Origin of the sequence: Methylobacterium sp. J-072 (genome assembly GCF_022829425.1) — a bacterium.
GTDB lineage: Bacteria > Pseudomonadota > Alphaproteobacteria > Rhizobiales > Beijerinckiaceae > Methylobacterium.
Window position 1 is genome coordinate 1 of the sequence record NZ_JAKSYK010000087.1, and the last position, 48447, is coordinate 48447.

The following is a 48447-nucleotide window of genomic DNA, read 5'->3' on the forward strand; positions in this document are numbered from 1 at the left end:
GCGCGCGGGACATGGCCCGCGACATCGCGCGCTCCGAGGAAGGCAAAACCTCGCGGCGCGAGCGCAAGAAGGTTGAGATGCTGTTTGCCCACCTCAAGCGTATCCTGAAGCTGGACCGCCTCCGGCTGCGAGGGCCGAACGGAGCAAGAGACGAGTTCCACCTCGCAGCCGCCGCCCAGAACCTGAGGAAGCTCGCAAAGCTCCTCCCGATCCCGCAGCCGAGCCCGGCCTGACCGGCTGGCGACACCCAGCTCGAGGGCGAGGGCTCATCCCGCCCCTCTTCGAACTCGGCCGCCAACGAGTTTTTCAACGAAATCGGTCGAGAGCAGACGGCACCGACCGGCAACCCGCCTGCGTCGTCCGCCCAATCTGGTTACCTTTCAAACCTGAATCCTACCGCGGGCCGACCCCCGGCTCCACCGCCCAGGCCGGTGCATCATCCCCGAGACGGCGCGCAGCCCGGTCCCAGCGCATCGCGGTCCCGGTCACCGTGAGCGGTGGTCGCAGGCGCCGCGCCGGCCCCCAGGAGGTCGCCTCGATCTCCGGGGCGAGATCCTCCGGAGTCTCGGGGGCGAGCGCAGGCTCCGGCTCGGCCGGGCCGGCGGCGATCAGGAACGCCGCTGTCCGGGCCAGCGACAGGCGCGCTTGGCCGCCGGTGCCGTCCCGGAGCCGCCGGGCCAGCAGCCGGAGCACGGCCGCCGCCATGAGGTAGCCGGTGGCGTGGTCGAGGGCCTGGACCGGGAGCGGTACCGGCACCTCGGCCTGCCGCCAGGCCTGGCCGGCCTCGGCGAGGCCGCAGCTCATCTGCACCAGGCTGTCGAAGCCGCGCCGGCCGGCCCAGGGGCCGGTCCAGCCATAGGCGTCGAGCGACACGTCGATCAGGCCCGGGGCCAGGGCGCGGCGCGCCTCCGGGCCATAGCCGAGCCCGTCGAGGGCACCGGGGTGGTAGCCGTGGACCAGCACGTCCGCGCCCGCGAGCAGAGCCTCGAAGGTCGCCCGGTCGGCCGCCCGGCGCAGGTCGAGGCGGGAACAGGTTTTTCCCAGCGTCACCTCGGGCTCGATGGCCGGCTCGCTCCAGTCAGGCGAATCGATCCGCAGCACGTCCGCCCCGAACCCGGCGAGGAACCGGGTCGCCACGGGGCCGGCCAGAACCCGGGTCAGGTCGAGCACCCGCAGGCCGGCGAGCGGCCGCTCCGGCCGGGGGTGCCAGCGCGACGCGGTCCGGTCGGAAGCGGAGGTGAACGCCACCAGGGGTTCTTCGGCCACCGCCCGGCCCTGGGAATGGGCCGCCCAGGCATCGAGCCCGCGCATCTCGGCCGCGCAACCGCCCTCGGCCAGGATCGCCGCCTCCAGCCCCGCCTTGTCCCAGCCGGCCACGGCTTGCGCCATGCCGGCCCGGTCGGCTTGCGCGCCGAGCACCCGCTCGGCCGCCGCCCGGTGGTGCGGGGCGTTGGTGTGGAGCCGGATCCATCCGTCCCGGGCTTGGTAATCGCCGGCCACCGGGTCCCAGGGCGCCGGAACCCGCCAGCCGAGCGGCCGCAGCGAGGTCGCGAACCAGGCCGAGGCGAGCCGCCGGTCCATCGTGACCGAGCCGTCGCCGCCAGCAACTTCCGCGAGCGCCAGGCCCGCCACTGCAATCGAGGCCGCGGCGAGGTCGGTGACCCGGAAACAGGAGGGGAGGGCGCCGGTGCCGGTGATGCGAAGAGACGGGGACGCCCGCGAAGGGTCTTCGACGGGAAACCGGGTCTGCGCGGCCAATTCTTCGACGAGATCGGGCATGGCGAATCCCCGGGTTGCGGGCGGCGCGCATCATCGCGCATCCGCGGCCGGGTAGGCTAGGGTCCCGGCCGCGCTATAAGGGTCCCATGTCCGAGGCCGAAACCCCGCCGCTCCTGTCCGTCGAGGGCCTGTCCGTCGCCTTCCGATCCCGGGAGGGCGAGACGGCGGCGGTCGATTCGATCGGCTTCACCATCCGCCGGGGCGAGACGGTGGCGCTGGTCGGCGAATCGGGCTCCGGCAAGTCGGTGACCGCCCTGGCGATCCTGAGGCTGCTCGACGGCGCAGCCCGCCAGAGCGGAAAAATCCTGTTCAAGGGCAGGGACTTGGCGGGCCTGCCGGAGCGCCAGATGCGCGACGTGCGCGGCGCCGACATCACCATGGTGTTCCAGGAGCCGATGACCTCGCTCAACCCGCTCCACACGATCGAGCGGCAGATCGGCGAGGTGCTGGGGCTGCACCGGGGCCTGTCCGGCAAGGCCGCGCGCAAGCGAATTCTCGAGCTGCTGGACCTGGTTGGCCTGCGCGACGCCGAGCGCCGGATGGGCGCCTACCCGCACGAGCTCTCGGGCGGCCAACGCCAGCGGGTGATGATCGCCATGGCGCTCGCCTGCGAACCGGACCTGCTGGTTGCCGACGAGCCGACCACCGCCCTTGATGTGACGGTGCAGGCGCAGATCCTGGCGCTGCTGGCCGACCTGCAGAAGCGCCTCGGCATGGCGCTGCTGTTCATCACCCACGATCTCGGCATCGTCGAGCGGATCGCCGATCGGGTCTGCGTGATGCTGAAAGGCAAGATCGTCGAGGCCGGCGAGACCCGGTCGGTCTTTGCCAACCCGCAGCACGCCTACACCCGCCGCCTGATCGCCTCGGAGCCGAAGGGCCGCGCCAACCCGGTCCCGGCCGATGCGCCGACGCTGGTGGAGGCCGGGCCGCTCAAGGTCTGGTTTCCGCTGAAATCGGGGGCGCTCCGGCGCGTTACCGGCCACGTCAAGGCTGTGGACGGGGTCTTGCTCAAGGTCCGGGCCGGCGAAACCGTTGGCGTCGTTGGCGAATCCGGCTCCGGCAAGACCACGCTCGGGCTCGCCCTGCTGCGGCTCACCGGCTCGGAGGGGCCGATCGTGTTCCTCGGAAAACCCATCGACGGCTTCACAGTGGCGCAGATGCGGCCCTTGCGCCGGGACATGCAGGTGGTCTTCCAGGACCCCTACGGCTCGCTCTCGCCGCGCATGTCGGTGGCCGATATCGTCGCCGAGGGCCTGATCGTGCAGGGCGCGGCGCGCTCGCGGGCCGAGCGCCGGGCGGTGGTGTCGAAGGCGCTCACCGATGTCGGCCTCGACCCGGCCGCCATGGATCGCTACCCGCACGAATTCTCCGGCGGCCAGCGCCAGCGCATCGCCATCGCCCGAGCGATGGTGCTCGACCCCCGCTTCGTCGTGCTCGACGAGCCGACCTCGGCGCTGGACCGCTCGGTGCAGGCGCAGATCGTGACGCTTCTGCGCGACCTGCAGCGCACGCGCGGCCTCGCCTACCTGTTCATCAGCCACGACCTGAAGGTGGTCCGGGCGCTCGCGAACTACGTGGTGGTGATGCAGAACGGCCGGGTGGTCGAGGAAGGCCCCGCCGAGACGATTTTTTCCGACCCGCAGACGCCCTATACACGGGCGCTGTTCAAGGCCGCCTTCGCCCTCGACAGCGATGCCGCCACCGAGCTGGAGCCCGCCTGATCGTGGCCCGCGCCCTCCTCATCGTGCTCGATTCCGTCGGGATCGGCGGCGCCCCGGATGCCGACGCCTACGGCGATGCCGGGTCCGACACGCTCGGCCACATCGCCGAGGCCTGCGCGGTCGGGCGTGGCGACCGGGCCGGCCTGCGTGCCGGCCCCCTGCGCCTGCCCCATCTCGCGGAGCTCGGGCTCGGCCTCGCCGCCGCCGGGGCCTCCGGCCGGATCCCACCGAACCTCGCGCCTCGGGGGGATCCCCGCGGCGCCTACGGCCATGCCGTGGAGATGGCCGCCGGCAAGGACACACCGTCCGGCCATTGGGAGATCGCCGGCCTGCCGCTGACCGAGCCCTGGGGCCATTTTCCGGACACGCGGCCGGCTTTCCCGCCCGCCCTGGTCGAAGCGCTGATCGCCGAGGGCGGCCTGCCCGGTATTCTGGGGGATCGGCACGCGCCCGGCGTCGCCATCATCGACGAACTCGGCGCCGAGCACGTCCGGACGGCCAAGCCGATCTGCTACACCTCGGCCGACAGCGTCTTTCAGATCGCCGCCCACGAGGAGACGTTCGGGCTGGAGCGGCTCTACGAGCTGTGCCGGGTGGCGCGCCGGCTCTGCGACCCCTACCGGGTCTGCCGGGTCATCGCCCGGCCGTTCCTGGGCTCGGCAGAGGCGGGCTTCCGCCGCACCGGCAACCGCAAGGACTTTGCGGTGGCGCCCCCCGGCCGCACCCTGCTCGACCGGGCCGAGGCCGAGGGCCGGGCGGTGGTCAGCGTCGGCAAGATCGGCGACATCTTCGCCCACCGCGCCACCGGCCGCGAGATCAAGCCCGGGGCCAACGCCGCCTGCCTGCAGGCCGGGCTCGACGCTTTAGCCGACCTGCCCGAGGGCGGCTTGGTCTTCGTCAACCTGGTGGATTTCGACACGGAGCACGGTCATCGCCGGGACGTGCCGGGCTACGCTGCCGAACTGGAGGCGTTCGACGCACGCGTTCCCGCGATCCTGGCGGCGCTCAAGCCCGGCGACCTCGCGGTGATCACGGCCGACCACGGCAACGATCCGACCTGGACGGGGACAGACCACACCCGCGAGCAGGTGCCGGTCCTAGCCTTCGGCCCCAGCGTCGCCCCCCGGGCGATCGGCCGGCGGGACACGTTCGCCGATATCGGCGCGACCCTGGCGGCCCATCTCGGGCTCCCCTGGGACGGCGCCGGCCGCGTATTCCTGTAAGGAGCCGCGCCATGCGAGACGACGACGACCGGCCGCGCAAGGCCGTCGCCCACGAGATCGGGCAACCCCTCGATACGCTGTCGCTCTCCGACCTCGACGCGCGCATCGCGCTGCTGCGGGAGGAGATCGCCCGCATCGAGGCGGCGCGGGCGGCCAAGGAAGCGGCGCAGGGCGCGGCCGACGCCTTCTTCAAGCGGGGCTGACACCTTGGACCGAACCGAAACCCTCGCCGCCCTGCGGCGCGGCGATCTTGCGGGCGCGCGGGAGCTGCGGCTGCCCGATGGGCTCGCCGAATTTCCCCGCGAGATTTTTGGCCTCGCCGACACCCTGGAGGTGCTGGATCTCGGCCGGGGCGGCTTCACCGACCTGCCGGATGATCTCGGTCGCCTGAACCGCCTGCGGGTGCTGTTCGCCTCCGGCAACCGGTTCGAGCGCCTGCCGCCGGTCCTGGGCGATTGCCCGACGCTCAGCCAGCTCGGCTTCCGCGGCTGCGGCATCCAGGCGGTGCCGGCGGAGGCGCTGCCGCGCGACCTGCGCTGGCTGACCCTCACCGACAACGCGATCGAGACCCTGCCGGACGCCCTCGGCGAGCGCCCGCTGCTGCAGAAGCTGATGCTGGCGGGCAACCGGATCGCGCGCCTGCCCCAGGGCCTTGCCGGTGCGAACAATCTCGAGCTGATCCGCCTGTCCTGCAACCGCCTCGACGCCCTGCCGCCCTGGCTGGCATGCCTGCCGCGCCTCGCTTGGATTTCCTTTGCGGGTAATCCCGCCGAGCCCGTCACGGAGCCCACCCCGTCGACGCCCGTGCCGTGGTCGACGCTGGAGGTCGGCGACCTGCTCGGGGAGGGGGCCTCGGGCCGGGTCCACCGGGCGCTCTGGCGCGGACCGTCCGACCCGCAGGCGGTGGCGCTGAAGTTGTTCAAGGGCGCGATGACCAGCGACGGCCTGCCGGAGCGCGAGATGGAAGCCTGCCTCGCCGCCGGCACCCATCCGGCCCTCACCGGCGCCCTCGGCCGGCTCGTCGACCATCCCGACGGTACGCAGGGGCTGCTGCTCCGGCTGCTGCCGGCGCAGTGGCGCGTGCTGGCCGGCCCGCCGAGCCTCGCGAGCTGCAGCCGCGATGTCTACGACCCCGCGCTCAAGCTCGACGCAGAAAAGGCCCTGCGGATCGCCCGCGCCGTCGCGGAGGCCGTGGCGCATCTGCACGGGCGCGGCCTGCTGCACGGCGACGTCTACGCCCACAACACGCTGTGGGATGCCGAGACCGGCGCAGCCGTGCTCAGCGATTTCGGCGCCGCCTCGGCGCTGCCTGCCGGTGACGAGGGCGCAGCGCTGCGGCGGATCGAGGTACGGGCCGTCGGGATCCTGCTCGGCGAGTTGCTCGACCGCTGCGATGCGGCGCCGGACGGATTGCGGGTTTTGGTGGAGGCGTGCCTGCAGGCCGATCCTGAGGGGCGACCGGGCTTGGGGGAGGTGGTCGCCGGGATCGGACAGATGTGAGATTGCGCGGCGGGAAAATTCTTAACCTGAAACATACAAAGCAGCCTGCCGGCTTCAAGCGAGGCATATTTTAAGTTGATTTTATGAATTCAGCATCATGCTGCAGATCCCGGCAAGCTTTGGCATTCAAGTTCAAAGTTTGACGCAGGGTAAGACATTTCTGTAAAATGAACCCGATCAGACTCGGCGAGAGTACACTATTGGGACAGAGACTTCAGCAGCTGGATGGCCTACGAGGCGTCGCGGCCATCAGCGTCGTCGCCTTTCATATCCTGTCGGCTTTTAGCCCGGAGCTGGTCGCGGAACAGGAACAAAACACCGCCTGGATCGCATACACGCCCCTCTCCGTCTTCTGGAACGGAACGTTCGCCGTTTCGATTTTCTTTGTCTTGAGCGGGTTCGTGGTGACCCATGCCACGCTGCGAAAATCCGATCCTCTCTGGATCGATGCGGGCATTCGGTATTTGCGGCTTGCCATCCCGGCAACGGTCAGCGCGCTCATAGGCTGGTTGCTGCTCAGCTTGTACCCGACCTCGGCTACGGAAGCGTCATCCCTTTCGATGAGCCCATGGCTGCGATGGACATATCAAGACGTCATTCCAGGGCCGATTTCCGCCGTCTACGACGGCTTGCTCGATATTTTTCTGTCCGGAGGCTCGTTCTTCAACAATGCCCTCTGGACCATGCGGCCGGAATTACTCGGCTCGTTCGCATGCTTCGCGGTATGCCTATTCAAAACCGCTCATGTCAGGCTATGCTTCACGTTCGTTCTTGCCATAGTCGTCATCATTGCGGGAAAGTACGAATATGAATGCTTTGTCCTGGGCATCGTATTACGCGAGGCTTGGGCTTCAGGCCGCCTCCCGACTGTGTTCCCCATCTCCGCACTGATCGTGGGACTGATCCTCGGCTCGCAAAGTGTCGCGTCGATGGAATTGCTCGGTCTCGATTGGCTGCCGACCGCCTTCACACCCCAATTCCGCGGCGGGCTGCTCTACCCGATTGCGGCTGTGCTCGTGGTCTACGGCTGCATGCGCTCAGGTCCGATTGCCTCTGCCCTTTCAGGGCGGACCGGAAAATTTCTCGGTGCGATCTCGTTCCCGCTCTATCTCATTCACGTGCCACTTTTATGCACGCTCGTTGCCGATCTTTACCTCACCTTGTCTGGAAGACCGATCCTGTTTTCCTTTGCGCTCGGACTCTTCAGTGTCCTCATGATCATTGTGGCCTATGCCATCGAAAGGTGGCTGGAGCGGCCATTCCTGAGACTTCTGAGTGGGCTGAGATCCGCTCTTCGAGCGAAGAGCGGACATGAGGCTGTGATGCGCGCCTCCGCTTAGAGCGCTCGCCGACGAAGTGAGCACGCTTCGGCGGCGAGCGCTCTAGCGATCCAACGGCAGCAGACGCCGCCGGACCGGTTGTGCCTTCACGATGGCGGTGTTGGTTTCGGCTTTGTCGGCGATGCGATCCAGTATCCCGTCGAGATCGCCGACCGTGCGCACGTGGAGCCGCGCGAAGAAACAATCTTCGCCCGTCACCTTATCGCATTCCACGATTCCGGGCAGATCCTCGATCAGCCGCTGAACGACGTGGAGCTTTCCGGGCAGCGGCCGGATGCGCACCAACGCCTGAAGCGAATAGCCGAGCGCGGCCGGATCGATGTCCAGGGTGAAGCCAGTGGCTCGGCATCGCCGCGATCCTGCTGGCCGCCGCGGGATCGACCCTCGGCTGGCGGATCGGCGCCGGCACGGCCGCGGAGGGTGCGGCCTGAGCGGGACCGAGCGTCGCCCCCTTACCGGCCTACCGGACCTGGATCGATCGCCGGCAATTCGTTCGCCGGCAGACCCGCACCGGCCTGCGCCTGGACAGCGCCGACGCCGCGGGCCCGGTTGGCGAGCGTCACGGTCAGGCGTTCGGCCGTATCGGGCTGCATCACCGCCAGGATCTCGGACATCTTGCGGGGGTTCATGGCCAGGACGATCGGCACCAGCACGTCTTGGCCGAGGCGGTCGAACACCCGGGCGGCATCCTTCGGCTTCATCGACTCGTACATCGTGACGATGTTCTTCAGCCCCTGCTTCTCGGCCTCCTCGCGGGCCTTGACAGCCGTATCGACTTTCTCCTCCGCCTGCTTGAGGTCGCCCAAACCGGTCTCGAGCTTGCGCTCGGCCTCGTTGAGCATCTTTTCGCGCAGCTCCAGCTCGTCGTTCTTCTGGCGCAGCGCGTCGCGCCGGGCGCCGAGCTTTTCCAGGAGCGCGCGCTCGGTGGGCGAGCCGGATGCCGCCTTGGCCGGCTCGGGGGCGGGCATCTCCGGCGGCTTTTCCGCCGGCGCCGCGGGCGCCTCCTCCTTGGCGCCGACCGATCCGGTGGTGACAGGGTCGGGCGGCTCGTAGCCGGTGCGCGCCCGGGCCACCGCCCGGCCGTATTCGGGCAGGGTTCCGACACCCGGCATGCCGACCTGCGCCAGGGTGAGCAGCTTGAGCAGCAGCAGGCCGCCGGCCGCGATCGCCACGGCATCGATCAGGCGCAGCCGCACCGGCCGCACCGGCTTCAGGCGCGAGCGGCGCAGGGCCGTGGCGGCCGGGCGCGGCGCCTTCGGGACGGCTTTGGGTGCCGGCGGGATTTTTGGGGCTGGGACGCCGGTCACGCGGCGCGCGCCCGCACGCGGGCCAGGGCGCGCTCGCTCATCGCCAGGGCGGCCGCTGCGGCGGCGCCAAGGCGTTCACCGTTCGGGCTCGTGGACTCGGGGCGGGCGGCGGGAATCTCGGGCTCGGGCGCAGGCCGCGGGGCCGGCGGCGGCTCGGCCCGGACCGGCACGGCCCGCATCTGCGCGACGATCGCGCCGATGCGCATCACCACGGTTTCCCCGGCCTCAACCTGCGCGGCCAGCTCGGCGGAGCGGGCGGTGGCCGCCTCGATCCGGGTGGTGAGGGTGCGGTCGCCGTCGTCGATCGCTGAGCGCAGGCCCGCGATGGCGCGCTCGGCCGTGCCGGTGGCGACCATCAGGTCGCCGATGGTCTGGCGCAAGGCCGCCTCGTCACCCTTGAGCTGGCTGATCCGTCGCGACAGGCGCAGGCAGGTGACGATCGTGGCCGCGAGCAGGACGGCGACCAGGATGTCGGCGGCGAGCGTGACGAAGAGACTCATGATCGGGACCGCACGCTAAACATCGGAATGGCTGTTCATCGAGGCCTCGTAGGCCTGGATGGTCGTGCGCGAGCGGCGCAGGGGCCGCGTGACCTGGACGGCGATGTTGCCGTCGACCTGGCCGATCCGCCCCTGGGTCAGCGCCCAGTCGCCGCAGCGCACGGCGATCAGGTCGGACGGCTTGGCGTCGAACATCAGGGTGTCGCCGACTTTGAGGCGCATCACCTGCTTGAGCGGCAGCATCATCTCGTGCAGCACCGCCTGCATGGTCACGTCGGCCTGCCAGATCTCGGTGGCGAGATGGCCCTCCCAGACATGGTCGCGGCCGAGCTTCTCGCCCATGAAGCTCTGGGTCAGCAGCTCCCGGATCGGCTCGATGGTCGCGTAGGGAAACAGGATCTGCAGCATGCCGCCGCGCCCGTCGACGTCGAGGCGCAGGCTGATCAGGATCGCGGCGTTGCCGGGCCGCGTGATGGTGGCGAAGCGCGGGTTGGTCTCGATCCGGTCGATGTCGAAGGTCACGGGCGAGAGCGGCTGGAACGACTGCTCCAGGTCGCCCAGGATGATCTCCACGAGGCGGCGCACCAGCGTCATCTCGATCGAGGTGAACGGCCGTCCGTCGAGGCGGCTCGACGAGCCGCCGCGCTTGCCCCCGAGCAGGAGGTCGAAGGTCGCGTAGGCGAGGTTGGAATCGACCGTGACGAGGCCAGAATTCTCCCATTGCTCGGCGCGGAACACGCCCAGCAGGGTCGGAAGCGGGATCGCGTTGAGATAGTCGCCGAACCGCACCGAGGTGATGTTGTCCAGCGTCACCTCGACGTTGTCTTGGAACAGGTTGCGCAGGGAGGTCGACAGCAACCGGATCATCCGGTCGAAGACGATCTCCAGCATCGGCAGGCGTTCGTACTGAACGACGCCCGAATCGACGATGGCCTGAACGCCCCCGGCCCCTGAGGCCGAGAGCTCGCGCATGGAGAAGCCGAGGACGCCGTCGATCTCGTCCTGGTTCAGCACCCGGTCGTTGCCGGCGAGCTCGGGGAGGTTGTCGCTCTCCCCGTCCTCGATCATCGTCGCCCATTCGGCGGCGACGTCTCCGGCGTTGCGCGTGGTGCCCTGCTCGGCGAGCGCCGCGCCCCATTCCTCGGCGAGCGACGTATCGCCGCCCTCGGCGCCCTGCTCCAGAAGGGCGGCCGACCAATCGTCTTCGGGAAGTTCGTCCTCGGGTTCCATCAGGCGCGTCCGCTCAAGGCCTGGTTGGTGGCGACCGACGGGATCATCGGCTGGGTCACTGGACGATCACGTCCTTGAACAGCACGGCCTCGACCTTGGCGGGGTAGACGGCGACGTTGACCCGCCGCAGCAGCTCCTCGCGCAGCCGGTACAGGCCGACCGAGCCGGTGAGGTCGCTCACGCGCAGCTCGCGCATGTAGACCTGGAGGGTGTCCTCGATGCGCGGCATCAGGGGCTTCACCTCGTCCTCGACCCCGGAATCCTTGAGTTCGAGGGCGAGCCGCAGCTTGGCGTACTTGGCCTTCTCCTGCGGCATGTCGGGGCTGAGGTTCAGCAGCATCTCGCGCAGCTCGACGAACACGATCGGCTTCTTGCCGTCCGGGCCGACGCCCTTGGCGGCATCCCCACCATGCCCGCCGCCGCCATGCCCCCCGCCATGACCGCCGCCCCCGGCGGCCGCCTCCTTGCCTTCGGCGTTGCCGCCTTGACCCATCATCATGAAGGCGCCCCCGCCGCCGACCACCAGCAGAGCGGCGGCGGCGGCGATGATCACGAGCTTCTTCTTGCTCTTGGGGGCGGCATCGGCGCCGGCCTCACCGTCTTCGGCGGCCTTCTTGGGCTTCTTGGCCATGGGAAATAATGCTCTATCGCGGATATCCGCGTGCCGGGTATCCTCGGATATCGAAGCATTACGGTTAACGTGTCGTTAAGCGGGCAAATCCTGCCGGGCCAGGATTGCCGCCGCGCAGCTCCCGCCTGTCAGAAGGGTTACCGGACCCGCGCGCAAATCCTTACACTTGCACGCAAAATCGGTTTTTCGGGTGTTGGCACAGCGGATGCTGAATGGATCGTTGCCGCCACCGCGGCACGCGAGTGTCAGAGTCCACGATGCAGAATGCCCTCTTCGTCGGCGTGTCGAGCCAGATGGCGCTCCAGCGCGAGCTGGACGTGATCTCCAACAACATGGCGAACGTGTCGACCTCCGGCTTCAAGGGCCGGAGCACGCGCTTCCAGGAATACCTGATGCCGGTGGCGAGCGCGGATTCCTTCGCCCGGCCCGACCGTCGGCTCTCCTACGTCATCGACCAGGGCACTACCCTGGACCTGGGCCAGGGGCCGATCGAGCAGACCGGCAACCCGCTCAACGTCGCCGTCAAGGGCTCGGCCTTCATCGCGGTCCAGTCGCCGCAGGGCGAGCGCTACACCCGCAACGGCGCCTTCGAGATCGACCCGACCGGCGCCCTCGTGACCAGCGACGGCTACAAGGTGGCGGGCGATGGCGGCCCGATCACCATCAACCCGCAGGAGACCGGCCTGACGATCGGGACCGACGGCACCGTGTCGACCAATCTTGGCATCCGCGGCAAGATCAAGCTCGTCACCTTCGCCAACCCGCAGCGGCTCACCAACGAGGGCGGCAACCTCTACGCCTCGCCTGAGCCCGCGCGCCCGGCCGGGCTCGAGGGCCGCGTGGAGTCCGGTGCGCTCGAGCGCTCGAACGTGCGTCCCGTCATCGAGATGACCCGGCTGATGGACGTGAACCGGTCCTACGCCATGGTGTCGAGCATGATCACCCGCCTCGACGACCTGCGGGGCACGGCGATCCGCCGCCTCGCCGACGTCGCCTAAGGGGGCCTGACCGATGCGCGCCCTCTACTCAGCCGCCACCGGCATGGCGGCCCAGGAACTCAACGTCCAGGTCATCTCCAACAACATCGCGAACCTGCGCACCACCGGCTACAAGCGCCAGCAGGTGCACTTCCAGGATCTGCTCTACCAGAACCTGCGCCGGGCCGGCTCGTCGACCTCCGAGCAGAACACCCAGCTCCCCGCCGGCCTCGCCCTCGGCTCGGGTGTGAAGACCACCTCGACCGCCCGCGTCATGTCGCAGGGCACCCTGAGCTCTACCGAAAAAGATTACGACGTCGCGGTCCGCGGCGAGGGCTTCTTCCGGGTGACGATGCCGGACGGCCGCACCGCTTATTCCCGGGACGGCTCCTTCGACCTGTCGGCCACCGGGCAGCTCGTCACCCGGGACGGCTACCTGCTCGACCCGGCGATCACCGTGCCGCAGACGGCGACCGCGGTGACGATCAGCGCCACCGGCGCCGTCCAGGCGACGCTGCCCGGACAGACCGCGCCGCAGGCTCTGGGCCAGTTCCAGCTGTCGCGCTTCATCAACAAGGTCGGCCTCGAATCGATCGGCGACAACCTGTTCATCGAGACCGCGGCCTCCGGGCCGGCGATCAGCGGCCTGCCGGGGGCGGAAGGGTTCGGTAACCTTCAGCAGAGCTACCTGGAAGAAGCGAACGTCAACGCCGTCACCGAGATCTCGTCGCTGATCGCCGCGCAGCGGGCCTACGAGATGAACTCGAAGGTCGTCACCGCCGCCGACCAGATGCTCTCCACCACCTCGCAGATGTTCCGCAGCTGACCGCGCGTCCTGCCATCACTTCAGGTCTCCGCTCATGTATGCCGGCTTCCATCCCGACACGGTTCTCGCCGATCTTCCCCTCGTCAGCACGGCGGTGGACGAGAGCGACCTCAGCCCGATCGTGCGCCGGGCCCGCCCGCGGGTGCCCACCCCCGGCGCCGCGGTGCTGCTGCGCGCGGCGCTCGCCTTCATGACCTTCGCGGCCATCGGCGCCCTGGCGATCCCCGCCATGGCCGAGCCCGGGATGCAGCCGGGCGAGACGCAGAAGACCCAGCCGCGGCTGCGCGGCGACGTGACCGCGCGGGGCGACGTCCTGGCGCTCGCCGACCTCGTCGAGGGCGCGCCGGACTTCCTCGCCGCCCGCCCGCTGTTCCGCTCGCCGGCTTTGGGCGCCACCGGGACGATCCAGACCCGCCGCATCGTCGAGGCCGCCGCCGCCCTGGGCGTCACCGGCTTGGAGACCGGAGGCCGGATGCAGATCGCCGTGCAGCGCGCCGCCCGGCGCCTGGGGCCGCCGGATATCGAGGCGGCGCTCAAGCGCGGCCTGGAATCGGGCTACGGCCTCGATCCGCGCAGCGTTGCGGTCCGCTTCGACGGCGACGGCCCGACGCTGCTGGCGCCCGTGGACCTTGCCGGCCAGGCCGCCGCCCTCGACCTGACCTACGATCCGCGCTCGCGCCGAGTCTCGGGCCTTGTGAGCCTGGGCGAGCGGCAGGCGTCGCTGCGGGTCTCGGGCGTCGTGATCGAGCTGCGTGAGGTGGCGGTGCTGACCCGGGCGCTCAACCGGGGCGATCCGGTGCGGGAGGGCGACCTCGTCGTGGAGCGCCGCCCCCGCGAGGCCGTAGCGAGCGACGCGCAGCTCGGCGTCAGCACGGTCCTGGGCGAGGTCGCCCAGCACCCGCTCCCGGCCGGCACGGTGCTGCGGGTCTCCGACACCGCGCTGCCCGAACTCGTGGCAAGGGGCGAGAGCGTGACCATCGTGTACGAGACCGCCAGCGTCAGCCTGTCGATGCGCGGCCTCTCCAACGAGGCCGGCCGCATGGGCGCGGTCGTCAACGTCGTGAACGTAGCCTCGAAGAAGGTCCTCCAGGCCACCGTGATCGGCCCCGGCCGGGTCTCGGTCGGCCCCGGCCCGGTCGCCCAGCAGAGCGCCGGCACCCAGTCAGTCCAGGCGACCGCGTCCCTGCACTGATCGCCCTTATCGATGCGTCAACGAGTTCCCCCGATGGCCAGCCGCCTTGTCCTCAACCCGCTCGCCGCCGCGCTGATCGCCGGCGCGCTCGGCGCCTGCAACACCGCCGACCGGCTGTCCCAGGTCGGCGCCACGCCGGCCCTGTCGGCGATCGAGGATCCCACGACCCAGCCCGGCTACAAGCCGGTGCGGATGCCGATGCCCGACGTGCAGCCGGTCTCCTACGCACCGAACTCGCTGTGGCGGACCGGCTCACGGGCGTTCTTCAAGGACCAGCGGGCCGCCCGGCTCGGCGACCTGCTGACCGTGAAGGTCAACGTCACCGACCAGGCCAACATCAGCAACGAGACCAAGCGGTCCCGGGCCAACACCGAGAGTTTCGGCCTGCCGAACGCCCTCGGGCTGGAGAACAACGCCGTCGGCAAGTCCTTCGGTGTCGGCGGCAGCGCGCTCCTGTCCGCCACCTCGGCGACCGCCAATGACGGCGCCGGCTCGGTCCAGCGGGCCGAGACCGTGACCACGAACGTCGCCGCGGTGGTCACCCAGGTCCTGCCCAACGGCAACCTCGTGGTCGAGGGCAAGCAGGAGATCCGGGTGAACTTCGAGGTCCGCGAGATGGTGGTGGCCGGCGTGGTCCGGCCGGAGGACATCGAATCCGACAACACCATCGACTCGACCAAGATCGCCCAGGCCCGCATCGCCTATGGCGGACGCGGCCAGATTACCGACGTGCAGCAGCCCCGTTACGGCCAGCAGATCGTGGATATCCTGCTGCCGTTCTAAAGGCTCTCAGCTCGGCTCCTCCGGCTCCGGTCCCCGGGTCACGTCGAGGCCTGTGCCGGCTCCGGCCGGGGGGCCGACCTTGACCGGGGCGCCGGTCCGGGCGGATTCGTAGATCGCCTCCATCAGAACCTGATCCTGCAGCCCCTCCTCGCCGGGGGTGCGGGGGCGCAGGTTCTCCTGGATGCACCGGGAGAAATGGTCGATCTCCAGGGCGAACTGGTTCTTCGGGCTCAGCACCTTCTCGTCGCGCGCACCGGACTTGCCGTCGCGGTGGGACACGAACAGCCGCTGGCCTTCGTATGCGAAGGCGTTCTGCAGATCGACCGCGGCGTTGCCGGTGTGCAGCGTCAGGCTGCGCGCCTCGTAGACGCCGTAGCTCGATGTGCATTGCGCGATCACGCCGGACGGGAAGTGCATCGTGAAGCTCACGGTCTCCTCGACCTCGCGGAACTTCGGATCGTCGGGCGGCGAATGGATCTGGGCCTGGATCAGGTCCGGCTCCTCGCCGAGCACCGCCCGGGCGGTGTTGAGGCAGTAGAGCCCGATATCCGGCAGCGAGCCGCCGCCCGCCAGCGCCTTCTTGAGCCGCCATTGCTCGGGCAGCCCGGTGGTCTGGCCGTTGAAGGCCTGGATCATCCGCGGGCGCCCGAACTCGCCCGAGCGAGCGAGCTTGATCACCGCGCGGTTATGCGGCTCGTACTGACAGCGATAGGCGATCATCAGCTTGACGTTGGCCTGGTTGCAGGCCGCGATCATGTCGCGGCATTCCTGCGACGTCACCGCCATCGGCTTCTCGCACAGCACCTGCTTGCCCGCCGCCGCCGCGGCCAGGACGTTGTCCCGGTGCACGCCGTTGGGCGTCACGATGTAGACGGCCTGGATCGCGGGATTGGCCTTGAGCCGGTCCCACTCGTCGTAGCCGTAGACGGCATCGTCCGGCAGCCCGTATTGCCGGGCCACGAGCTTGGCCTTGTCGGGCGTTCCCGACATTACCGCGGCGAGCCGCGAGCGCTTGGTCGCCCCGAAGGCCGGGAGGATCTCATCGAGGCTGAGCCGCCCGAGGCCGACAACGCAATAGCCGATCCGCTGTCCCGGAGGCTGGGGCGCCGGGCTCGGGGCCGGCGGACGGTCGGCCGGGCCGCGCCAGTTCGGGAACATCACGCGCCCGCCCTGGACTGCGCCGGTATCGGCCGGGACCGTCGGGCCTGGCTGCGCCGCCTGGGCCGCACCGCCGAGGCTGGCGCCGGCCAGGGCGCTCCCCGCGGCCAGGAGGGTGCGTCGTGAGAGCCGGGTGTCGTCCGCCATGAGCCTCGCCGTTTCACTGAATTCGCGTCACGGCACCGAATCACCGTGATATGGGGCGAGCGTCCGATATCGCTGCTGTCCCCTCAGTGAACGCAAGCTGGTGCCCGGTCGTTTCCGCCGAGCAGCGCGGCGCGCAGACGCGTGACCTCGGCCTCGCTGTCGGCGAGGCGACGCGCCAGCGCCGCCGGCTCGGAGGCCGCCCGCGTCTCGGTAAAGCCGATGCCGATCGTCGCGCCCGCGCGCCACGCCACGAAGGCCCGCCGGGTCTCGTTCCGGCAGGGGATGAACAGGTCGAAGCAATCCGGCAGCGTGGCCTCGGGCGGGACGCCGATCCGGGCACCGCCGAGCGAGACGTCGCGCACGACGCAGTCGATCTCCGGCAGGAAGGCCGCGGTCCGAACGCGTCCGCACAGGCAGACACGGCGGCGGGCGGTTTGGCGACGCTCGATCACGATCGCTGTCCTCAGGTTATCGGTCGTTCCGACAACCTCAATCGAGCCCGGATGGCACCCTGAGGTCCACCTTAACCTCCGGTTTACCTTAATCGTCCGGTTACGGCGGCGGCGGGTCCGGCGCCTCGACCTCTCCACGCCGCTGCAGCTGGAGGGCAACGAACCAGCACAGGCAGGCCCAGGCCGCCCCGATGCACCAGCCGGCCAGCACGTCGCTCGGCCAGTGGACGCCGAGATAGATCCGGCTGAGTCCGACGAGCAGCGTCAGGCCGACCCCGAGCCCGAGCACCAGGGCCTTCGCGCTCCGGTTGCGATCGACCCGCGCGACGAGGGTCGCGAGGGTCAGGTAGGCGATGGCCGACATGGTGGCGTGGCCGCTGGGGAAGCTCGCGGTGAACACCTCCATGCCGTGGGGCACGAGGTCCGGCCGCGGCCGCTGGTAGAACAGCTTCAGCACCGTCGAGACCAGCTCGCCGCCTCCCACCGCGGCGAGCACGAACACGCCGATCCGGCGCCGCCCGGAGACCGCCAGATAGGCCGCCACCGCGCAGGTCAGGAACAGCACCGTGAAGACGCTGCCGAGCCCGGTGATGTCGCGCATCGTCTCCTCGAGCCAGGGCGGTCCGATCGGGTCGGAGAGGTCGGCCGGGTTGCGCAGGGCGAGCAGGATCTTGCGGTCGAGCGCCGCGGTCGAGCCCTCGCCGACCTCGTGGGCGAGGTAGAAGAACCCGTAGCCGAGAATGCTGACGCCTAGGAGGGCGACGAGCGGGCCGACCTCGTTGAGCCGCAGGCGCAGCCAGACCGCCATCGCCCGCCCGGTGAGCGGATTGTGCTGCAGACGACTTGGCGCCCTCATGGCGCGTCCCCCGTGTTGCGCGTGCGGACCATCAGGCATTCTCTCCGAAGGCCAGGACGGCGACCGCCTCCCAGGGTCCGCCGAGATAGCGCCACAGCCGGGTCGCGGGCGCCGTGAAGTGGAACGGCGCGAACCCGGCAGCCAGATCGGCATGGAGCGCACGCGCCTTGTCGGGGGCAACCTTGTTTTGCACGGTCACGTGCGGGCGCCAGCCCTGGCGATCCTGCGCGGTGAGATGGGGCTCGAAGGTCTTGGCGAGCCGGGCCCGGAAGTTCGACAGCGACTCCGATTCGAGCACGTAGGCCACGCCCCGACCGGTGAAGCGCAGGCCGGTGACCGCGACCTCCGGGGCCGGTACCGTGCGGGCCAGGGTCGTCACGGCCTCGATCACGCCGCGCTCCTTATCCCCCGGCAGGTGGTGGAACAGCGTCGCGTGGGCTGGGATCAGGTTCAGGGCCTCGGGGAAATTCCGCCGCCGCTCGCCATCGAAGCGCGCGAAGGTCGGCTCGTCGAAGGCGAGGGTCAGGATCAGGGGGGCCGCGTCATGCATGCGGGGCGACATGGCGCCTGAACCCGCTCAGGTCCAGTACAGCACCCGCGCAGCCGGCAGGTCGCGGGCCAGACGCTCCGTGAGATGCGCCCGCATCGCCTGCATCAGCGGCTTCGGGAAGACGTGCTTCACCGTGCCGAACTTGGTGCGCTTCTCCACCCGGTCGGCCTCGTCGAGGGGCAGGTCCGAGCCCGGATACCAGCCGCGCAGGACTGCCTTCGAGATCGGCGTGAACCGGTGGGTGATCAGTTCTGCGGTCAGGTCGAGATCGGGGATGCCGGCCAGCGCGTCGGCGGCGTCGCGGATCAGGCCAGCATAGGCGTCCTCCCAACCCTCCACCGGGATGATCGGCGCGATGGTCAGGCCCACGGGATAGCCGGCCCGCGCCATGGCGCCCATCGCGGAAAGCCGCGCGTCGAGCGGGTCGGTGCCGCCTTCGTAACGCGAGGCAGGCCGGGCATTGACCGAGAAGCGGATGCGCGTGCGCCGGTTGTGCGGCAGATCGAGGAGGGGCGCCACCGCGGCGAATTTCGTGGTGAAGCGCAGCTGCACCGGCGCGTCCCAGGCGCCGAAATGCCGGATTGCCGCGGTGAGTGAGCCGGTGAGGTGCTCGATGCCGAGCGGATCCGTGTAGCAGGAGGCCTCGAAGGTGGTGCCCTCGTGCGCCCGCTCGGTGGAGGCCGAGGTGACGGCGCCTTGGCCGGCATAGGCCGCAAGGTTGTCGAGGATCGCGTCGAGATTGGCGTAGGCGCGGGTCACCGGCGGCCCCTGGAGCGAGCCGGCGAGGTAGCAATACTGGCAATGGGCCGGGCAGCCCTCCGCCAGGTCGAAGCGCCAGTCGGCCGAGGGCGGGATCGGCTGGAGCCGCAGCTTAGTGGGCGGTGCCACCGTGATCGCGAGGGTCGCCTTGGCCGACGTGTAGACCTTGCGCGGATCGGCATCGCGCAGGCCGGTGAGGCGGTTGGAGGCGAGCCGTTCCACCGGCAACCCCATCGCCTCGGCCCGCTCCGCCATGGCCCGGCCATGGGCGAAATCGAGCGCGGCCGGCGTCACCAGGACCCGGCGCGGGCGCCAGAGTCGGGCTGGACGGGGGCGGGCCAGAACGGGGCTTTCGACCGCCGGGGCGGGCATCAGGAGCGAGGGGGACGACATAACTGTCGAACGCGCGCCTGCCGGACCGGGTCCGGCTCAGGCGCCCGAGCGCGGTGCGGCCGAAGCGCTCGCCGCCGAAGGGGCAGCCGGCTCGTCTGCGAGTCCGTATCGCCAGGAGGGCCAAGCCGTTCCCGATTGCAAGCCCATCCGGAACGGCTCTAAAGCACGGCCATGGCTTCAGGCAGGGAGAGCGTACATGTCGGCCGCGACGGATGGCTGTTCCTCACCGGCGGCACCAACCGCGTCATGGACCGCTACCGGGGCGGATTGCGGCACTGGCTGCTGCTGCGCGGGTGGGCGCGGCTGATCGAGACCAGAGCGCGGCGGGCCGAAAGCCTCGGGATCCGCTGCCTGCACGTGATCGTGCCGGAGAAGCTGTCGGTCTACGACGACAAGGTCGAGGGGCTGCGCTACGCCCCGGCCAAGGCCTCGACCCGGCGCCTGGCCCGGCGCTTAGCCCGGCACCCAGCCTATCTCGATCTCCTGGCCCCGCTGCGGGCGGGTCGCGACGGCCCGGTGCCGCTGTACCTGCGCACCGACACGCACTGGACCATCCAGGGCTGCCTGCTCGCCTATCGCGAGATCATGCGCGCCCTCGGGGCGATCCCGCCGGCCGATATCGGGGCACGGCCGCAGGTGGTCTCGGAGGAGGTCATGGATCTCGGCGAGAAGCTGCGCGACCGCCCCCGGGAGCGGCTGGACCGGTTCATGCTGCAGCGTGACGCCAAGCGGGTCGAGGTCGGCCCGATGCTCGCCGCCTACGAGGCGCAGGGGCGGGACCGGGAGGCGCATGTCGGCGCCCATGTGGTCTACCGGAACGAAGCGGAGGCCGCCGATCCGCGCCGCCTCGTCCTGTTCGGCGATTCCTGCGCGCATTTCGACCCGTTCCTGCTGACCGGGCTGCTGGCCGAGAGCTTTCGCGAGGTCCACTTCGTCTGGTCGGCGAGCCTGGACTGGCACTACATTGAGCGCGTGCGTCCCGACATCCTGCTGTTCGAGCTGGCCGAGCGCTTCCTGGCCCGGCTCCCGAAGGACGATTTCGATGTGACGGTCTCGGGCCAGCGCGGCACCGGCGGGCGTGTGGCGCAGATGAAAGCCGCCGCGGCTCAGTAGATCGCCGGATCCAGGCGGGCGTACTCGGTGATGCTCGCCGCCTGGTACTTGGCGAAGGATTCCGGCGCGCAGGCGATGCCGATCATCAGGACCAGCAGCGTCGCCACGCAGGCCAGCGTCGCCGTGACGAGATCCGCGTGCCGCCGGAGGGTGTGGATGATCAGGCACCCCAGGGTGAACAGGGCCGCCTCTGCGACGGGCACCAGCGCCAACGACATCTTCCAGCTCCATCCAGTCTCCCGCCGGGCCGGGGTCGCTGCGGGCACGCAGCGGCGGGCGGGTGTCGTGTCAATGGCCGATTATGCTGCACTGCAACAGAAGCGTGGGCGCAGGCCTGCGTTGCACGCGGCTCTTAAGCGAATCGCAACCGGGACGGATCGTCCGGCGCATGGCCCTTTCCGCGCGACGCCCGGCTCCCATCTCGCCTCGATCACCTCTCGCAACGGGACATCACCCATGGGCCTCCTCGTCGACGGCGTCTGGCGCGACCAATGGTACGACACCGCCTCGACCGGCGGCCGGTTCGAGCGGAAGGCCTCGTCCTTCCGCAACTGGGTGACCGCGGACGGCGCGCCCGGCCCCTCCGGGGAGGGCGGCTTCAAGGCCGAGCCGGGGCGCTACCACCTCTACGTCTCGCTGGCCTGCCCCTGGGCCCACCGCACCCTGATCGGCCGCGCCCTCAAGGGCCTGGAGGAGGCGATCACCGTCTCGGTGGTCGATCCGCATATGGGCGAAGAGGGCTGGGTGTTCGGCGACACGCCGGGGGCGACGCCGGATCCGATCCACCGGGCGACCCGCCTCTATGAGGTCTACCGGGCGGCGGACCCGTCCTATACCGGCCGCGTCACGGTGCCGGTGCTGTGGGACCGGCAACGCGGCACCATCGTGTCGAACGAATCCGCCGAGATCCTGCGGATGCTCAACGGCGCCTTCGGTGGGACCGGGCCGGACCTGTATCCGGAGGATCTGCGCGCCGCGATCGATGCGATCAACGCGCGGGTCTACGACCGGGTGAACAACGGCGTCTACAAGGCCGGCTTCGCCACCGCGCAGGACGCCTACGCAGCCGCGTTCGAGGCCCTGTTCACCGAGCTCGACGCCCTGGAAGACTGCTTCGACCGGGGCCGCTACCTCTGCGGCGACCGCCTGACCGAGGCCGACATCCGGCTGTTCACCACGCTGGTGCGGTTCGATGCGGTCTATGTCGGGCACTTCAAGTGCAACCGCCGCCGGATCGCCGATTATCCGAACCTGTCGAACTACCTGCGCGACCTCTACGCGCTGCCCGGCGTCGCCCCGACCGTGAATCTCACCCACATCAAGCGCCACTATTACGAGAGCCACCCGACCATCAATCCGACCCGGATCGTGCCGGTGGGGCCGGATCTGGACTTCGCCGCGCCCAACGACCGCGCCCTGCGTTTCGGCTAGGAGGCCGGCCAATCCGGACCGATCGGCGCGCCTCCCTCGACAGGCGGCGCCGCACGCCTAATTCGACGGCAAACGGAGGAGACCCGGCCCGCCATGACCACACGCCTGCGCCTCGCGCTGCTCTGCACTCTTCTCAGCCTGCCGAGCGTGGCGCAGGCCCAGGCGGCGCTCAAGCTGGAGGGGGCTTGCGAGAAGCTGGTCGTCGACGGTCGCGATCTCAGCGCGTCTTGCGGCAACGTGCTGATGAACGCGGTGAGCCGCAACCGCACGAGCTTCGACTTCACCGCGGCGGACGGACAGGCGCTGAGCTTCAGCGGTAACGGCGCCCAGCAGGAGGCCACCGAGGAGACCGACCCGCTGCAGCCCATCAACCTCGTGATGGTCGGCAAGGACGGGGCGCCGACGCTCGCGATCGGCGCCTGCCGGTTTTCCACACCGGAACCCGGCCGCACCGCGATCACCTGTGAGGCGAGCACTGCGGACGGCCACGCCTATGCGGGGACTTTCGTGACCGCCGCCAAAGCTGCGGAGAAGGCGCCCCCCGGGACGCCGGCGCGCTGAGTCTGGGCTGGTCAGAGCCGGTTCGAAGCCCCATCTAAGGCGCTCCACGAAAAAGTTCCGAAGCCAGGCCAATGCTGAATGACACCTTCGCCGGGGGCGCTGCCCCGGCCGGCGATACCGATGCCCTGATCAAGGACACGACCACCGCGGGCTTCCGGCAGGATGTCATCGCCGAGTCGATGCACCGACCGGTCTTGGTCGATTTCTGGGCGCCGTGGTGCGGCCCCTGCAAGCAGCTCACGCCGGTCCTGGAGAAGGCGGTCAAGGCGGCCAAGGGCGCGGTCGCCCTGGTCAAGATGAACATCGACGACCATCCCTCGATCGCCGGCCAGCTCGGCATCCAGTCGATCCCGGCCGTGATCGTCTTCCAGAAGGGCCAGCCCGTCGACGGCTTCATGGGCGCGGTGCCGGAGAGCCAGATCAAGGAGCTGATCAACCGCGTCGCCGGCCCCGCTCAGGATCCGGTCGAGCTGGCGCTCGCCGACGCCGCCGCCCTGATCGAGGAGGGCGACCTCGCGGGCGCCTCCGAGATCTACGCGGCGGTGCTGGAGCAGCAGCCCGACAACGTCACGGCGCTCGCCGGCCTGGCGAAGATGCAGCTCGACGCCGGCGAGATCGAGAACGCCAAGCGCGTGCTGGCGATGGTCCCGGAGGCGAAGGCCGCCGACCCGGCGCTCACCGGCATCCGCGCCGCCCTCGAACTCGCCGAGCAGGCCGCCTCGCTCGGCGACCTCGCGGGCCTGCAGCGGGAGGTCGAGGCCAACCCGGACGCCCATCAGGCGCGGTTCGACCTCGCGCTCGGACTCGCCGCCGCGGGCGAGCGCGGCCAGGCGGTCGATCACCTGATCGAGTTGCGCAAGCGCGACAAGGACTGGAACGAGGATGCGGCGCGCAAGCAGCTCCTGCAGTTCTTCGAGGCCTGGGGCGTGATGGATCCCGACACGATCCGCGGACGGCGCAAGCTCTCGGCGCTCCTGTTCTCGTGACGCTTCGGCTCGCACCGGGGCGGATTATCCGGCCCGGCTTCGGGCCCATCGGGGAGGCGCCATGAGCACCCAAGCGAGCTACAAGGGCCCGGCGGATTGCCCCGCCGTCATCCCGGTCTTTCCGCTGCCCGGGGCGCTGCTGCTGCCGCGCGGCCAGATGCCCCTCAACATCTTCGAGCCGCGCTACGTGTCGATGATCGACGATGCGATGCGCACGGACCGGATCATCGGGATGATCCAGCCCGATCCCGAGGGCTCAGGCGCGGCCAACCCAAAACTTTTCCGGGTCGGCTGCGCCGGACGGATCACGCAATACGCCGAGACCGGTGACGGCCGCTACCTTGTCTCGCTGACCGGGATCAGCCGGTTTCGGGTCGAGAGCGAGTTGGCCTCCACCAGCACCTACCGCCGCTGCCACGTCTCCTACGACGACTTCGCGGTGGACTTCGAGCCGCGCGCAGGCGAGGAACAGGTTGACCGCGACGGCGTGCTCAAGGCGCTGCGCGACTTCGTGGACTCGAACGACCTGAAGGTGGATTGGGCCGGGATCGACGAGGCGCCCGACGAGGCGCTGGTCAACGCCCTCTGCATGATGAGCCCGTTCGGCGTGCGCGAGAAGCAGGCGATGCTGGAGGCCCCGGACCTCAAGACCCGGGCCGAGATCCTGATCGCGGTCACGCAGATGGAACTGGTTCGCGGCTCCGGCCCCGAGCCGACGATGCAATAGGCTGCACGGCTGTCATGACCAACGACCTCACCAACCCCGTCGAGGCGACGCGCGTGGACCCCAAGCTCCTGGAGATTTTGGTCTGTCCCCTGACCAAGGGCACGCTGGACTACGATGCCGCCCGCCAGGAGCTGATCAGCCGCTCCGCCAAGCTCGCCTACCCGATCCGCGACGGCATCCCGATCATGCTGCCGGAAGAGGCACGCCCGCTGACGGATTGAGGGCCGAGGTCGGGGTACACGGCCGGATAGGTTTGGCCGCGCTGCTCTTGGAGCATCGGCCCCATGTTTGGGCTGGGACCTAGGCGGGTTTCGAAGCACAGGCGCTCTTGCCAGCCGCGACGTGCCCCCTCTCCCGTGCGGGAGAGGGTTGGGGTGAGGGACCAGGTTTTTCCGGAAAGCTCGCACCCCTCACCCTATCCCTCTCCCGCACGGGAGAGGGGACCCGCGCCGCGTCCTGAGATGCGTGCGACCAGCAACCCCGGGGGTTTGGTACGCGAGCACCTCAACGGCTCTCATCCATCGGCGATTGGAAACTCCGAGAGCTGTCCTGGCGGACCGTGGCCTCAGATCAGAACGCGCACCGCTCGCGACCCGATGTTCGCATGAACGCCCGCTCGATCCGCCAATACCGCCAAGCATTCGCAAAACGCAGCGTGGCTATTCCCGTCCGATCCGCCCGCGGATCCTGATCTCACCTCAAAAACCACGCGGTCATACTCTCGCCGCTTCTCTCATTCAGCATGGAGTTATCCTCCATCGACGAATGTGACCCGGCGCGCCATCACGGGCGGCGCGTGCTTTGCTGAAAGAGAATCCTGCATGATCAAGCTGGTCGCCGCCGCGGCTCTTGCCGCCGGCCTGTCTTCCGCCGTGTCGCTGCCGGCCTCGGCCGAGCCGGGCGCCAGCAACGGGACGTGGTCGGTGGAGCTGGTGACGGAGAGCGGCCTGTGCAGCGCCCGCTATTCCTACGGGCTGGCGATCCGCGAGGGTCAGGTGCAGCTGGTCTCGGGCGGGGCAGGGGCCCGGGTGAGTGGCCATGTCGGCCCCGATGGCAGCGTCGGGCTCGCCGTCACCAACGGGACGGCGAGCGGCACCGGGACCGGGCGGCTCCAGGCCGGCACCGGCTCGGGCACCTGGAAGGTCGCCTCCCTGTGCTCCGGACGCTGGACCGCGCGGCGCCGGGACGACCGCACCGCGCAGGCCGACTGATCTCAGTCAGGCAGCGCCGGCGAGCCAGGTGCGGGCCTCGGCGAGGCGGGCGCGCTCGAATACCTTGATCTGGGTCGGCGAGACGAAGTTGAAGGTCTCGGCCAGAGCCTTCAGCCAGGGGGCGTCCGTCACCAGGGCGACGTGGCTGACGCTCTTCATCATCGAGATGCCGAAGCGGGGATCCTTGAAGAAGGCCGCCGGCTCCATGCCCTCGAAGGCGCGGATATCCTCGAGCAGCTTGAGCTTGCCGCCCTTGTCGAGGTCAGCCTTCATGGCGTTCATGGCGGTGTTCATCTCCTCGTCGGAGATCTTGCCGTCGACCACGATCTCGGCGACGTTCGAATCCGGCGTCTTGGTATAGGTCAGCACTGATCGCTCCTCCGGGAACCGCACGCGTCCCGCCCCCGGCATCCGGAAGCGGGTCCGCTGCCCGTGCGGGCAGTGTCTTACAAAAAGCTCTGCGGGTCGACATCGATCGCGACCTTGACGTTGCCGCGCACCTTCGGGCCGCGGGCGATCCAGGCGCGCAGATAGGCCTGCATGTCGATGTTGCGCTCGGTCTTTACCAGCAACCGGAACCGGTAGCGGCCCCGGATCAGGGCCAGCGGCGCCTCGGCCGGCCCGAGCACCATCACGCCTTCCGGCGGGTCGGCGGCGCGGGCGAGGGCCTGGCCGTGGGCCTCCGCGACCTCGCGCTCGGCGGCCGAGACGATCAGCGCGGCGAGCCGCCCGAACGGCGGCAGGCCCGCCGCCTCCCGGGCCTGGATCTCCTCCTGGTAGAACCGCTCGGCATCCCCGGACAGCAGCGAGGCGATCACCGGATGCTCGGGCTGGTAGGTCTGCACCAGCGCCCGCCCGGGTCTGTCGCCGCGTCCGGCCCGGCCGGTGACCTGCTGGAGCAGCTGGAAGGTGCGCTCCGCCGCCCGGGGATCGCCCGAGGTCAGGCCGATATCGGCGTCCAGCACCCCGACCAGGGTCAGGCCCGGGAAATTGTGGCCCTTGGCCACCAGCTGGGTGCCGATCACGAGGTCGCATTCCCCGGCCGCCACCGCTTCCAGCTCTTGCCGCAGCCGGTCGGCGCCGCCGGGAAAGTCGCTCGACAGGACGACGATGCGCCGCTCGGGGAACAGCTCGGCGGCCTCCTCGGCGATCCGCTCGACCCCGGGGCCGCAGGCCGTGAGGTTGTCGAAGGTGCCGCACTCGGTGCAGGCGTCGGGTCGCCGCTCGGTATAGCCGCATTGGTGGCAGACGAGCGCCCGCCGGAACCGGTGCTCCACGAGCCAGGTCGAGCAATTCTTGCACTGGTAGCGATGCCCGCAGGCGCGGCACAGGGTCAGCGGCGCGTAGCCCCGGCGGTTGAGGAACAGCAGCGCCTGCTCGCCGCGCTCCAGGGTGGCCTTCACGGCGTTGACCAGGGGCGGGCTGAGGAAGCGGCCGCGCTCGGGCTGGTCCTTGCGCATGTCGATGGCGGCGATGTCGGGCAGGCGCCGGCCGCCGAAGCGCTCCGGCAGCAAGACGTGGCGGTAGCGCCCGCGGGCCGCGTTCACCCGGGTCTCGATCGACGGCGTCGCCGAGGCCAGCACCACCGGGCAGCCCTCCAGGCGACCGCGCACCACCGCCATGTCGCGGGCGTGGTAGTGGACGCCGTCCTCCTGCTTGTAGGCAGCCTCGTGCTCCTCATCGACCACGATCAGGCCGAGGCGGGCAAACGGCAGGAACAGGGCCGAGCGGGCGCCGACCACCACCAGAGCCTCGCCGGCCGCGACGGCCGCCCGCAGGCGCTCCCGCCGCTTGCCGCCGATGCCGGAATGCCAGGCCGCCGGCCGGACCCCGAAGCGCTGGGCAAAGCGGTCGAGGAACTGGGCCGTCAGGGCGATCTCGGGCATGAGGATCAGCGCCTGCCGGCCCGCCCGAATGCAGGCGGCCACCGCCTCGAAATAGACCTCGGTCTTGCCCGAGCCGGTGACGCCTTCGAGCAGGATCGGCCGGTTGTCGGCCGAGTCCGACTCCGGATGCCGCCACGGGAACGGCTCGACCAGCTCCGTCACCGCCTCGGCCTGGGCGGGCGAGAGCGGCGTCCGCGGAAAATCGGGATCGGGCCGCGGCGCGACCGGCTCGGGCTCGACCGCGACGGTCTCGAGGACGCCGTCGTCGATCAGGCCGTCCACCACCGAGAGCGAGACCCCGGCCTCCTTGGCGAGCGCGCTCTTGCCGCGCAGCTCCCGGTCCACCGCGACCGCCAGGACCTTGGCCCGGGCCGCGGTCGGCCGGGTCGGCTGCTTGTCGGTGAGGCGCACCGCCACCCGGGCAGTCTCGGCGGCGGCGGCCTCGTCGGGCAGGCGCAGCACCATGGCGAGCGCCGAGCCCTTCGGCGCCAGGGTGTAGCGGGCGATCCAGTCGACCAGGCTGCGCAGGGGCTCGGAGAGCGGCGCGTAGGGCAGGCGGCCGGTGACCGGGCGCAGGTTCGAGCCGCCGGCGGACTCGGCCAGGCCCCAGACCACGCCCACGATCTCGCGGGGCCCGAGCGGCACCTGCACCACGTCGCCGACCGAAAGGTCGAGGGTGCCGGGCACGGCGTAGCTGTAGGGCGCATCGAGCGCCAACGGGATCAGGATCTCGGCGACAAAGGGCATGCGAGGCGTATCGGGCGGGTCCGTTCCGGGTCCGTACCACAGGGCCGGGAAAAGAACCCGCGGCTTCAGCGGTCGCGCAGACCCGGCACCAAAGGCAGGGCGGCGAGGCTGAGCGCCGTCATCGCCCAGAAGGCCGAAGCGCCGAACGCCCCGTAGAGCGCGCCGGAGGCCAGGGTGGCGAGCACGCCGGACAGGCCCAGCGCCACGGTGCCGTAGAGCGCCAGGGCGGTGGCCCGGAGTTCCGGGGGCGTGGTGGCCTCGATCAGACCGAGGCAGGCGAGGTGCAGGAGGGCGAAGCTCAACCCATGCAGGGCCTCCGCGGCGGCGACGAGGGGGATCACAGTGGTGCAGGCGAGGACCGCCCAGCGCAGGGCGCCGGCGCAGGCCGCCACCGCGATCCCGGCGGGCAGGCCGATCCGCGCCAGGAGAGGGGGACCGGCGAGCAGGAAGACCAGCACCTCGGCGGCCACCGATCCGGACCAGATCAGCCCGGCGGTGCCGGCCCCGATTCCGGCGCCGCGCCACAGGATCATCGCGAAGCCGTCGTGTAGGGCATGGGCGCCGATCACCAGCGAGCCTGCGAAGAGGATGCGACGGAAGCGCGGCAGCCGCAGCAACTCTGCGAAGTTTCGGCCCAACCAACCACCAGCCTTCGCCGAACCGTCCCGGACCGGCAGCGCCAGGGCCGCCCCGGAGGCCGCGATGAACAGGACGCCGCTCGCAACCAGGGCGGCGGCCAGGCCGTATGAGCCGATCAGCCAGCCGGCGGCGCCGGTGGCAGCGATGAACGCGGCCGAGCCGGCGGCCCGGACCCAGCCGTACTGGAACACCGCCCCACCCCGGGCGGCGGCGAGCGCCAGCGCGTCGGCGAGCGGTGGCGGCGCGGCGGTCCCGGCGGCGTACAGGAGGGCCGGCCCGAGGAGCTGCCAGAAGCCCGCACCGGGCAGATGCGCCAGGACCGCGAGACCGGTCAGCGCGACGCTCGCCGCCAGGACGGGGCGCGCGGCCCGGCGCCGGTCGGCGAAGGCCCCGGCCAGAGGTCCGACCACGAGCCGCAGAGCGCCGGCAGCGGCGAGGAGGGTGCCGATCTGGCCTGGGCTCAGGCCCCGCGCCGCCAGGAAGCCGGGCAGGATCGGCGACAGCAGGCCGTAGGCGCCGTAGAGGGCGGCGTACAGGACGAGGAAGCGGGCAAGACCGCCCCGCCACCCTTCGCTGATCGCGCCCTCTCCCATGGAGAGCGCATAGCATCCGCGTGCGCCCCTGTATCAGGAGCGCCGGGACTATCGCTCACGAATGCCGGCGCACCGCGTAGCGGTAGCGGCGGCCCTGTTCGTCCAGGAGCTCGCTGTCGGAGCCTTCCTGCCAGACGACCTCGTCCTTGGGGCCCTTGGCGTTCGTGAGGGTCGCGCCGCGGACGATGTCGAGGCTCAGGCCGAAGCCGTAATTGGTGGCGGTGGCGTCCGTGATCGCGGCCGAGATGTCGGCCTCGTCGGGCAGGCAGGCGAACAGCACGCCGTCGGCGATCGCGAGGGTGTAGGTTTGCACGAATGGGCTCCGGGAATCGGGGCGAGTGGGGGCCGGCACGCGAGCGCCCCAAGCTAGGAGGCCCATTCGGGACGAGAAGCGCGTTCTCCGAAATGCTGCATTGCAACATGGGGAGAGCGCACTCCATCACAAGGTGTCGAGCCCCGGCCTCTCAGCGGGCCAGATGCGCGTCCAGGAACCGGGCCATCTCGCCGAACACCTCCTTGGTCTCCGGCGCGTTCGGGGCGGCGAGGTACTGGGCATGCGACATGCCCTCGAACAGCTGCAGATCGGCCTCGATCCCGGCGGCGCGCAGCTTGCGATGGGTGCGCACGGTGTTCGACAGGAACAGGTCGCGGGTGCCGCTGATCAGGATCGCCGGGGGCAGGCCGGAGAAGTCGCCGTTGATCGGCGAGAGCTGCGGATCCTTCAGGTCGCGCCCGGCGGCGTAGAGCTTGGCGGCGGGCGTCAGGTAGCCGGAATAGCTCACCAGCACGTTGTCGAGCCACTCGTTGGTCCGGTACGTGTCGCCGGTCTCGGTCATGTCCGACCAGGGCGTGCCGAGCCCGATCGCGGCCGGCAGGGCCAGGCCCTCCTGCTTGGCGCGCAGCATCAGCGCCAGCGTCATGCCGCCGCCCGTGGAGGTGCCGAACACGCCCATGTTCTGCGGCCTCTGCATGCCGAGCATCGCCTTCCAGACCGCGGTGGCGTCGTCCATGGCGGCGGGGTAGGGGGCGTCGGGCGGCATGCGGTAATCCACCGCGATCACCTTGTAGCCGCCGAGCCCGGCCATCAGGATCGCCTCCAGGGTACCGGCCTCGCCCGGATTGTAGACGTAGCCGCCGCCGTGGATGTGCAGCAGCAGCCGGTTGCGGTTGGCCTCCGGGATGGTCCTGGGCTGGACCACGAACACCTTCACGCCGCCGATCACCGCGGCCTCGCTGGTGACGCCGAGTTTTTCGCGCAAAGCCGGCAGGGTGGCGGCGCCGGCCGCCGCCAGCCGGTCGACCAAAACCTTCCAGCCGGCGGCGTCCGGCGGGTTGGCGTTCCAGGCCGGCACCCGGTAGGGGGCCGCGACGGCGTTGCGGAAATCCGGGCTGACCGTGTCGGGCACCGGGATGACCCGGCCCGGCACCGTGCGGGGTCCGGGCGCGGCATTGGCCGCCCCCATCTCGGCGTCCAGCCGCCTGAAGTCCGACTCGGGGGCTGCCTGCCCGAAGGCGGCATGCGTGCCGAACGCGATCATCAGCAAAGCGGGCAGGCTCAAGCGCATCTGGTTTCCTCCGGCGAGCGGCCCCTTGCGGCTGCCCGTCGTTGCGGGCCTGGGGCACTCGTCCGTCAGGGATACAGGGGTGTGCGCAGGATGGGACTCGTTTTTCTTCCCAGGGTACGGGCGTTGCACGAACCTTTGAACCCAACGCCGTCATTGCGAGCGGAGCGAAGCAACCCAGGGCAGCGCGCGATCCCCGAACCGTGGCGCATCACTGGGTTGCTTCGCTGCGCTCGCAATGACGGTGCGTGGGGGACAGCTCGGTCCCCCCCCAAAAAAAATCACCCCGCCGCCCGGGGCAGGGCCGCTGGGTGTTCGGGCTCCACTACCACCGTGGCGGGCACGGTTCCGTCGCCGACCAGGGCGTCCGCCACGGCGTCGGAGGAGATCGTAGCCTCGGTGGTGGCCTCGCCCGGGGTGGTGGGCTCGGCGGTGATGCGGGCGGTCTCGCGGCGGGGCGGCGTGTCGGCGCCGGCATGCTCGTCGGCGACGCGGGCCACGGCCTCGGCGGTGATCAGCCCGATCCCGGCGGCGTGCTCGGCCATGGCGACGCTGTCGGCGGCGAGAACCAGGCTGGAGCCCGACCGGGCCACGGCCCCGGCGAGCCGGACGATCTCCTCCACGCGGGCGGCGTCGTTGGAGACGTTGCGGATGTAGACGGCGAGCACCCGCCCGGGATGCTCCTCGACGATCTGCGCGTAGACCTCGGGGTCGTGCTGGCCGCTGTCGCCGATCAGCACGAAGGGCAGGTCGTGATAGAGGGACAGCATGTGCCGGATCAGCGCCTGCTTGTGGTCGGTGGCCCGGCGCGGCAGCGGGTGCGTCCAGGACAGGCCCCATTCCCGCAGGAACAGCACCGGCCCCACCGGGATGCCGTGCCGCTGGAAGAACTCGGACAGCATCTCGTAGAGGCCCCAGGGCGCGCGGGAGACGTAGAGCATCGGGTTGCCCTCGGCCCCGCCGGCCCCTGCATGGAGAGCCCGGTACAGGGCGGCGACCCCCGGAAAGGCGACCCGGCTGTCGGCATCCTCGACGAACAGGCGCCACAGCATCTTCAGCTTGTTGGCGACGCCGGTATGCATCACCGTATCGTCGATATCGCTGATCACCACGCAGCGGCAGCCCTCGGGCGGGATGAACACCGCACCCTCGGCGGGAATCGGCGTCTCGTCCTCCAAGACGAGTTCCACCGGCTGCCAGGCGCCCGGGCGTCCGGGCAGCGCGCGCGGATGCAGGTGCAGGCGGAAATAGCCGTCCCGGTCGGTCTCGACCCGGGCCGCGTCACCGCCGAACCGGGCCGTGATCGCGGCGCCCGCCACCGTGCGCCGGGCGATCCGGCGGCGCAGGTCGCGCCACTGCGCCCGCAGGGAATCCGGGTCCTCTCCGGGAATGCCCGGGGATTGCCGGAACACCCGGCCGATCAAAAAGATCTCGCGGCGCGAGCCGTAACCGCGATAGGGCTCGACCACGAGCCCGCCGGGGCCCGTCCCGCCATGCCCCTGGGCGCGGCGGACCGGGCGGGTGAGGACCCGCACCGCCTTGTTGACGCCGCGGCGTACCCGGGAAGCCATGCCGCCGGTCTCCGGTCGGCGCTTCAGGCCTGGGGCAATTCGGGGGTCAGCCCCATCGCGTCGAGGCCCTCCTCCAGCAGGTCGCCGGCATCCGGCGCGCCGAGCAATTCCTTCACGGCGCCTTCGCCGACGGATTCGCGCTCGCGGGCGAAGCGGACCGCGTCGCCCCACTCCTCCGGCTCCATGTCGCCGCGGCCGATATAGAACAGGGCCAGGAGCTCGGCCCTCGCGTCGTCGTCGAGCCCGGCGATGGCGCCGCGCACTTCGGATTCGGTGGCGTCGTCGGTGCCCGAGATCAGGACGTCGGTGGAGCCGTCGTCGATCGGGTTCGAGCCCGAATCCGGGTCGGTGTTACCTTCCTTCACCTCGATGGCGCGCAGCCGCAGAACGATGTCGGTGACGGTGTCGACGGCGATATCCATGCGCTGTTCTCCCGAGGCTCGAAGGGCCGGGCGTGTCCGCCCTTAAGCCGCGACAACGGGCGAGGGCGCGCCGAGTTCGCCGCGCCGGACGGGCCGGCCGGGTTTGCGTGGTCCGCGCCACTTCCCGGCCGCAGGACCGTAGGCTAGAGCCTGCCAGACCTTCCGAACAATTGGATCGACAGCGGCGATAGACGTGACATCTTTGAACGCTGCCAGGTTGAGCCCTGCCGATATCGTCGATCGCGACGCAAATAGCGCCGACAAGCCCCGGCACCCGACGGCACGAGCCGCGGCGCTGCTGGCGGCCTCCGCCCTCGCGGCCGCCCTCGTCGCGGGGGCGACGCGTCCGGTCCAGGCCCGGGCCGCGGGCACCGAAGCCAGCGCGCCGAGCTGCTACGTCACCGGCGGCGGCGGCCTGGAGATCTGCCGCGACGGCGCCGAGGCCGAGGGCGTGCTGATCGCGCCGGCGCCCTGCGCGTTCGTGCGCGGCGTCCAGATCCTGCGGCTTCCCCGGGCCGAGGCGCCCGGCCCGCTGCAGATGATCTTCCAGGGCCAGAGCCCGGTGGCGTCGCGTCGCCGAGACGAGCCCTGCCCGGAGCGGCGCGCCACCGACAGCCGCGACGGCGGGTCGCTGCGCACCGGCCGCAGCCCGGAGGCGCTGGCCACGACGCTGCCGCCCTCGGCCGACCGGTTCTGGGTCGATCTCCCGGAGGAGCGCTCAGGTCGGCGCGGCGCGTCGGAGCCGGCGGCCGAGGGCATCGGACCCCGGGATCCGATCGCGGTCTCGGGCCGCGATTGGGCCGGGGAAGCCTACAGCTACGTCTTTTTGCTCGGGCAGGAGCGGGTCGGCGGCGAGCCGGATGACGACGCCCCGACCCGGCGGCGCGGTCGCCGGGCCGAGCGGGACGAGCCGGCGGCGCAACCGGCCGACATCCGGCGCCGGGTCCAGATCGCGGCCCGGACCCTCGACTTCCAGACCTTCGAGATCCGCACCCGCAGTCCGGACGGCTACGGGCTCGCCTGGACGCCATTCACCCCGGGCGGGCGCGGCACGCCGCCCAACCCTGCCCCGGTGGCCGACGAGTTCGGCAAGCCGATCGCCTCGGCCTGTCCGGCCCCGGCCTTCGAGACCCACGGGCTGGCAGGCTCGATCAGCATCGTCGACCGGACCTATCACTACGTCTACACCGACGTCCTGCCCGAGGATTGCGGCCTCGCCCCGGACAAGCGCCGCACCGCCCTCTACCTGCGCACGTCGAAGGACCTGTCGGCCGCAAAAGTCTGGTCGGCGGCGAAAAGACTCGCCGGGCCGCTGCCGCCCGGGAGCGTGGTCCGAGTGGCGCGGGCCAAGGGGATGCAGCGCTGGGCGATCTCCTACACCTGCCAGCGGCCGGCCAACGCGCCGGGCGGCCCGGTGGCCGATATCTGCCTGCAATACACCCCCGACCTGAACCTCGACGGGATCGGCGCGCTGACCCTCTACGCCGACCCGGTGGAGGCCGGCCGCTCGCCGACCTATCTCGGGCTGCGCTCAGGGGGCGACGGTAGCGGCCGCTTCGACCGGAGCGCGCATTTCTGGATGACCGACGCGCAGGGCAACCTCGACACCCCGGCGGTCTATCCGGGCAAGGCCGGGTTCCTGACCTGGCTCGACCGGCTCGCCCCCACGGCCTCCGGGCGCGACGGGTCGACCCTCTACGGGCGGCCGGTCTACTGGGCGACGTGGACGGTGCGTCGGATCGGCGCGCAATAACCCGCGCGAGACGTTATATGGGCGGCCTTCCCGCCGCCCGAGTCGTGCCTCTTGGAAACGATGGACACCCATATCGACCTGTGGTTCGCCGCGAGCATCGTGGTGATCTCACTGCTGCTCTCGGCCTTCTTCGCGGGGGCCGAGACCGCCTTCACCGCCGCCTCCCGGGCGCGGATGCACGCCCTCGAACAGGCGGGCGACCCGCGGGCGGCGATCGTCAACCGGATCCTGGCGATCCGCGAGCGCTTCATCGGCGCGATGCTGATCGGCTACAACATCGTGGCGATCGGCGCCTCGGCCTTCACCACCAGCGTGCTCACCGCCCTGTTCGGCAAGAACGGCGTGATCTACGCCACCGTCGGCATGTCGGTGCTGGTCATCGTCTTCGCCGAGGTGCTGCCGAAGACGCTGGCCATCTCCAAGCCCGACAAGGCGGCTCTGCTGATGGCCCGGCCGGTGGCCTTCGCGGTCGCCATCATGGGCCCGGCGGCGATCTCCATCGAGCACTTGGTGCGGCTGATGCTGAAGCCGTTCGGCATCACCATCGGCGAGCACCAGTCGATCCTCACCGCCTCCGAGGAGTTGCGCGGGCAGGTGGCGCTGATGCACCGGGAGGGCGGTGTCGCCAAGGCCGAGCGCGACATGCTCGGCGGCCTGCTCGACCTGTCGAACCTGTCGGTCTCGGACGTGATGGTCCACCGCACCAAGATGCGGGCGATCGACGCCGACCAGCCCTCGGAAGACATCGTCCGGGAAGTGCTGGCCTCGCCCTACACGCGCATGCCCCTGTGGCGCGGGACGCCCGAGAACATCGTCGGCGTGCTCCATGCCAAGGACCTGCTGCGCGCGCTTGACGCCGCGGGCGGCGACGCCTCGGGGCTGAAGGTCGAGGCCCTGGCGCTGGAGACCTGGTTCGTGCCGGGCACGACCTCGCTGCGCGCCCAGCTCAAGGCCTTCCTCACCAAGAAGACCCACTTCGCTCTGGTGGTCGACGAGTACGGCGAGGTGATGGGCCTCGTGACCCTGGAGGACATCCTGGAGGAGATCGTCGGCGAGATCGCCGACGAGCATGACGTGACGGTCTCCGGCGTGCGCCCGCAGGGTGACGGCTCGGTCAATGTCGACGGCGGCGTGCCGATCCGCGACCTCAACCGCGCCATGGACTGGAACCTGCCCGACGACGAGGCCACCACCATCGCGGGCCTGGTCATCCACGAGGCCCGGACCATCCCCGACCAGGGCACCGCCTTCAACTTCCACGGCTTCCGCTTCCAGGTGATCCGGAAGGCCAAGAACCGGATCACGACCTTACGGATCACGCCGCTGACCACGACCGGCATCCAGACCACCGCGCAGGCGGAGGCGCAGCGCGACCCGGTGTGAGGTGCCTACGATCGAAACAGGTTTCGATCGTAGTCTCTCCGAGGCCGATACGCGCCTTCCCTCCCCCCTCTGCGGGGGAGGGTGGCCCCCGAAGGGGGTCGGGAGAGGGGAGCGACGGTGCAGGATAAAGCTCCGGCTCGCACGCCTGCTCCGCGCCTTTTCCGGAAACCGGGCTCCCCTCTCCCGACCCGGCCTGACGGCCGGCCCACCCTCCCCCGCAGAGGGGGGAGGGAGACGCGCTTGGGGTTGGCCTTGGTTCTGGTCCGGCAGCGATGTGTGAACATCGTAGCCCGAACGGGAGAGGGGGCGCGTCGCGGCCCGGCTCTCCTCAGCCCGGCATCGCCTGCAACCCCTCGGCGCGGATCCAGTCGCGGGTGCGGTCCAGCGCCCGGCCGAGGCGGTCGAACAGCGCGTCGATCTCGTCGGGGCTGATGATCAGCGGCGGGCAGACGGCGACGCGGTCGCCGGCCAGGGACCGCACGATCAGGCCTTCTCCTTGCGCGAAGGCGACGCAGCGGGCGGCGACGCCGGCCTTCGGGTCGTACTGGCGCTTGCTGGCCTTGTCGGCGACGATCTCCAGCCCGCCGATCAGCCCGATGCCGCCGGCCTCGCCGACGATGTCGTGGTCGGCGAGCGCCGCGAGCCGGCGCTGGAAATGCGGCGCCTTCTCGGCCGCGCCCTCGATCACCTGGTCGCGCCGGTAGATCTCGATCGTCTTCAGCGCCACCGCGGCCGCCACCGGGTGCCCGGAATAGGTGGTGCCGTGCCCGAACGTGCCGATTTTTTCGCTCTGGCCGATCATCGCCTGGTAGAGCGGCTCGTCGATGCTGACGCCGCCGAGCGGCATGTAGGCCGAGGTCAGGGCCTTGGCGAAGGAGATCGAATCAGGCCGGATCCCCAGCGCCTCGCTGCCGAACCAAGTGCCGAGCCGGCCGAAGCCGCAGATCACCTCGTCGGCGATCAGCCGGACCTCGTATTTCGCCAGAACCGCCTGGATCGCCGCGAAGTAGCCCCGCGGCGGCACGATCGCCCCGCCGGCGCCCATCACCGGCTCGGCGATGAAGGCCGCCACCGTCTCCGGCCCCTCGCGCAGGATCGTCTCCTCCAGCTCGGCGGCGAGGCGGGCCGAATAGGCCTCCTCGGTCTCGCCCGGCTCAGCGCCGCGATAGAAATGCGGGCAGGCAACATGCAGAAAGCCCGGCAGCGGCAGGTCCCAGTCGGCATGGTTCGCGGTCAGGCCGGTCATCGAGGCGCTGGCCACCGTGACGCCGTGATAGCCTTTCTGCCGCGCGATGATTTTCTTCTTGTTCGGCCGGCCCAGCGCGTTGTTGTAGTACCACGTCAGCTTGACCTGGGTATCGTTCGCCTCGGACCCGGACGACGTGAAGAAGATCTTCGAGGTCGGGACCGGCATCAGCTCCTTCAGGGTCTCGGCCAGCTCGATCCCGGGATCGTGACTGCGGCCGGAGAACAGGTGGCTGAAGGGCAGCCGGCCCATCTGGACCCGGGCGGCCTCGACCAGCTCCGCATTCGAGTAGCCGAGCGCCGTGCACCACAGCCCCGACATGCCCTCGATGTAGGATCGGCCCTCCGTGTCGTAGACATGGACGCCCTCGCCGCGCTCCAGCACCAGCGGGCCGGTCTGCCGGTGGGTCGAGAGGTTGGTGTAGGGGTGGAGCAGGGTTTCGACGTCGCGGGTCGCGAGATTCGAGAGCATCGTTCGCACCGTCCTCATCCCAGGGAAGCCGCCACACTACCGACCCGATGCCCGTGCAGGTAGCCCGGCGGCCCCGCGCCCGGCCGTTGCCGGATGCATGCCCCCGTGTTTGACCCGCGCGACGCACGATCCATGCTGAATCCCGAAACCTTCGTGGCGCAACCCGCCCCCGGGCGCGCCTGCGGCGCCTGCACCCTGTGCTGCAAGGTCTACGACGTGCCGGCGGTGGAGAGCGTCGCGGGCCAGTGGTGCCGCCACACCAAGGCCGGCCAGGGCTGCGCGATCCACGCGACGCGCCCCGACCATTGCCGGGCGTTCCACTGCCTCTGGATGACCGAGAGCTGGCTCGGCCCGGAATGGAAGCCCGACCGCGCCAAGATGGTGCTCACGCTGGACCCGCTCTCCCGCAACATGAACGTGCAGGTCGATCCCGGCCAGGCGAATGCCTGGCGCCGGGAGCCCTATTACGGTCAGCTCAAGCGCTGGGCGGTGGCCTCGGTGCCGCTGCGCCGCCACGTGCTGGTCCACGTCAACAAGACCACCACGGTGATCCTGCCCGACCGGGACGTCAGCCTCGGGGTGGTCGGTCCGGACGAGCGGATCGTCTCGCACGACCGGATGACCCCGCAGGGCCCGAGTTTCGACGTGCAGAAGGTCAAGGCCGCGTAGGCCTCTTGCGGCCCCCGCCGGTTTGCCCGACTGATCGGGCATGACGACGATCCACGATTTCACGGTTCCCGCGGCCGACGGGAGCCCGTACCCCCTCGCGCAGCATCGCGGCGCGGTGCTGCTCATCGTCAACACGGCCTCGCGCTGCGGCTTCACCCCGCAATATGCCGGGCTGGAGGCGCTGTGGCGGGCGCATCGGGCCGAGGGCCTGACCGTCCTGGGCTTCCCCTGCAACCAGTTCGGCGCCCAGGAGCCCGGGGACGCCGCCGAGATCGCCAGCTTCTGCTCCCTGACCTACGACGTCAGCTTCCCGGTGCTCGGCAAGGTGGCGGTGAACGGCCCGGAGGCCGAGCCGCTGTTCGACCACCTGAAGCAGGCCCGCTCAGGGCTGTTGGGCACCAAGGCGATCAAGTGGAATTTTACGAAGTTCCTGGTCGGCCGGAACGGCCAGGTGATCGCCCGGTTCGCGCCGTCGGCGAAGCCCGCCTCGCTGGAGAGGAAAGTGCAGGAGGCGCTGGCCCAGCCGGCGGGGTAAGCGGTCGGCGCAACGATCGCCACCGTCATTGCGAGCGGAGCGAAGCAACCCAGGGCAGCGCCACGTTCGGGGATCGCGCGCTGCCCTGGGTTGCTTCGCTCCGCTCGCAATGACGGCCGTGAAAGGTCGGACCGCACCTCAAACCGGATCGAGATCGGCCTCCGCGAGCCGGCGCGTCTCCGCCGCCAGCCGCAGCAGGCTCCGCAGCGGCGCGATCCGCGACGGGCGCATCGCGTCGCGCAGGATCCCCACCAGGAACCGGGCCTCGGCGATCTTGCGCAGGGTCGGATCCGCGGCGCCGGCGATCAGCGCCTGCCGTTCCAGCCGCGACAGGGCCGCGAACAGCGCCTGGCGGCCCTCCGAATCGTCGGACGATTGCTTGCTGGCGAGGAGCGCGTCCAATTCATCTTCAAAACGATTGCGATGACAAGGATCGGCGCGCATTGGTGATCCGATGACTGATTTCTTCGGACCCTAGGTCAATCCTCGCGGGATGTCAGCCGGCTCCGCTACAGCGCCACAGCGAGTCTGGGAATGTTGCGCAATCCGCCCACGGGCGGCTCAGACGCTGGCGATGAGTTCGGCCGCGGCCTCGAATTCCACCCGGCGGATCGCCAGCCGCGCCTCGGCGTCGGCATCCCGGCCCCAGACAGCTGCCTGGTAGGTCTCATCGACATGGGCCGCGTCCCAGGCCTCGGCCGGGGTGAGTCGACCGCGCAGCACTGCGAGCGCGATCAGCAGCGAGCCGGTCAGCGTCGTCAGCGTGTGCAGGCCGGCCAGCCGGAACGGGCTCTCCACCGCGGCCACCGCCTCGGACAGCACCCGGACGGTGTCGGGCGGCTGCGCGACATGCATCACGCCCTCGCTGAGGATCACCCGGGCGCCAAAAATCTCCCGGGCCCAGTCGAGGATCGGGTCCCAGGCGGCGGCCTGGGCCGAGACCAGGCGCTCCGGATCCCCGGCCCGATAGGCGACGAGGTCCGTGCCCGCATAGGCGCAGAGATCCTCGACCACCGCCGCGTGCCGGGGGGCGACGCCGTCGATGCTGGTATTCGCCAGCCGGGTCAGCGGCATCCTGGCGGGATCGATCACCGTCTCCTGGGCCGCCCATTCGGCCGCGATCTTCTCCGCCAGGGCCCGGGTCGGCAGGCTCAGCGGGTTGCGGGCCGGCGTGTTGGCCGGACGGCCGTCCAGGGTCAGCCGGAACCCGTCCGCCCCCTCGGCGAAGCCGGCCTCCTTGTAGAACCGCCGCGGCAGGGCGGGCTTCGCATGGCCCCGGGCCGCCTGCACGGGATCGGGTCGTTCTGCGCCGCCCGGTTCGCCGAGCCAGTCGTTCGTCAGATCGCTCATGGATGCGAGATAGGGGTTTTGGGGTTCGTCGGCGAGCCTGGTTGGACGTCGCGCCGTCATTGCGAGCGGAGCGAAGCAACCCAGAGCGGCGCGCGTTCTCCGATCGGTCGATTCCCTGGGTCGCTTCGCTACGCTCGCGATGACGGCGAAATGGGCGAGCTCGGAGGCTCCCCCCCGGAAAACAACCCCTCCAGCGCCCCCGCGCTCGACACCACCGTGACCGCCCCCGCCCCGTAGAGGGCGCCGGCCGGGTGATAGCCCCAGCCGACCCCCACGGCGACGGCCCCGGCCGAGACGCCCATGCCGATGTCGAAGGTCGTGTCGCCGACCATGATGGTGGCCTCGGGGCCGCAGCCGGCCTCCGCCATCGCCTGGCGCAGCATGGTCGGATCGGGCTTCGACGGGGCGTCGTCCGCGCTCTGGGTGGTGGCGAACCAGTCGGCCCAGCCGTGATGCTCGATCAGCCGGTCGACGCCCCGCCGGGACTTGCCGGTGGCGAGGCCGATCAGCACGTCCTCGCGGGCATGCAGCCGGGCCAGCAGGTCGCCCATCCCGGGAAACAGCGGCTCCTCGTAGGCGGGATCGATCCGCAGGCGGTTATAGGCCCGCTTGTAGCTCTCGGAGAGGTCCGCGATCGGCCCATCCTCGCCGACGAGGCGGCGGAACGCCTGCGGCAGGGACAGCCCGACCACCGAGAGCGCCTCGCGCCGGCCCGGGGCCGGCAGGCCGTTCTCCGCGAAGGCGAGCCCCTGCGCGGCGACGATCAGATGCTGGCTGTCGACCAGGGTGCCGTCGACGTCGAAGACGATGAGCTTCATCGCCTGTGTCTGCCGGGCACGGGGCCGGTCACGGCTTGCGGCCCGGCTGCACCGGCTGGGCGGCACCCGGCTGCGCCGCCTGGCCGTGCGTGCGCTCGTAGCCGAGGCGGCAGCGGATCAGGAACCGCCGCCGCCGGCCGCCGCGCAGGCCGCGCTGGTGGGAGGCGCGGTTGCAGGCCGCGTAGGACCGCCGCCGGCGCTCGGCCCGGCCGCTCGACGCCGGACGCGGGGCAGCCTGCGGCTGGGCCGCGGACGGGGTGGGGGGCGCGGCCGGCTGCGGCGCATCGGCCGCCGGGACGGGCTGAGCCGGCTTCGGCGCGTTGGCCGGCGGGGCGGGGTTCGCCGGCGCGGCCGGCTTGGCAGCCTCGCCCGGCGCGGCCTGGGCGGGCGGCCCGACCAGGCAGAGGGCGGCGAGGCAGGCCAGCGTCGCGAGCTTCATGCGTCAGGGTCTCGAACCGCGGGAAATCGGCCCCGCGGCGGAACGGCGGGTCGCGGATCAGCATATGAGGCGAGGCGGCCGATTGCCAAGGCGTGCCGGGCGCGACACCTCCGGATCGCGGGCCGCGCGTCACCGGATTCTTGTGGCGGCCGACCCGCATGAGCGCGCCATGACCCTCGTCCTGCTCCCCGGCTTCATGACCGATCCCGACCTCTGGGCGGACATGCTCCCGCGCCTCGCGCCCCTCGGCCCGGTGCTGCACGGCGACCTGACCCGGGACGCCGGCATCGACGCCATGGCGAACCGGGTCGCCGGGGAGGCGCCGGAGCGATTCGCCCTGATCGGCTTCTCGATGGGCGGCTACGTGGCGCGCGAGATTGCCCGCCTGGCGCCGGAGCGGGTCCGGGCGCTCGTGCTGATCGCCACCTCGGCCCGGGCCGACACCCCGGCCCAGGCGCGCCGGAAGGTGGCGGCGGTGGCGAATGTCCGCCGCCAGGGGTTTTCCGGGCTCAGCCGGGCCGCGATCCTCGGCTCGGTCCATCCCGATCGGATCGGCGACGCGGCGCTGATCACCCGCATCCGGCAGATGGGCGACCGCCTTGGCGGGGAGGTGTTCGTGCGCCAAGCCGGGCAGCCGCGCGAAAGCGACCTGGGCCGGCTCGGCGCCATCGCCTGCCCGACCCTAGTGGTGGCCGCCGCCCAGGACGGCCTGCGCAGTCTCGACGAGGCGCGGGAGCTCCAGGCCGGCATCCCCGGCGCCACCCTGACGGTGATCGACGGCTCCGGCCACATGCTGCCGATGGAAGCCCCCGACGCCCTGGCGGAGGCCATCGTGCCGTGGCTCCAGGCTCAGCTCTCCGGCGCCTCGACGATCGGATCGTAACGGGAAGCGTCGAAGCCCAGAAGATTCCAGCTCTGGGCCATGTGCGGCGGCAGCGGCGCGCTGACATCCACGGGCCGGCCGGTGCGCGGATGCGGGATCACGATCCGGCGGGCGAGCAGGTGCAGCCGGTTCTGGATGCCGCCGGGCAGCTCCCAGTTCTCCACGGAAAAGTATTTCGGGTCGCCGACGATCGGGTGGCCGATATGGGCCGCGTGGGCGCGCAGCTGGTGGGTCCGCCCGGTCACCGGCTTGAACGACAGCCAGGACAGTTTTTGGGCGGCCTGATCGACCATGGCGTAATAGGTCAGGGCGTGGCTCGCGCCCTCGTCGCCGTGCTTGGCCACGCGCATGCGCGCATCGGCATCGGTCGGCTCGTCCTTGGCGAGGTAGGTCGAGACCCGCCCCTGCCGCACCCGCGGCACGCCCGCCGTGAGCGCCCAGTAGATTTTTCGCGCGGCTCGCGAGCGGAAACTCTTCGCGAGCGTGGCGGCCGCGAGCCGGGTCTTGGCGATGATCAGGCAGCCGGCCGTGTCCTTGTCGAGCCGGTGGACGAGGCGCGGCTTCTGCCCGTCCGGCCCGGTCAGCGCGGCGAGCAGCCCGTCGACGTGGCGGACCGTGCCCGAGCCGCCCTGCACCGCGAGGCCGAAGGGCTTGTTCAGCACCATCATGTCCGCGTCCTCGTAGAGGATCAGCGAGCGGATGAACTCGGCATCGTCCTGCTCCCGGGCGGCGCTGCGGGGGCGCTCGGTCGGCTGGTCGAGGCGCAGCGGCGGCACGCGCACGCTCATGCCCGGCTCGAGCCGGTCGTTGGGCTTGGCGCGCTTGCCGTCGACCCGCAGCTCGCCCTTGCGGACGATGCTCTGGACCCGGGTGAAGGGCAGCAGCGGGAAGCGGGCGGTGAGGAATCGGTCGATGCGCATGCCGGCCTCGTCCGCCTCGACCGTCAGGGTCTGCACCCCGGAGGCGAGGGTCGCGGAGGCGGCGGCGCGCTGCTCACGCCGGGTCGGGCCGGCCGGCGGGGCCAAGGGTTCCGGCCGGGTCTCGGCGGGCCTGGCCTGCGCCTTCGCGGCCGGCCTGGCGCTTGGCCGAGACGGCGCCTTCCGCGGGGGCGGGGCCTCGTCGCGCGCGACCGGGGCAGGCCGCGGCCTCGGCTTCGGCTTCGCGGCGGCTGCGGCAGCCGCCGCGACAGCATGGGGCGTGCCCTGCGCGGTCCAGGGATCGCGGGTGCCGGCATCGTCGCCGCGGTTGCGGGCCGCGCGCTCGGCGGCATCGCGGGCGCTGGTGCGCGGGCCGGTGCGGGCGCGCCCGTCGGACTGGAACTTGCCAGGCGAGAACTTGCCGGAGGAGAACTTGCCGGCTCCGGGCTTGCGCCCGTTCGGGCCGCCGCGTGGGGGTGGTCGTGTCGTCATGATTCCGCCAGCACCCGTCTCCGCTTCGGACGGAACGTCCGGGCGCATCGGCCGCGGCGTCGCGGAGGACCCGGACCGATGGGGTCGCCCGGCTCTAGCATCGCGGGGGCAATGCGGCAAAGGCGGAGCGCCCGAGCCCACAACCCTCAGTACTTGAGCCCGGTGTCGCACAGCACCGTGACGGCGACCGCGTCGGCCGGCAGGCGGCCTGAGGCGAGCAGAGCCACGGCGGCGCAGACATTGGCGGCGGCCGAGTAGCCGACATGCAGGCCCTCCCGCGTCGCCAGCAGCCGGCGCCATCGCGCGGCCTCATCGTCCGACACCGAGAGGGCGAGATCCATGAGCGCGGCATCCCAATGCGGCGGCACGCTGCCGTAGCCCGTCCCCTGCAGGACGTGGCGCGGCTTGGCGACGGGCTCGCCCGCCAGCGGCCGGCAGCCGGCCGGTTCCACTGCTGCGCAGACGACATGCGGATTGCGTGCCCGCAGCGCCGCCGCGACCCCGAGGAAGGTCGCCCCCGTCCCCACGGACGCGACCCAGGCATCAACCTGTCCCCCCGTTTGCGCCCAGATCTCCGGGCCGGTCGTATCCCGGTGGATCCCGACGCCCTCCGGGGCGTGGAATTGATCGACGTAGAAACCGCCGCGTTCCCGAGCGAGACGCCTCGCGTCTTCGGCGGCGGCCGCGACATCGGCCCCGGTCACCTGTCCCGGCAGGCCATCGACCTGCGGCACCAGCACGACCTCCGCCCCGAGGGCTTCGAGCATCCGCGCTCGCTGCGGACTGTTCCCGGCCGACAGGGTCACGACCAGCGGGTGCCCGAGCGCCGCGCAGGCCACGGCGAGGCCGGCCCCCATATTGCCGCTGGTCATCTCGACCACGGGCGCCCCCGGGGCCAGGCGGCCATCCGCCCGGGCGGCGAGCAGGATGGCCCGGGCCGCCCTGTCCTTCACGCTCCCGCCGGGCTGCATGAACTCGGCCTTCGCCAGGATGCGGCCCGGTCCAGGATGGGCACGGTCGAGGGCGATCAGGGGCGTGCCGCCGATCAGATCGAGGGCCGACGCGGTGATGGTAGGTGGCACGAAGGCGGACCCGGCGAGGTTGATCCCACCGGGAAGCTTAGCAGCGGCTTCTTGCGCCAGACAGGTCCTAGAGCCGGGTGATAAGCGTGGCCGCAATGGTTCGCACCGAGTAGCCTTCCGCGATGCTGCCGTTCCCGCGCCCCTCCGAGATGAGGACCGAACGTCTTGTGCTGCGCCCGCTCAGACACGCGGATGCCGCGCCGCTCTTCGCGACGTATACGGGCGATCTTGAGGTCACCCGCTACTTGCCGTGGCGACGCCATCGATCCCGAAATCAGACAGAAGCGATGATCCGCGTCGGCGAAGATTTGGCCGAATCGCGGACGGCCTACCTAATGGCAATCACCCTTCATGACGATACGAGCAGCCCGATAGGCCTGCTCAACATCGGGGATAGTGAGCACGGCATCTCGGTCGGCTTCGGCCTGGCACAGAATCGCTGGGGCGGTGGCTACGGCAGCGAGATCATCGCTCACGTGTGCAAATGGCTGCTCGACCGACCCACAGTCTGGCGCGTCTGGGGCTATTGCGACGCAGAGAATGCGGCATCCGCCAGGGTCATGGTGAAAGCCGGGATGCAGTTCGAAGGCACGCTCGGGCGCTTCGCCGTGCATCCCAACCTCGCATTCGAGCCACGCGACTGTCAGCTTTTCGCTGCCATCCGCGGGTGAAGGGAAGGTCTGCTCTCGACCGATAACCCCAGGCCGAGTCGGACCTCCGGTCCGACTGTGATCTCACCTGTTACTTCCGCCCCTCTGCCAGAAGCTTCCCCTTGAGCCCGACCGGAAAAAGCTCGGGCCCACCATCGCGATCGAGTTCCTCCAGATCGCACCAGCGCGCGACGCAAGCCGTGCCGCAATCCTCGTGGAAGACGATGGACTCCTGCGTATCGAGCGGGCCGGGCGGCAGGGCGACCGGGAACAGGAACAGCACCTCGTGCCCCGGGCTGCCCTCGTGCGTATAAAGATTCTCCATCACGAGCGGGGCACCGAGTACCTGCACGGTGAGGCCGAGCTCCTCCTGGAATTCCCGCACCAGCGCCGCCTCCGCCGGCTCGCCGAATGCGACGCTGCCCCCGAGCGGCCGCACGCCCTTCAGGCGCCCGTCATCGGCATAGACCTCGGCGACCAGCAGCCGGCGCCCCCGCCAGGGCAGGCCCAAGGCCTTCACGCGGATCTCCGAAGGGGGGCGCCAGACCGTCATGAAGGTGTCCTATCGGGCCGTCAGAGAATGACAAATGCCCGGGACGCACGATTCCAGAGGAGCCGAATGCGCGTTTCCTGAAGCGCCAAGCGCAGGACCAAGCCCTTACCAGCCGGCAGCTATCGTCACGGCTCCGGCACCCAATCGTCAAACCATATTCTTCGGTTCAGGCCGATCGTTTACTGTCTTTCCAAAGGTTCAGGATGGGTGGAAGGATACGGCCTTCCACCAGCCCGTCCATCGGCCCGGTATCCCGGATGCCGGGCCGCAGGATCGAGGCAGGCCAAACCTCACCCGATCGCGCGCTGACGGCCTAGCGCAGCGGTCTGAGGTCTGCCCCTGGCAACCTGAGGCCCAGTCTTTGCCATCTGTGCCTTGGCCCGGGCAATCAACTCGTTCTGTATGGTCCTCTCACGCTTGCGCACCCGAGCGATGTCGAAGCGGTTCTGCATCTCCATCATCATTTCCATATTGAATCCGAACGCCTTCTCGATCCGAAAGGCCACTTCGGCATCCAGCCCGATCTTTTCGTTGAGGAAATCGGACAGCGATTGACGCGTGATGCCAAGTACGCTGGCCATTCCCATGACCGTCAGATTGCGGGGCTCGAAGACTTTGCGGCGCAGAAACCCGCCGGGATGGCAGGGATTTTCCAATCTATAGACTTCGCTCATCACGTCACCCTCTGTCGATAGTTGAGAATGTCTTAAGCCCGACCCGTCAACTTGGCTTTAGATCCCACACGATTGCCCAAACCCGCCCGACACGCACAGACAAAAATCACAGCCACTCAAACTATCGATCTTTTGATAGGCTTGACCAGCAATCGTTTATCTAGAATTGTAAGGGTTGGATATTTTTACAAAACTTCAATCCGCCCCACACGCATCGCCATCTTATCTGTCAATCGACGTCATATTACGCACAGCCCTCTCAATTAGAAAATATACCAGCAATCCGCGATACGAACTCTTTTTTAGAGTGGAATGAGATTGGTCAAATCGCTCGGCTCATAAATTTTGTTATTTTTCAATTTCGATCTCGAACAAGCCCCCCGAATTAAGGAACGATGCTGATGATTTGAAGCGGGAGAGCAGGCGAGCAGCGCAGCAGTTGGCGCAAATGTCCACACGCTTGAGGCTCTCGCGCCAGTAAGCCAAGATGTTCGGTGGTGGCTGCCCCGATGTGCGGCGCGGCGTTGCGAATGCCGGGCCGCACATCAGCAGGAGGCAGCTTCAGCCGACAGCGCGCTCTCGGTTGGCCGTCAGAGAGCTTGTCCTGGTCATCTGCCCCCCCGCCTTGGTCGTCTGAGCCGCCTTGGCCAGGAGCTCGCTCTGAAGGCGCCGCTCGCGGTTACGCACTTTGGCGATCTCGAAGCGGCTCTGCATGTCCATCATCATTTCCATATTGAATCCGAACACCTTCTCGATCCGGAAGGCCATTTCGGCATTCAGATTGATCTTCTCGTTGAGAAAATCGGAAAGCGATTGACGGGTGACGCCTAGGAGGCTGGCCATGCTCATGACGGTCAAGTTGCGCGGCTCGAAGACTTTGCGGCGGAGAAATCCACCAGGATGGCCCGGATTTTCCAATCGATAGACTGTGTTCATCACGCCTTCCCTCCTCGGTAATTGAAAGAGTTTTCGATTTAATTCGTCAGTTCTTCACAACCCATTCCGGCACTATATTGCGATTCTTGAACGACGTCGATCGATATTTCTCATCGATTTGGGCTCTTGTCTGTAAATTACCCAGGTCGACCGACCCATGCACTGGACTCTAGGGATAAAATCTATATTCCGCCGGCGCTTCGAGAGGCGCGGCAGATAACACTCGCATTTTATGCTGTCAATCATCTTGAGATGGTGCGTGCAAAGCCAAAATTATCCTTAGAATTGTTTGTTTAGACGGGTAAACAACATAGATAGAAAATTTTTCTAGCTTCCGAAATTTTTAAATCGGCACAAAGAAAGCCGGCATGCCCGCAGGGCTAAAATTTTCTTTTCAGTCATGTTTCAATCGGTGCCCACGGACAGGCGGCGGCGTTTTTAGCGGATGTCCGCAGGCTTGACGCCCAGCCGCCATACAGCCAAGCTAGAGGCTGACGGTTCCCTTCGGGGATCAAAAGGGAACGCGGTGAGGGGTCTTCCTCGAAACCGCGGCTGTCCCCGCAACTGTGAGCGGTGAGCCCTTCACCACCACGTCACTGGGTCTTGGCCCGGGAAGACGGTGCGAGGGCGGCGACCCGTGAGCCAGGAGACCTGCCGTCAGCCGTGGTCACACGCGAAACGCGCTGGGCGGGGTGTCCTGGCGGGTGTCGAGACGCCCGTGCGCGAGCATGGTCGGCGAGGCCTCGTTCGCGGTGACGTGCCACAGCAAGCGCGCCCGCGTCCCGGTTCCCGATGCCCGTTCTCACCGTGCCGATCCCGG

51 protein-coding genes, 1 pseudogene and 1 riboswitch are annotated in these 48447 nt (G+C 69.9%); of the genes and pseudogenes, 23 read left to right on the plus strand and 29 right to left on the minus strand.

Translation table 11 applies throughout. From position 1 onward, the window contains the following. Positions 1 to 233, plus strand: a 233-nt coding sequence (locus MKK67_RS09485) for a transposase (protein WP_243963651.1), incomplete at its 5' end; no start/stop codon positions are given. 160 nt (positions 234 to 393) lie between these two features. Here the strand turns inward: MKK67_RS09485 and MKK67_RS09490 are convergent. Beyond that, positions 394 to 1779 (minus strand): CoA transferase, encoded by a 1386-nt coding sequence (locus MKK67_RS09490; RefSeq protein WP_243963653.1) that lies wholly within the window; start codon positions 1777 to 1779, stop codon positions 394 to 396. A gap of 86 nt (positions 1780 to 1865) precedes the next feature. Here MKK67_RS09490 and MKK67_RS09495 point away from each other — a divergent pair, with 86 nt between their 5' ends. The 5 genes from MKK67_RS09495 (at position 1866) to MKK67_RS09515 (ending at position 7566) form a co-directional block, all read left to right on the plus strand. After that, positions 1866 to 3503, plus strand: a complete 1638-nt coding sequence (locus MKK67_RS09495) for an ABC transporter ATP-binding protein (RefSeq protein ID WP_243963654.1) — start codon at positions 1866 to 1868, stop codon at positions 3501 to 3503. 2 nt (positions 3504 to 3505) lie between these two features. Then, positions 3506 to 4726 (plus strand): phosphopentomutase, encoded by a 1221-nt coding sequence (locus MKK67_RS09500; RefSeq protein ID WP_243963655.1) that lies wholly within the window; start codon positions 3506 to 3508, stop codon positions 4724 to 4726. Between the two features lie 11 nt (positions 4727 to 4737). Continuing rightward, a complete protein-coding gene (locus MKK67_RS09505; protein ID WP_243963656.1) occupies positions 4738 to 4929 on the plus strand; it encodes a DUF1192 domain-containing protein in 192 nt (63 codons plus the stop codon). Between the two features lie 4 nt (positions 4930 to 4933). Next, positions 4934 to 6226, plus strand: a complete 1293-nt coding sequence (locus MKK67_RS09510) for a leucine-rich repeat-containing protein kinase family protein (RefSeq protein WP_243963657.1) — start codon at positions 4934 to 4936, stop codon at positions 6224 to 6226. Between the two features lie 167 nt (positions 6227 to 6393). Next, positions 6394 to 7566: an acyltransferase family protein gene (locus MKK67_RS09515; RefSeq protein WP_243963658.1), complete on the plus strand. Its 1173-nt coding sequence runs from the start codon at positions 6394 to 6396 to the stop codon at positions 7564 to 7566. Between the two features lie 42 nt (positions 7567 to 7608). Here MKK67_RS09515 and MKK67_RS09520 read toward each other — a convergent pair. From MKK67_RS09520 to fliL, 5 genes and pseudogenes are all read right to left on the minus strand, one after another. Continuing rightward, positions 7609 to 7899, minus strand: a pseudogene (locus tag MKK67_RS09520) (Lrp/AsnC family transcriptional regulator); the annotation flags it as partial. 119 nt (positions 7900 to 8018) lie between these two features. Next, positions 8019 to 8873 carry a MotE family protein gene (locus tag MKK67_RS09525; protein WP_243963659.1) on the minus strand — a complete coding sequence of 285 codons (855 nt, stop codon included), beginning with the start codon at positions 8871 to 8873 and terminating at the stop codon, positions 8019 to 8021. Further along, positions 8870 to 9373, minus strand: a complete 504-nt coding sequence (locus MKK67_RS09530; RefSeq protein ID WP_243963660.1) for a DUF6468 domain-containing protein — start codon at positions 9371 to 9373, stop codon at positions 8870 to 8872. Before MKK67_RS09530 ends, MKK67_RS09525 begins: the two co-directional genes overlap by 4 nt. A 15-nt stretch (positions 9374 to 9388) precedes the next feature. Beyond that, entirely contained in the window at positions 9389 to 10603 is a 1215-nt protein-coding gene (gene fliM / locus MKK67_RS09535) for a flagellar motor switch protein FliM (RefSeq protein WP_409566926.1), read from the minus strand. A gap of 55 nt (positions 10604 to 10658) precedes the next feature. Continuing rightward, entirely contained in the window at positions 10659 to 11234 is a 576-nt protein-coding gene (gene fliL / locus MKK67_RS09540; RefSeq protein WP_243963662.1) for a flagellar basal body-associated protein FliL, read from the minus strand. Positions 11235 to 11491: 257 nt separating this feature from the next. Between fliL and flgF the strand changes: the two genes are divergently transcribed. Genes flgF through flgH form a run of 4 tightly spaced genes read left to right on the plus strand, consistent with a single transcriptional unit; the run spans position 11492 to position 15012 of the window. Then, on the plus strand, positions 11492 to 12232 hold the full coding sequence (flgF, locus tag MKK67_RS09545; protein ID WP_243963664.1) for a flagellar basal-body rod protein FlgF: 741 nt from the start codon (positions 11492 to 11494) through the stop codon (positions 12230 to 12232). 13 nt (positions 12233 to 12245) lie between these two features. Next, positions 12246 to 13037: a flagellar basal-body rod protein FlgG gene (flgG, locus tag MKK67_RS09550; protein WP_243963665.1), complete on the plus strand. Its 792-nt coding sequence runs from the start codon at positions 12246 to 12248 to the stop codon at positions 13035 to 13037. Positions 13038 to 13071: 34 nt separating this feature from the next. Continuing rightward, positions 13072 to 14229 carry a flagellar basal body P-ring formation chaperone FlgA gene (flgA, locus tag MKK67_RS09555; protein ID WP_243963667.1) on the plus strand — a complete coding sequence of 386 codons (1158 nt, stop codon included), beginning with the start codon at positions 13072 to 13074 and terminating at the stop codon, positions 14227 to 14229. Positions 14230 to 14262: 33 nt separating this feature from the next. Beyond that, a complete protein-coding gene (flgH, locus tag MKK67_RS09560; protein ID WP_243963669.1) occupies positions 14263 to 15012 on the plus strand; it encodes a flagellar basal body L-ring protein FlgH in 750 nt (249 codons plus the stop codon). A gap of 6 nt (positions 15013 to 15018) precedes the next feature. Here the strand turns inward: flgH and MKK67_RS09565 are convergent, their stop codons facing one another. From MKK67_RS09565 to MKK67_RS09585, 5 genes are all read right to left on the minus strand, one after another. After that, positions 15019 to 16317, minus strand: coding sequence for a Gfo/Idh/MocA family protein (locus MKK67_RS09565; protein ID WP_243963671.1), 1299 nt, complete (start codon positions 16315 to 16317; stop codon positions 15019 to 15021). A gap of 83 nt (positions 16318 to 16400) precedes the next feature. Beyond that, entirely contained in the window at positions 16401 to 16769 is a 369-nt protein-coding gene (locus tag MKK67_RS09570) for a PilZ domain-containing protein (protein ID WP_243963673.1), read from the minus strand. A 100-nt stretch (positions 16770 to 16869) separates the two neighbouring features. Continuing rightward, a complete protein-coding gene (locus tag MKK67_RS09575) occupies positions 16870 to 17625 on the minus strand; it encodes a phosphatase PAP2 family protein (protein ID WP_243963674.1) in 756 nt (251 codons plus the stop codon). A gap of 31 nt (positions 17626 to 17656) precedes the next feature. After that, positions 17657 to 18175, minus strand: coding sequence for a 2'-5' RNA ligase family protein (locus MKK67_RS09580; protein WP_243963720.1), 519 nt, complete (start codon positions 18173 to 18175; stop codon positions 17657 to 17659). Positions 18176 to 18202: 27 nt separating this feature from the next. After that, entirely contained in the window at positions 18203 to 19306 is a 1104-nt protein-coding gene (locus tag MKK67_RS09585; protein ID WP_243963721.1) for an SPL family radical SAM protein, read from the minus strand. Between the two features lie 192 nt (positions 19307 to 19498). On the opposite strand from MKK67_RS09585, the gene MKK67_RS09590 reads away from it, so the two are divergent. Then, positions 19499 to 20440, plus strand: coding sequence for an alginate O-acetyltransferase AlgX-related protein (locus tag MKK67_RS09590; protein ID WP_243963675.1), 942 nt, complete (start codon positions 19499 to 19501; stop codon positions 20438 to 20440). On the opposite strand, the gene MKK67_RS09595 is transcribed toward MKK67_RS09590, so the two are convergent. Next, a complete protein-coding gene (locus MKK67_RS09595; RefSeq protein ID WP_243963676.1) occupies positions 20434 to 20658 on the minus strand; it encodes a hypothetical protein in 225 nt (74 codons plus the stop codon). The genes MKK67_RS09590 and MKK67_RS09595 overlap by 7 nt on opposite strands. A gap of 238 nt (positions 20659 to 20896) precedes the next feature. Between MKK67_RS09595 and MKK67_RS09600 the strand changes: the two genes are divergently transcribed. From MKK67_RS09600 to MKK67_RS09625, 6 genes are all read left to right on the plus strand, one after another. Next, positions 20897 to 21871, plus strand: coding sequence for a glutathione S-transferase family protein (locus MKK67_RS09600; RefSeq protein WP_243963677.1), 975 nt, complete (start codon positions 20897 to 20899; stop codon positions 21869 to 21871). Positions 21872 to 21964: 93 nt separating this feature from the next. Continuing rightward, positions 21965 to 22432 (plus strand): hypothetical protein, encoded by a 468-nt coding sequence (locus MKK67_RS09605; RefSeq protein ID WP_243963678.1) that lies wholly within the window; start codon positions 21965 to 21967, stop codon positions 22430 to 22432. A gap of 71 nt (positions 22433 to 22503) precedes the next feature. Then, on the plus strand, positions 22504 to 23418 hold the full coding sequence (gene trxA / locus MKK67_RS09610) for a thioredoxin (protein ID WP_243963679.1): 915 nt from the start codon (positions 22504 to 22506) through the stop codon (positions 23416 to 23418). A 61-nt stretch (positions 23419 to 23479) separates the two neighbouring features. Beyond that, on the plus strand, positions 23480 to 24145 hold the full coding sequence (locus tag MKK67_RS09615; RefSeq protein ID WP_243963681.1) for an LON peptidase substrate-binding domain-containing protein: 666 nt from the start codon (positions 23480 to 23482) through the stop codon (positions 24143 to 24145). A 14-nt stretch (positions 24146 to 24159) separates the two neighbouring features. Beyond that, complete coding sequence (locus MKK67_RS09620; protein ID WP_243963683.1) at positions 24160 to 24366, plus strand: Trm112 family protein; 207 nt, start codon at positions 24160 to 24162, stop codon at positions 24364 to 24366. A gap of 600 nt (positions 24367 to 24966) precedes the next feature. Then, positions 24967 to 25356: a hypothetical protein gene (locus tag MKK67_RS09625; protein WP_243963685.1), complete on the plus strand. Its 390-nt coding sequence runs from the start codon at positions 24967 to 24969 to the stop codon at positions 25354 to 25356. Positions 25357 to 25362: 6 nt separating this feature from the next. Here MKK67_RS09625 and MKK67_RS09630 read toward each other — a convergent pair whose 3' ends face one another. From MKK67_RS09630 to MKK67_RS09660, 7 genes are all read right to left on the minus strand, one after another. Continuing rightward, positions 25363 to 25725, minus strand: a complete 363-nt coding sequence (locus tag MKK67_RS09630; RefSeq protein ID WP_058193000.1) for an STAS/SEC14 domain-containing protein — start codon at positions 25723 to 25725, stop codon at positions 25363 to 25365. A gap of 77 nt (positions 25726 to 25802) precedes the next feature. Next, positions 25803 to 27989 (minus strand): primosomal protein N', encoded by a 2187-nt coding sequence (locus MKK67_RS09635; RefSeq protein WP_243963687.1) that lies wholly within the window; start codon positions 27987 to 27989, stop codon positions 25803 to 25805. Between the two features lie 65 nt (positions 27990 to 28054). Further along, positions 28055 to 29221 (minus strand): MFS transporter, encoded by a 1167-nt coding sequence (locus tag MKK67_RS09640; protein WP_243963689.1) that lies wholly within the window; start codon positions 29219 to 29221, stop codon positions 28055 to 28057. Between the two features lie 55 nt (positions 29222 to 29276). Continuing rightward, complete coding sequence (locus tag MKK67_RS09645; protein ID WP_243942462.1) at positions 29277 to 29534, minus strand: hypothetical protein; 258 nt, start codon at positions 29532 to 29534, stop codon at positions 29277 to 29279. 151 nt (positions 29535 to 29685) lie between these two features. Next, positions 29686 to 30786, minus strand: a complete 1101-nt coding sequence (locus tag MKK67_RS09650; RefSeq protein WP_243963692.1) for an alpha/beta hydrolase — start codon at positions 30784 to 30786, stop codon at positions 29686 to 29688. A gap of 278 nt (positions 30787 to 31064) precedes the next feature. Next, on the minus strand, positions 31065 to 32354 hold the full coding sequence (locus MKK67_RS09655; RefSeq protein WP_243963694.1) for an App1 family protein: 1290 nt from the start codon (positions 32352 to 32354) through the stop codon (positions 31065 to 31067). A 23-nt stretch (positions 32355 to 32377) separates the two neighbouring features. Continuing rightward, on the minus strand, positions 32378 to 32776 hold the full coding sequence (locus MKK67_RS09660) for a DUF3775 domain-containing protein (RefSeq protein WP_243963696.1): 399 nt from the start codon (positions 32774 to 32776) through the stop codon (positions 32378 to 32380). A gap of 217 nt (positions 32777 to 32993) precedes the next feature. On the opposite strand from MKK67_RS09660, the gene MKK67_RS09665 reads away from it, so the two are divergent. After that, positions 32994 to 34529, plus strand: a complete 1536-nt coding sequence (locus tag MKK67_RS09665) for a hypothetical protein (RefSeq protein WP_243963698.1) — start codon at positions 32994 to 32996, stop codon at positions 34527 to 34529. Positions 34530 to 34589: 60 nt separating this feature from the next. Continuing rightward, positions 34590 to 35912: an HlyC/CorC family transporter gene (locus tag MKK67_RS09670; RefSeq protein ID WP_243963700.1), complete on the plus strand. Its 1323-nt coding sequence runs from the start codon at positions 34590 to 34592 to the stop codon at positions 35910 to 35912. Positions 35913 to 36240: 328 nt separating this feature from the next. Here MKK67_RS09670 and MKK67_RS09675 read toward each other — a convergent pair whose 3' ends face one another. After that, the gene (locus MKK67_RS09675) at positions 36241 to 37629 is read right to left on the minus strand and encodes an aminotransferase (protein ID WP_243963703.1); all 1389 of its coding nucleotides are present in this window, start codon (positions 37627 to 37629) and stop codon (positions 36241 to 36243) included. A gap of 132 nt (positions 37630 to 37761) precedes the next feature. On the opposite strand from MKK67_RS09675, the gene MKK67_RS09680 reads away from it, so the two are divergent. Beyond that, positions 37762 to 38298: a hypothetical protein gene (locus MKK67_RS09680; protein WP_243963705.1), complete on the plus strand. Its 537-nt coding sequence runs from the start codon at positions 37762 to 37764 to the stop codon at positions 38296 to 38298. A gap of 40 nt (positions 38299 to 38338) precedes the next feature. Further along, on the plus strand, positions 38339 to 38833 hold the full coding sequence (locus MKK67_RS09685) for a glutathione peroxidase (protein ID WP_243963707.1): 495 nt from the start codon (positions 38339 to 38341) through the stop codon (positions 38831 to 38833). Positions 38834 to 38971: 138 nt separating this feature from the next. On the opposite strand, the gene MKK67_RS09690 is transcribed toward MKK67_RS09685, so the two are convergent. From MKK67_RS09690 to MKK67_RS09705, 4 genes are all read right to left on the minus strand, one after another. Continuing rightward, positions 38972 to 39235 (minus strand): hypothetical protein, encoded by a 264-nt coding sequence (locus MKK67_RS09690; protein ID WP_243963708.1) that lies wholly within the window; start codon positions 39233 to 39235, stop codon positions 38972 to 38974. Between the two features lie 159 nt (positions 39236 to 39394). Next, positions 39395 to 40183 (minus strand): ATP12 family chaperone protein, encoded by a 789-nt coding sequence (locus MKK67_RS09695; protein WP_243963709.1) that lies wholly within the window; start codon positions 40181 to 40183, stop codon positions 39395 to 39397. Between the two features lie 128 nt (positions 40184 to 40311). Next, positions 40312 to 41001, minus strand: coding sequence for an HAD-IA family hydrolase (locus tag MKK67_RS09700; protein WP_243963710.1), 690 nt, complete (start codon positions 40999 to 41001; stop codon positions 40312 to 40314). A gap of 28 nt (positions 41002 to 41029) precedes the next feature. Beyond that, positions 41030 to 41440, minus strand: coding sequence for a hypothetical protein (locus MKK67_RS09705; protein ID WP_243963711.1), 411 nt, complete (start codon positions 41438 to 41440; stop codon positions 41030 to 41032). Positions 41441 to 41609: 169 nt separating this feature from the next. Between MKK67_RS09705 and MKK67_RS09710 the strand changes: the two genes are divergently transcribed. Next, positions 41610 to 42323: an alpha/beta fold hydrolase gene (locus MKK67_RS09710; RefSeq protein ID WP_243963712.1), complete on the plus strand. Its 714-nt coding sequence runs from the start codon at positions 41610 to 41612 to the stop codon at positions 42321 to 42323. Here MKK67_RS09710 and MKK67_RS09715 read toward each other — a convergent pair. Beyond that, positions 42290 to 43732 (minus strand): RluA family pseudouridine synthase, encoded by a 1443-nt coding sequence (locus MKK67_RS09715; protein ID WP_243963714.1) that lies wholly within the window; start codon positions 43730 to 43732, stop codon positions 42290 to 42292. The two genes, MKK67_RS09710 and MKK67_RS09715, sit on opposite strands and share 34 nt — an antisense overlap. A gap of 146 nt (positions 43733 to 43878) precedes the next feature. Continuing rightward, complete coding sequence (locus tag MKK67_RS09720) at positions 43879 to 44814, minus strand: PLP-dependent cysteine synthase family protein (RefSeq protein WP_243963715.1); 936 nt, start codon at positions 44812 to 44814, stop codon at positions 43879 to 43881. 122 nt (positions 44815 to 44936) lie between these two features. Here MKK67_RS09720 and MKK67_RS09725 point away from each other — a divergent pair, with 122 nt between their 5' ends. Next, positions 44937 to 45485, plus strand: a complete 549-nt coding sequence (locus MKK67_RS09725; protein ID WP_243963716.1) for a GNAT family N-acetyltransferase — start codon at positions 44937 to 44939, stop codon at positions 45483 to 45485. Between the two features lie 70 nt (positions 45486 to 45555). Here the strand turns inward: MKK67_RS09725 and MKK67_RS09730 are convergent, their stop codons facing one another. The 3 genes from MKK67_RS09730 to MKK67_RS09740 form a co-directional block, all read right to left on the minus strand. After that, on the minus strand, positions 45556 to 46017 hold the full coding sequence (locus tag MKK67_RS09730; protein ID WP_243963717.1) for an NUDIX hydrolase: 462 nt from the start codon (positions 46015 to 46017) through the stop codon (positions 45556 to 45558). A 290-nt stretch (positions 46018 to 46307) separates the two neighbouring features. Beyond that, a complete protein-coding gene (locus tag MKK67_RS09735) occupies positions 46308 to 46691 on the minus strand; it encodes a HigA family addiction module antitoxin (RefSeq protein WP_243963718.1) in 384 nt (127 codons plus the stop codon). 561 nt (positions 46692 to 47252) lie between these two features. Next, complete coding sequence (locus MKK67_RS09740; protein ID WP_243963719.1) at positions 47253 to 47627, minus strand: HigA family addiction module antitoxin; 375 nt, start codon at positions 47625 to 47627, stop codon at positions 47253 to 47255. A 478-nt stretch (positions 47628 to 48105) separates the two neighbouring features. After that, positions 48106 to 48301: riboswitch (cobalamin riboswitch) on the plus strand. Positions 48302 to 48447: the final 146 nt, after the last annotated feature.

What these genes read in the sequence shown, in the direction of transcription:
- flgA (WP_243963667.1), top strand. Translation starts at nt 13,072, where the DNA reads ATGTATGCCGGCTTCCATCCCGACACGGTTCTCGCCGATCTTCCCCTC.
- MKK67_RS09680 (WP_243963705.1), top strand. Translation starts at nt 37,762, where the DNA reads ATGCTGAATCCCGAAACCTTCGTGGCGCAACCCGCCCCCGGGCGCGCC.
- MKK67_RS09585 (WP_243963721.1), bottom strand. Translation starts at nt 19,306, where the DNA reads ATGCCCGCCCCGGCGGTCGAAAGCCCCGTTCTGGCCCGCCCCCGTCCA.
- MKK67_RS09695 (WP_243963709.1), bottom strand. Translation starts at nt 40,183, where the DNA reads ATGAGCGATCTGACGAACGACTGGCTCGGCGAACCGGGCGGCGCAGAA.
- MKK67_RS09575 (WP_243963674.1), bottom strand. Translation starts at nt 17,625, where the DNA reads ATGAGGGCGCCAAGTCGTCTGCAGCACAATCCGCTCACCGGGCGGGCG.
- MKK67_RS09620 (WP_243963683.1), top strand. Translation starts at nt 24,160, where the DNA reads ATGACCAACGACCTCACCAACCCCGTCGAGGCGACGCGCGTGGACCCC.
- MKK67_RS09740 (WP_243963719.1), bottom strand. Translation starts at nt 47,627, where the DNA reads ATGAACACAGTCTATCGATTGGAAAATCCGGGCCATCCTGGTGGATTT.
- MKK67_RS09670 (WP_243963700.1), top strand. Translation starts at nt 34,590, where the DNA reads ATGGACACCCATATCGACCTGTGGTTCGCCGCGAGCATCGTGGTGATC.
- MKK67_RS09505 (WP_243963656.1), top strand. Translation starts at nt 4,738, where the DNA reads ATGCGAGACGACGACGACCGGCCGCGCAAGGCCGTCGCCCACGAGATC.
- MKK67_RS09580 (WP_243963720.1), bottom strand. Translation starts at nt 18,175, where the DNA reads ATGCATGACGCGGCCCCCCTGATCCTGACCCTCGCCTTCGACGAGCCG.
- MKK67_RS09605 (WP_243963678.1), top strand. Translation starts at nt 21,965, where the DNA reads ATGACCACACGCCTGCGCCTCGCGCTGCTCTGCACTCTTCTCAGCCTG.
- MKK67_RS09735 (WP_243963718.1), bottom strand. Translation starts at nt 46,691, where the DNA reads ATGAGCGAAGTCTATAGATTGGAAAATCCCTGCCATCCCGGCGGGTTT.
- MKK67_RS09640 (WP_243963689.1), bottom strand. Translation starts at nt 29,221, where the DNA reads ATGGGAGAGGGCGCGATCAGCGAAGGGTGGCGGGGCGGTCTTGCCCGC.
- MKK67_RS09595 (WP_243963676.1), bottom strand. Translation starts at nt 20,658, where the DNA reads ATGTCGTTGGCGCTGGTGCCCGTCGCAGAGGCGGCCCTGTTCACCCTG.
- MKK67_RS09600 (WP_243963677.1), top strand. Translation starts at nt 20,897, where the DNA reads ATGGGCCTCCTCGTCGACGGCGTCTGGCGCGACCAATGGTACGACACC.
- MKK67_RS09730 (WP_243963717.1), bottom strand. Translation starts at nt 46,017, where the DNA reads ATGACGGTCTGGCGCCCCCCTTCGGAGATCCGCGTGAAGGCCTTGGGC.
- MKK67_RS09615 (WP_243963681.1), top strand. Translation starts at nt 23,480, where the DNA reads ATGAGCACCCAAGCGAGCTACAAGGGCCCGGCGGATTGCCCCGCCGTC.
- MKK67_RS09660 (WP_243963696.1), bottom strand. Translation starts at nt 32,776, where the DNA reads ATGGATATCGCCGTCGACACCGTCACCGACATCGTTCTGCGGCTGCGC.
- fliL (WP_243963662.1), bottom strand. Translation starts at nt 11,234, where the DNA reads ATGGCCAAGAAGCCCAAGAAGGCCGCCGAAGACGGTGAGGCCGGCGCC.
- MKK67_RS09725 (WP_243963716.1), top strand. Translation starts at nt 44,937, where the DNA reads ATGCTGCCGTTCCCGCGCCCCTCCGAGATGAGGACCGAACGTCTTGTG.
- MKK67_RS09710 (WP_243963712.1), top strand. Translation starts at nt 41,610, where the DNA reads ATGACCCTCGTCCTGCTCCCCGGCTTCATGACCGATCCCGACCTCTGG.
- MKK67_RS09655 (WP_243963694.1), bottom strand. Translation starts at nt 32,354, where the DNA reads ATGGCTTCCCGGGTACGCCGCGGCGTCAACAAGGCGGTGCGGGTCCTC.
- MKK67_RS09705 (WP_243963711.1), bottom strand. Translation starts at nt 41,440, where the DNA reads ATGAAGCTCGCGACGCTGGCCTGCCTCGCCGCCCTCTGCCTGGTCGGG.
- MKK67_RS09650 (WP_243963692.1), bottom strand. Translation starts at nt 30,786, where the DNA reads ATGCGCTTGAGCCTGCCCGCTTTGCTGATGATCGCGTTCGGCACGCAT.
- MKK67_RS09495 (WP_243963654.1), top strand. Translation starts at nt 1,866, where the DNA reads ATGTCCGAGGCCGAAACCCCGCCGCTCCTGTCCGTCGAGGGCCTGTCC.
- MKK67_RS09635 (WP_243963687.1), bottom strand. Translation starts at nt 27,989, where the DNA reads ATGCCCTTTGTCGCCGAGATCCTGATCCCGTTGGCGCTCGATGCGCCC.
- MKK67_RS09625 (WP_243963685.1), top strand. Translation starts at nt 24,967, where the DNA reads ATGATCAAGCTGGTCGCCGCCGCGGCTCTTGCCGCCGGCCTGTCTTCC.
- flgG (WP_243963665.1), top strand. Translation starts at nt 12,246, where the DNA reads ATGCGCGCCCTCTACTCAGCCGCCACCGGCATGGCGGCCCAGGAACTC.
- flgH (WP_243963669.1), top strand. Translation starts at nt 14,263, where the DNA reads ATGGCCAGCCGCCTTGTCCTCAACCCGCTCGCCGCCGCGCTGATCGCC.
- MKK67_RS09530 (WP_243963660.1), bottom strand. Translation starts at nt 9,373, where the DNA reads ATGAGTCTCTTCGTCACGCTCGCCGCCGACATCCTGGTCGCCGTCCTG.
- MKK67_RS09515 (WP_243963658.1), top strand. Translation starts at nt 6,394, where the DNA reads ATGAACCCGATCAGACTCGGCGAGAGTACACTATTGGGACAGAGACTT.
- MKK67_RS09490 (WP_243963653.1), bottom strand. Translation starts at nt 1,779, where the DNA reads ATGCCCGATCTCGTCGAAGAATTGGCCGCGCAGACCCGGTTTCCCGTC.
- MKK67_RS09715 (WP_243963714.1), bottom strand. Translation starts at nt 43,732, where the DNA reads ATGACGACACGACCACCCCCACGCGGCGGCCCGAACGGGCGCAAGCCC.
- MKK67_RS09565 (WP_243963671.1), bottom strand. Translation starts at nt 16,317, where the DNA reads ATGGCGGACGACACCCGGCTCTCACGACGCACCCTCCTGGCCGCGGGG.
- MKK67_RS09700 (WP_243963710.1), bottom strand. Translation starts at nt 41,001, where the DNA reads ATGAAGCTCATCGTCTTCGACGTCGACGGCACCCTGGTCGACAGCCAG.
- trxA (WP_243963679.1), top strand. Translation starts at nt 22,504, where the DNA reads ATGCTGAATGACACCTTCGCCGGGGGCGCTGCCCCGGCCGGCGATACC.
- MKK67_RS09675 (WP_243963703.1), bottom strand. Translation starts at nt 37,629, where the DNA reads ATGCTCTCGAATCTCGCGACCCGCGACGTCGAAACCCTGCTCCACCCC.
- MKK67_RS09590 (WP_243963675.1), top strand. Translation starts at nt 19,499, where the DNA reads ATGGCTTCAGGCAGGGAGAGCGTACATGTCGGCCGCGACGGATGGCTG.
- fliM (WP_409566926.1), bottom strand. Translation starts at nt 10,603, where the DNA reads ATGGAACCCGAGGACGAACTTCCCGAAGACGATTGGTCGGCCGCCCTT.
- flgF (WP_243963664.1), top strand. Translation starts at nt 11,492, where the DNA reads ATGCAGAATGCCCTCTTCGTCGGCGTGTCGAGCCAGATGGCGCTCCAG.
- MKK67_RS09685 (WP_243963707.1), top strand. Translation starts at nt 38,339, where the DNA reads ATGACGACGATCCACGATTTCACGGTTCCCGCGGCCGACGGGAGCCCG.